At 58.2% G+C, this 57,671-nt stretch carries 41 protein-coding genes (1 of these 41 running past the window's edge); 14 read left to right on the plus strand and 27 right to left on the minus strand.

The genetic code is table 11. From position 1 onward, the window contains the following. From CV770_RS07020 to CV770_RS07045, 4 genes are all read right to left on the minus strand, one after another. The coding region (locus CV770_RS07020) for a recombinase family protein (protein WP_146101254.1) at window positions 1–541 on the minus strand (541 nt) is incomplete at its 3' end. Continuing rightward, window positions 531–770, minus strand: a complete 240-nt coding sequence (locus CV770_RS07025; protein ID WP_104461788.1) for a hypothetical protein — start codon at window positions 768–770, stop codon at window positions 531–533. The genes CV770_RS07025 and CV770_RS07020, both read right to left, overlap by 11 nt. Window positions 771–2,432: 1,662 nt before the next feature. Then, window positions 2,433–4,556 (minus strand): prolyl oligopeptidase family serine peptidase, encoded by a 2,124-nt coding sequence (locus CV770_RS07035; RefSeq protein WP_104461869.1) that lies wholly within the window; start codon window positions 4,554–4,556, stop codon window positions 2,433–2,435. Window positions 4,557–6,314: 1,758 nt separating this feature from the next. Continuing rightward, the gene (locus CV770_RS07045; protein WP_104461791.1) at window positions 6,315–6,890 is read right to left on the minus strand and encodes a hypothetical protein; all 576 of its coding nucleotides are present in this window, start codon (window positions 6,888–6,890) and stop codon (window positions 6,315–6,317) included. 1,733 nt (window positions 6,891–8,623) lie between these two features. Here CV770_RS07045 and CV770_RS07050 point away from each other — a divergent pair. Beyond that, window positions 8,624–9,970, plus strand: a complete 1,347-nt coding sequence (locus CV770_RS07050) for an MFS transporter (protein ID WP_201759739.1) — start codon at window positions 8,624–8,626, stop codon at window positions 9,968–9,970. A gap of 1,436 nt (window positions 9,971–11,406) precedes the next feature. On the opposite strand, the gene CV770_RS07060 is transcribed toward CV770_RS07050, so the two are convergent. The 11 genes from CV770_RS07060 to CV770_RS41490 all read right to left on the minus strand — a co-directional run bounded on the left by CV770_RS07060 (window position 11,407) and on the right by CV770_RS41490 (window position 27,189). Further along, entirely contained in the window at window positions 11,407–13,647 is a 2,241-nt protein-coding gene (locus CV770_RS07060) for a T3SS effector XopP-like protein (RefSeq protein ID WP_104461794.1), read from the minus strand. A gap of 589 nt (window positions 13,648–14,236) precedes the next feature. Then, window positions 14,237–14,440, minus strand: coding sequence for a hypothetical protein (locus CV770_RS43175; RefSeq protein WP_245453688.1), 204 nt, complete (start codon window positions 14,438–14,440; stop codon window positions 14,237–14,239). A 432-nt stretch (window positions 14,441–14,872) separates the two neighbouring features. Beyond that, window positions 14,873–16,114, minus strand: coding sequence for a cytochrome P450 (locus CV770_RS07070; RefSeq protein WP_104461870.1), 1,242 nt, complete (start codon window positions 16,112–16,114; stop codon window positions 14,873–14,875). Between the two features lie 305 nt (window positions 16,115–16,419). Further along, window positions 16,420–17,319 carry a pantoate--beta-alanine ligase gene (locus tag CV770_RS07075; RefSeq protein ID WP_104461795.1) on the minus strand — a complete coding sequence of 300 codons (900 nt, stop codon included), beginning with the start codon at window positions 17,317–17,319 and terminating at the stop codon, window positions 16,420–16,422. Window positions 17,320–17,507: 188 nt separating this feature from the next. Continuing rightward, window positions 17,508–18,989 (minus strand): pentapeptide repeat-containing protein, encoded by a 1,482-nt coding sequence (locus CV770_RS07080; protein ID WP_104461796.1) that lies wholly within the window; start codon window positions 18,987–18,989, stop codon window positions 17,508–17,510. A gap of 782 nt (window positions 18,990–19,771) precedes the next feature. After that, window positions 19,772–21,496 (minus strand): dipeptide ABC transporter ATP-binding protein, encoded by a 1,725-nt coding sequence (locus CV770_RS07090; protein WP_104461798.1) that lies wholly within the window; start codon window positions 21,494–21,496, stop codon window positions 19,772–19,774. Next, window positions 21,497–22,360 carry an ABC transporter permease gene (locus CV770_RS07095; RefSeq protein WP_104461799.1) on the minus strand — a complete coding sequence of 288 codons (864 nt, stop codon included), beginning with the start codon at window positions 22,358–22,360 and terminating at the stop codon, window positions 21,497–21,499. Further along, a complete protein-coding gene (locus CV770_RS07100) occupies window positions 22,357–23,313 on the minus strand; it encodes an ABC transporter permease (protein WP_104461800.1) in 957 nt (318 codons plus the stop codon). The genes CV770_RS07095 and CV770_RS07100 overlap by 4 nt, the downstream gene beginning before the upstream one ends. After that, window positions 23,310–25,007 (minus strand): ABC transporter substrate-binding protein, encoded by a 1,698-nt coding sequence (locus CV770_RS07105; protein WP_245453689.1) that lies wholly within the window; start codon window positions 25,005–25,007, stop codon window positions 23,310–23,312. Before CV770_RS07105 ends, CV770_RS07100 begins: the two co-directional genes overlap by 4 nt. Window positions 25,008–25,042: 35 nt before the next feature. Next, window positions 25,043–26,383, minus strand: a complete 1,341-nt coding sequence (locus tag CV770_RS07110) for an NtaA/DmoA family FMN-dependent monooxygenase (protein ID WP_104461802.1) — start codon at window positions 26,381–26,383, stop codon at window positions 25,043–25,045. Between the two features lie 473 nt (window positions 26,384–26,856). Then, a complete protein-coding gene (locus tag CV770_RS41490; RefSeq protein WP_210203156.1) occupies window positions 26,857–27,189 on the minus strand; it encodes a hypothetical protein in 333 nt (110 codons plus the stop codon). Between the two features lie 1,765 nt (window positions 27,190–28,954). Here CV770_RS41490 and CV770_RS07120 point away from each other — a divergent pair. Further along, window positions 28,955–31,402: a hypothetical protein gene (locus tag CV770_RS07120; RefSeq protein WP_245453690.1), complete on the plus strand. Its 2,448-nt coding sequence runs from the start codon at window positions 28,955–28,957 to the stop codon at window positions 31,400–31,402. 638 nt (window positions 31,403–32,040) lie between these two features. On the opposite strand, the gene CV770_RS07125 is transcribed toward CV770_RS07120, so the two are convergent. Beyond that, window positions 32,041–32,508: a VirK family protein gene (locus CV770_RS07125; protein WP_245453691.1), complete on the minus strand. Its 468-nt coding sequence runs from the start codon at window positions 32,506–32,508 to the stop codon at window positions 32,041–32,043. Window positions 32,509–36,178: 3,670 nt separating this feature from the next. Here CV770_RS07125 and CV770_RS07140 point away from each other — a divergent pair. The 3 genes from CV770_RS07140 to CV770_RS07150 are packed head-to-tail and all read left to right on the plus strand — an operon-like array spanning window position 36,179 to window position 38,987. After that, a complete protein-coding gene (locus tag CV770_RS07140; RefSeq protein WP_104461805.1) occupies window positions 36,179–36,868 on the plus strand; it encodes a response regulator in 690 nt (229 codons plus the stop codon). Between the two features lie 27 nt (window positions 36,869–36,895). Continuing rightward, window positions 36,896–38,344 carry a type II and III secretion system protein family protein gene (locus tag CV770_RS07145; protein WP_104461806.1) on the plus strand — a complete coding sequence of 483 codons (1,449 nt, stop codon included), beginning with the start codon at window positions 36,896–36,898 and terminating at the stop codon, window positions 38,342–38,344. Window positions 38,345–38,354: 10 nt separating this feature from the next. Beyond that, on the plus strand, window positions 38,355–38,987 hold the full coding sequence (locus CV770_RS07150) for a CpaD family pilus assembly lipoprotein (RefSeq protein ID WP_104461807.1): 633 nt from the start codon (window positions 38,355–38,357) through the stop codon (window positions 38,985–38,987). Between the two features lie 194 nt (window positions 38,988–39,181). Here CV770_RS07150 and CV770_RS07155 read toward each other — a convergent pair whose 3' ends face one another. The 11 genes from CV770_RS07155 to CV770_RS42080 all read right to left on the minus strand — a co-directional run bounded on the left by CV770_RS07155 (window position 39,182) and on the right by CV770_RS42080 (window position 48,294). Beyond that, the gene (locus tag CV770_RS07155) at window positions 39,182–40,219 is read right to left on the minus strand and encodes an EscU/YscU/HrcU family type III secretion system export apparatus switch protein (protein ID WP_104461808.1); all 1,038 of its coding nucleotides are present in this window, start codon (window positions 40,217–40,219) and stop codon (window positions 39,182–39,184) included. Beyond that, window positions 40,216–41,031 carry a type III secretion system export apparatus subunit SctT gene (sctT, locus tag CV770_RS07160; RefSeq protein ID WP_104461809.1) on the minus strand — a complete coding sequence of 272 codons (816 nt, stop codon included), beginning with the start codon at window positions 41,029–41,031 and terminating at the stop codon, window positions 40,216–40,218. Before sctT ends, CV770_RS07155 begins: the two co-directional genes overlap by 4 nt. Window positions 41,032–41,730: 699 nt before the next feature. Further along, the gene (locus CV770_RS07165; RefSeq protein ID WP_050403016.1) at window positions 41,731–42,006 is read right to left on the minus strand and encodes an EscS/YscS/HrcS family type III secretion system export apparatus protein; all 276 of its coding nucleotides are present in this window, start codon (window positions 42,004–42,006) and stop codon (window positions 41,731–41,733) included. A gap of 1 nt (window position 42,007) precedes the next feature. After that, window positions 42,008–42,673 (minus strand): type III secretion system export apparatus subunit SctR, encoded by a 666-nt coding sequence (sctR, locus tag CV770_RS07170; protein WP_104461810.1) that lies wholly within the window; start codon window positions 42,671–42,673, stop codon window positions 42,008–42,010. Continuing rightward, window positions 42,666–43,556: a type III secretion system cytoplasmic ring protein SctQ gene (gene sctQ, locus CV770_RS07175; protein ID WP_502693588.1), complete on the minus strand. Its 891-nt coding sequence runs from the start codon at window positions 43,554–43,556 to the stop codon at window positions 42,666–42,668. Before sctQ ends, sctR begins: the two co-directional genes overlap by 8 nt. 218 nt (window positions 43,557–43,774) lie before the next feature. Continuing rightward, complete coding sequence (locus CV770_RS07180) at window positions 43,775–44,311, minus strand: hypothetical protein (protein WP_104461812.1); 537 nt, start codon at window positions 44,309–44,311, stop codon at window positions 43,775–43,777. Beyond that, window positions 44,287–45,642, minus strand: coding sequence for a type III secretion system ATPase SctN (sctN, locus tag CV770_RS07185; RefSeq protein WP_104461813.1), 1,356 nt, complete (start codon window positions 45,640–45,642; stop codon window positions 44,287–44,289). The genes CV770_RS07180 and sctN overlap by 25 nt, the downstream gene beginning before the upstream one ends. Further along, window positions 45,639–46,262: a type III secretion system stator protein SctL gene (gene sctL / locus CV770_RS07190; RefSeq protein WP_104461814.1), complete on the minus strand. Its 624-nt coding sequence runs from the start codon at window positions 46,260–46,262 to the stop codon at window positions 45,639–45,641. Before sctL ends, sctN begins: the two co-directional genes overlap by 4 nt. Further along, window positions 46,259–46,879 (minus strand): nodulation protein NolU, encoded by a 621-nt coding sequence (locus CV770_RS07195; protein ID WP_104461815.1) that lies wholly within the window; start codon window positions 46,877–46,879, stop codon window positions 46,259–46,261. The genes sctL and CV770_RS07195 overlap by 4 nt, the downstream gene beginning before the upstream one ends. A 21-nt stretch (window positions 46,880–46,900) precedes the next feature. Beyond that, a complete protein-coding gene (sctJ, locus tag CV770_RS07200) occupies window positions 46,901–47,755 on the minus strand; it encodes a type III secretion system inner membrane ring lipoprotein SctJ (protein WP_245453699.1) in 855 nt (284 codons plus the stop codon). Between the two features lie 17 nt (window positions 47,756–47,772). Beyond that, complete coding sequence (locus tag CV770_RS42080; protein ID WP_161499978.1) at window positions 47,773–48,294, minus strand: nodulation protein NolB; 522 nt, start codon at window positions 48,292–48,294, stop codon at window positions 47,773–47,775. A 190-nt stretch (window positions 48,295–48,484) separates the two neighbouring features. On the opposite strand from CV770_RS42080, the gene CV770_RS07210 reads away from it, so the two are divergent. The 9 genes from CV770_RS07210 to sctV form a co-directional block, all read left to right on the plus strand. After that, complete coding sequence (locus CV770_RS07210; protein WP_104461816.1) at window positions 48,485–49,186, plus strand: secretin N-terminal domain-containing protein; 702 nt, start codon at window positions 48,485–48,487, stop codon at window positions 49,184–49,186. A gap of 672 nt (window positions 49,187–49,858) precedes the next feature. Then, entirely contained in the window at window positions 49,859–50,137 is a 279-nt protein-coding gene (locus CV770_RS41495) for a hypothetical protein (RefSeq protein WP_146101256.1), read from the plus strand. 557 nt (window positions 50,138–50,694) lie between these two features. Continuing rightward, complete coding sequence (locus CV770_RS07215; RefSeq protein WP_283811288.1) at window positions 50,695–52,494, plus strand: HrpF/NolX family T3SS translocon protein; 1,800 nt, start codon at window positions 50,695–50,697, stop codon at window positions 52,492–52,494. Between the two features lie 885 nt (window positions 52,495–53,379). Continuing rightward, window positions 53,380–53,676: a hypothetical protein gene (locus tag CV770_RS41500; RefSeq protein ID WP_146101257.1), complete on the plus strand. Its 297-nt coding sequence runs from the start codon at window positions 53,380–53,382 to the stop codon at window positions 53,674–53,676. Window positions 53,677–53,747: 71 nt separating this feature from the next. Continuing rightward, the gene (locus CV770_RS07220; protein ID WP_084674877.1) at window positions 53,748–53,981 is read left to right on the plus strand and encodes a nodulation protein NopA; all 234 of its coding nucleotides are present in this window, start codon (window positions 53,748–53,750) and stop codon (window positions 53,979–53,981) included. A gap of 114 nt (window positions 53,982–54,095) precedes the next feature. Further along, entirely contained in the window at window positions 54,096–54,986 is an 891-nt protein-coding gene (locus tag CV770_RS07225; protein WP_104461873.1) for a SctD/MshK family protein, read from the plus strand. A gap of 33 nt (window positions 54,987–55,019) precedes the next feature. Beyond that, window positions 55,020–55,559: a hypothetical protein gene (locus tag CV770_RS07230; protein ID WP_104461818.1), complete on the plus strand. Its 540-nt coding sequence runs from the start codon at window positions 55,020–55,022 to the stop codon at window positions 55,557–55,559. A 2-nt stretch (window positions 55,560–55,561) separates the two neighbouring features. After that, the gene (gene sctY, locus CV770_RS07235; RefSeq protein ID WP_104461819.1) at window positions 55,562–55,990 is read left to right on the plus strand and encodes a type III secretion apparatus assembly chaperone SctY; all 429 of its coding nucleotides are present in this window, start codon (window positions 55,562–55,564) and stop codon (window positions 55,988–55,990) included. Between the two features lie 8 nt (window positions 55,991–55,998). Then, window positions 55,999–57,671: the 5' portion of a type III secretion system export apparatus subunit SctV gene (sctV, locus tag CV770_RS07240; RefSeq protein WP_104461820.1), read on the plus strand. 445 nt of this gene lie beyond the right edge of the window; the window shows 1,673 of its 2,118 coding nt (coding positions 1–1,673); it begins with the start codon at window positions 55,999–56,001; its stop codon lies beyond the right edge, outside the window.

Consider the following 57,671-nt stretch of genomic DNA (forward strand, 5'->3'; position numbering starts at 1 on the left):
CATAACGGTCGCCGGCCTTCACGAAGCCGACCGGCGCTGTCACAACCAACTCGCCCCGGCGCGCCTTCTCGTAGCGGGCCGAGAGCGAGCGCTGGCGCAACAGATCCAGCTCGTACTCGTTGAGGCTGCCCTTGAGCCCGAGCAGCAGGCGGTCGTTGCCGTGCCTTGGCGCATAGATGGTCTCTTGATCGACCAGAACGGTATCGACCACGCGGCACATCTCGATGAGCTGCTGCCAATCCCGGCTGTTGCGGGCGAAGCGCGAGACCTCGCGGGCGCAAACCGCACCAACCTTGCCGAGGCAGACCTCCGCCACCATTCGCTCGAATCCGGCGCGTTGTATGCCGCCGGCGGCTGAACGACCGAGATCATCATCGATCACTTCAATCTCTGACCACCCGAGTGCCGTCAGCCGGTCTCGCATGGCGTATTGCAGCGCGCTGCTCTCGCGATTGTGCAACACCTGATGGGCCGAAGACTGACGCACGTAAAGAATCGCCTTGCGCTCCAAATGATGAGGCCTGACCTTGTCAGAGATCATGATCGACCTCCTTCACGGGCGGCGTCGCTGTCATCGCTGCATGGTCGAGGATCAACTGCGTCATCAGGCTCGTGAGCGCTGCCCGCGCTTCTGCGGGCAGATCCAGCCATGTGGGCGCGCCGACGGCGCCGTTCGACAGGCCACTCCCGAACAGATCCGTCTGCTGCTGCGGCCGCGGTTGTCGATTGTGTCGGTATCCGCTCGCTGGCACTGCCGTCTGCCGTGACATGAGTCTCTCCCCGATTCTGGTCGTGAGAGGCTCTGGATGCGCCAGAAAGCAGGGCAGCTGATGGCGTTCGATCCTTCAACGCCAGACCGAGAAGCGTAGAGAGCGCAGCAAGTGCGTCAATGCCGACAAACGGCTGAGCTGTCAAAGGCTCAGCGTCAGGGCATGCCGTCCGGTCGAACATCCACGCTGGAACTTCCAGGCAACGATCTATTTTCGATCCATCAAGAGAGCAGCGGAAAGCGACATCATCAGCCTTCTCGACCCTTCCATGAACGCAAACTCGGCGACCAAACCAGGGATGATGTCGATAAAGAACCTCGCGAAGAACGATCCTGTGGGCGTTCTTGAGCCTTGTTGTACAACAACGCCAGGCCGCACAGTGCGCTGGGCAACCTCACACCGACCGAATCGCAGCGATCCTGGGCCGCAACGGGGCGGGACGCTGCGCTATCCCGAGGGCTCCGCGCCCCGCCCCGTTGCTCCGCCGAGCCTGATGGGCTCAAATGTCACCGGGACTCTCCCTATTGCTGGATGAAGCGAGGGGCTCAGACCACATCGATTCCCTCTTGTCGAGACGAATCAACAGCTTGCACCAGCCGCACCCGGCCGCCAGATCGGTCCGAAAAGCGCGACGCCGATGGGACGGTCCTCCGGTCGGGCTACGCCCTCCCTTCGGTCCGTGCCCATCGGCGCAGTCTCATCCTGATTGTCGCTAAGGTCTCACCTTGATCGCCGCCGCCCACGCACTGCCGTTGAGACTAGCGGAAAGATGACTCGGCGCTGATCGATCTGGAGCAATAGCGCTGTCCCTGCCACATCCCGTTAACCCCAAAGGGCTCTGTATCTGTGACAGCTTACCGCAACTGACAGGCCTTTGCGCAGTCGGTCAATGGTACGTGTGGGCTATCAATACCCGCTCAATTTGCCACGGAAATTCCTGCAATCACTCAGACAGCTCTCAGGCTGCTGAACAGTGAGACATTGTCGGTTGCGGACCATACCATCGTAGATACTCCGCCCCCCGTTAGAGGGCTGGTCTGCTGTGGCGTCAAATTGCGAATTCGGTGCTTTGCGCCCGCCCATACCTCCGCCTGCATATTGTACTGCCATGTTCGTCGCACTCCGCGTTTCGGTCGATTGTCGGAGTGCATTTGTGGAATTCCAGTAAGCCTTCAACCGGGGAAGCCTGCGGATTGACGAAAACGAATTAGATGACGATTGCACACTTAAATTGTAGGCTGTGTGATGCGAGAGAATTACAGCATCGCACGACTGAGCGACATAACGCAGGTGAGCAATAGATGGAAAGCAGCGCGGATGCGACTTGGCGCCTATCGAGGGGACTGGATGAGAAAGGCGCTGTCCCCATCCGCATCCGCATCCGCACTGCCAATGAAGTTAGCCACGGGATCGAGAGGCTAACGCACCGGTTTGCCCTGAGGGCTATTCACCCGAATTGCCTCGTGGCTATTAACGAGAAATCGGCCTTGAGTGACCTATCCGGACTGATAGGCGAGACTGAGGGCGTAGCTGATCGCTCGGATTCATCCCCAGGGACATACCATAGTCTGCGGAGAATGAGCAAAGACGGGCTTGCTGACGCCGCTGCCGATAACGTCGTCCGCCAAGCGTCATCATTGAAGTAGATCTTAGTCCTCGACATCACTCATCAACAAGCCGCCGGAATGCATAAGTATATTCTAAAGCGATCCGGCGTGCCTGTTCAATGAGATTGGCGGCGGCGCTATGCCCCCCGTCGGTATTCTCATAGTAGAGATACGGTTGGCCCAACGCAGCGAGCCTCGCCGCTGCCTTGCGGCCATGCGCTGGATGCACACGGTCGTCCGTGGTGGAGGTAAGAATGAAGGGGGCCGGGTAGGTCTTGCCTGGCACCAACTTCTGATAGGGCGAGTAGGCCTCGAGCCACTTGCGCTGTTCGGGAATGGTGGGATCGCCATACTCGCCGATCCAGGAGGCTCCGGCGCCCAGCTTGGTGAACCGAACCATGTCGAACAGCGGAACCTGTAAGATGGCCGCATTGAAGAAGTCAGGTCGTTGGGTGATTGCGGTCCCTACCAGCAGGCCTCCTTGGCTACCGCCGACTACGCCCAGCCGGCGGGGAGAAGTGATCTTGCGACGGATCAAGTCCTCCGCGACGGCGATAAAATCATCCCATGTGCGCTGCTTTGTTGCTCGTTGGGCAGTCTGGTGCCATTGTGGCCCGAACTCACCGCCGCCCCGCAGGTTCGCGACAACGTACGCGTTGCCCTGCTCGAGCCAGAGTCGTCCGGTGAGGCCCACGTAAGAGGGGACGAGCGGAGTCTGAAACCCACCATAGCCATACAGAAGCGTCGGAGTTGATCCGTCAAATCTTGCGCTCTTGGGTCGTAGCAGAAAGTACGGAATGCGGGTGCCATCACGCGAGATTGCCTCGTACTGTTCGACGACAAGTCTCGAGGCGTCGAACCTAGGAGGTGACGCCTTCAGTGTCTCAAGGCGTTCGGTTGCAGCGTCGAAGTACCAGAGCATCGTCGGGCCAAGAAAGCTGGAGACGGTGAACATAGCCTCGTCCGTTTCATGCGATGCCGCAGCCAGACCGACACTCGCATTCTCTGGAAGCGGGATCGGCGTGGCCTGCCAGGCGCCCTGATGGTACTTGTAGAGGAACGCCCTACTCTGAACGTTGTCAAGAATCGTTAGGATTAACAAGTTTCTTGTGGCGGTGAATCTGCTGAGCGCTTGTCGAGGCCCCGGCTTGAAAACGAGCGTGGGTCTGGCGCGCAGCGGATCCTGCTTCCATTCGGCCAGGTCATACGAGATGATCGACCCGGCTGAGAAGGGGATGTCTCCAGACGGTGGCATCCAGTCTTCCTTTAGCGTCACCAGCAGGCAACCACTCGCGATCCCCCCGATGGTCGCCTTCTTTGGCAGATTGAGCTTAGTCGGCTTGGCCCCAAAGAGAACATACTCATGCTCGAACGAACTGACGCTGCGGACAGCGCCGATCGCATGGATCGTGCCTTCACTGTCGCGCAGCACGAATGGTGCGGCCGCGACATCGGTCGGCTCGCCACGGAAGACCTCGTGCGCTTCCGCGAGTGACTGAGCGCGCTTGAGCTCCTTCACAACGAAAGGGTAACCGGCTTGCGTCATGGTCCCTTCGCCCCAATCTCGTGTAATCAGGACCGTGTCCTTATTTACCCAAGTGACCTCCTGTTTTCCCTCGGGAAGTGCGAAGCCGTTCGTGATGAAGGTTTTGGCGGTTGCGTCGAACTCTCGAACGAACACAGCGTCCTTTCCGCCCTCGGATAGGCTGAGCAAGCATAGGCGCTCTTCGGGCGGAAGGCAGCTCACCCCTTTAAGAACCCAGTTCTTCTTGTCCACGTCAGCGAGAGCATCCACATCGAGGATGGTCTCCCATCGAGGACTCTGGGTGCGATAGCTTTCAAGCGTCGTACGCCGCAAGACGCCGCGCACCTGATTCTTATCCTGCCAGAAATTATCGAGACCGCGCCGCCCCAATGAGACGTACGGAATCCGGTCCTTGGCCTGAAGAACGTGGAGCGCTTCCCCGTAGAAGCGCTGGTAACGTGGATCAGATTGGAGGGCACTGAGTGTCTTGTCGTTCTCGGTGTGAGCCCAAGCCAATGCGCGCGGCCCTTCGATTTCCTCAAGCCAAAGAAAAGGATCCTCAGCCCCGCTCGCAGACGCTAGCGCCTGGGACGGTCCCGCGGCCATCAAACAGCTCATGGATAGCGACGCTACGAGAAAAAGCGAATTTTTCATGGGAGTTGTCCTGAAGTTAGCCAGCCGGACTTGGGCGCCTTGCCAGGTGAGTGGAAGCATTCGGCAGATGCGTACTCGGCTTCAAAGAGCGGGCATGCGGGAACTGCGTCCGCTGGCTTTCGATGGTGCAAGCAGCGTGCCGCTTGAAAATTGGAGGTTCTCCAGGCGTTCCGACCCGTGCAAGTGTCGACTTTTGAACGTCCGCCGCAAACCTGACAATCAGTTCTTAGTAAGGGTGGCATGTTGCGCAGCGGCCGTCTTGCTCATCGTCGCAGTACGTAAATCCTCGACGATCGCTTGCGCCACCGTTCGGCTACTCACAACTCGGCTATGGGCAGCATCATCCGTCAACAGTTTCGACTTTAGGTGTGAAGTGCGAGCACATGTCCGACCTTCGCGGCCTGCTGATCGCGTTGGCGGGCACCATCAGTGCCCCGCGCTGCCCGCCGGTACTCGATGTGATTTGCGGTCGGTTGGCTGGAAGAGACTTGAGGCGATTGGCGTTGAGCAACGCCTTTGTCCGCCAGCCAAACGTGTAACCTGCGGCAGGTTATGCGGCCGAGCCCGTATGGAAGGCGCTTGACGCCACGATTCCTAAACTCCGCAGCGGGATCTCTCCTGAGCAACCGAGACCGCGGCGAGCCCCAACATCACGTCGCCGGTGAATCCGAAATGGAGACGATAGAGCCACCAGATTGCGCAGCACCGGTCGAGATCGCACATGGCGAGCGCGCGCCTTATTGCTACGACCATCCGCGCCATCGGCTTCATTCCTCGTATCATCTGGAAATCTCGACGTCTCGGGCCAGCGTTCTCTATTTCTTGTTTTGATCGGCGATGGTTCGCTGTGCGCATGCATCAAATGGACTGGTAGCTAAGATTGATGTTCGTCATGCGTTCTTTTCCGCGTTTCGAAGCTGGCTGCACACGCCTATGTGCATGCGATCTACCGTGACCTTACGGTGGAGGCACTGCTTGCAAAACGCCCAGATCTAGTAGGGCGAATTGACAGGACTCCCATCCGAAATACTCTCGCGCAATCCCACTGCTACGCAAAGCGACTGCGCCACCTGCGACGGTCGGTTGCGGCTACGCGACCTTTGCTGCCACCTCCTTAAGAATACCTCCGCGTCCAAGACCATGTAGGCTCGCGCCGGCAGAAACTACGCCCGCTTCCGAGTGCCCTCCACGGTCACCGGCTTCACGGCCCAACTTGCGCGAACCCAACCGACATCGAGCGCTGGTTTGGCGGCCAAGCCCCGTCTGAGCGCGTTGGCAAGTCTCCCCCTCGCTGAACAACACCTCGGACAGTTCGGCCCGCCGCAGCACACCATCGTGCAGCGCTTGTTGGGATTGATCAGACGCAAAGCAGCCGAGACGATCATCCCGCGCACGGCTAAAGGTGCGGCGCTGGCCGCGTGCAATGGGCATTCCGCGACGGCCCCCAGTCCTCCGATCCTGCATGGTGCAACCTCGGACTGGCCGACAGCCGGAGCTACATCGGTCAAGCGAAAGTAGCATCCTCAGGTGAGGCAATACGGGGGGCAATATTGCAGCCCGGATGACAGGTGCGGCACCGCCCAGACGAAGTGGCCAGGATGACCGTGCATCGTGGGCCGCCAGCGGGTCCGATGATGCGTACCCACTGGCGGCGCGAGCAATCCACTGCTAAGCGGTGAATCGTCTATCCAGGTAAGGAGACCCGAAGTGACCGCAGGACTCCAGTCCGGCACGATCGCTTCACCGTTGGGTTGCGTCTCATACCCGCGTAAGCTTAACGAACCCTCCTTCGGCTAATTCGGCTTTGTAGGCCCGTCCGTTAAGCTGGATTGTTCTGGGGTTATTAGCGGTCGGCATGAAACCTTCTTCGCGCAGCTTGTCCATCAGGGCAGGTGTGGCCCACTGCTGTGGTAACGGCGTTCCGAAGCGCCGGTGCTCCGTGAAGAATGCTCCGAAGTCCGGTACCCCTGCCCGGCCAACCCCAACCACTTGGTCCTCCGCAGGGTTATGAACAAGAAGAACGCGATTGGACCCATCCAAACCGGCCGTGTAGCGGTGACCTCGGATTTCATAGGTCATCGTCGGCTGGTCCGAGTCAGGCAAGAGACCCTGGTGGAACAGCCTCTCGACCATGAAGTCAGGTGCGATTTGTGAACCGTGTGAGAATCTCTGGGGAGCGGCGAATGAGACATCTACCGCTTCCTCAGGTGCGGCAGATGATGATGGTCCCGCTTGATTCATGATCTGACTGAACAAATCATGATCTTCTTGTGTCCAGACGTGCGCCGTTGGTGATTCTGGTGAACGGGCATTGTCGATCGGGTTCGGATCCATAAAGCTCTCCTTTTTAGAATGAGAACAAGGGCCTCTTGAAGATCTCCGCAGGGAGTGAACTGAAGTTCGTTACGAATTCAGACATGGGCGGCTTCGTCATCGAGAGGCCAAGTTTGAGTGTTAAAGAGGCTGGCTTTCGAGAAGCTGACAAAGGTCGACAAGGGAGACAAACCGGCGGCCGCATCTGCCACGTCTGATGCGACCAACTTCGAGCCAAATCTCGTTCCGCCTGACCTCCCAGTCGGCGCGCAGGTCTGCGTCGTGCATCGCATTCGCCTGGCGGTAAAGCTGATTAGGAGGTCCAGGCGATGCGGACCGCGGCCAGATCCAGCCTTGCACCGAACGTGTGCATTTCGATCTCTGCTCGCGACCAGTCGTTCTGGCTTACACTTCGAGCCTATGCACTGGCCGCTAACCGTAGCCGCGCCAGCGCGAAAACAGACGAGAGCGCGACCTACGTGAGGGCCCGGCAACCGCGGAGCGAACTGCTCACCTGATTGGATGAAGAACGAAATCGCTCAGACGCAAAGCAGCCGAGCCGATCATCCCGCGTCCTACTAAAGGTGCGGCGGTGCCGGTGATCCCGGGACTGCGGCTGCCACTGCTTGTAATGGGCCTCCGCGACGTACCCAGTGCCTCCGATCCTGCGCGCCATGACGCAACCTCGACTGACAGCCGGAGCTACATCGGTCAAACGGAATGTTACATCCTCAGGTGAGGCAATACGAACGGCCAACTTTGTCCCGGCTGCTATTGACGCTCAGCGTCATGCAGATGGCGCTCGTGTTAGGGCGCGCTTAGAGGAAGCGGACATTTCAGCGGCGACTTCGACACTGCACTGCACGAATTACGACGATCTTCCTCATTCAGGACACGAGTGAATTCTCCTTCCAACGGTCCGTTGGCGAAGAAACGTAGGCCGCATTCGTGCTCGCCCGTCCGGGCACACGAACGGTAGCTCCTACGTGTGGCGTCACTCATTTGCGTTAACAGCTCCCCAAGTGGTTGACCAAGATGTACGGTTCTGAAATTTTGGCAGCGCTCACCGAACGACTTGAGATAGGCATCGTCGGCCTCGGGGCCGAATACGCCGCGCCTTGCCCCCGTCCCGGGGACGCCCTCGCGCCGGAGATAGCCGAGATGCACGGCGAGCGGCGCGGAACGCAGGGATGACGGACAGTCTGGTCTTGATCGTCGCCAGATGCGATCGGCCCCTGAGCAGACGGGTCGCGCGCTCGCTGGCTACCCGTCCGCCGCCGTAGGTGGAGCACCTATAAATGGTGAGCTTGCACGCGCGCGAGAAACCGCCGCAGGCGCGCTGAGCGGCGGCGAGCGCCTTGGCGATGAAGGGCCTAGCCCATTGGCTCCTTAGGGAGCGGACGCAACCTGGCCGAGGCGGAATGGCTCGAGTCGTCGTCAGTCGTGTGCGACGCCCGTCAATTTTGTCGCACACTCGCCACAGCAGCGCAAAAGTCTGCAGCCACCTGACGAATGCGGCAGGTTCGCATATTTGTCTTTGCCGGCCAGGCCAGCGATCAGATCAAGGGCAAATGGTGGGGAGAGGCAGGCATTTTTATTGCAGACGTTACGGTGAGCTTCGTCGTGATGCGCTTCAGCGTACATGTTGCCTGGCGCACTGGCCGTGAGGGACGGGAGCGGGCAGTGCAATGCAACAGTGCGACCTGCCTGGCCAAAATTTTGGGTCAGGGATCGCGCTTCAGATTAGGTCGATGATGTCGAGGAAATCTACTCAGGAGAGGCTGGAGCCGGTCCGCCATCCCGCAGAGGAACGCTTGACGAGCCGCGCCGTGTTGGGCGCAACCATCGGCAATATTATCGAATTCTACGACTTCGGGACCTACAGCTTTTTCGCGATACAGATCGGCCAAGCGTTCTTCCCGGCAACCGACTCGTTCGCTAGCCTCATGCTGTCACTCGCAACCTTCGGCGCAGGTTTTGTGACCAGACCGATCGGGGCCATCGTACTCGGCTCGTATTCGGATCGGGCCGGCCGACGGCCCGCGATGACCGCCAGCTTTACCATGATGAGTGCCGCGGTCCTATTGTTAGCTATCACGCCATCGTATGAGACGATAGGACTTGCCGCTCCGTCACTGGTCGTCTTCGCACGCTTGCTGCAAGGCTTTGCTCTCGGAGGTGAAGTGGGTCCGACGACCGCCTACTTGATGGAAGCGGCCCCCGCTGACGCGCGCGGTCTTGCTGTCTCCTTTCAGCCCGCGAGCCAGCAGATAGCTGCGACGGCAGGAGCGTTGATTGGAGAAATACTCTCGCTCACCATGACAAGCGAAGCGCTCAATGCGTACGGATGGCGGATCGCGCTGTTGCTCGGCGCCGCTACGTTGCCGTTTGGACTTTGGTTGCGGAGCGTCTTACCCGAAACGTTGCACCGGCCCGAGGCGCACGTTCTGGTCACCCAGCCAGGAGGCCAATCGCGTGCCGATCGCCGCATCATGAGCTTGGGATTTGTCATCTTGGCCAGCTGCACGATCACTACTTATGTTACGGGATATATGACCACCTACGCGATGAACACCCTCCACGTTTCCGCGCCGCTCGCCTTTGGTGCCACGCTCATCAGCAATGTGGTCGGAATTGCTGCAGCACTGCTGGGCGGCCTACTCGCCGACCGCGTAGGTCGTCGTCGCATCATGATATGGCCGCAGGTCACTGCATTGCTGATCACCTATCCGGTATTCTTGTGGATTGCAGAGAGCCGCAGTGCCTTCGCACTTCTAGGAGGTCTCGGCGCCCTCACCCTGATCGGAACGATTCCGTATAGCGCCTTCTACGTGAGCATGGCCGAAGGTTTGCCCAGGAACATTCGTGGTGGCGCCTTCGCGACGATTTACGCTTTTGCGATAGCGATTTTCGGAGGCACAGCTCAACCGATCGTCACCTGGCTGATCCACCTTACCGGGAGCGCACTCGTGCCCGCCTGGTACATGCTTTTCGCTAGCACGGCCGGGCTCTTTGCCATGCTCATGATGCCGGAGACGGCGCCCCTCAATTTTAAGCCTAACCATAAACGAACGTTCGTAATGCCACGACGGCTACCCTAGGTATAGCGGGAACAATGGACATCCATGACGTCCGAAATCAATGCGAACCATCGAACCGAAGGGGCGCTATGGGCGTGGCAGGGAAAAGCAAAAGAAATTCGACCAGTTTGAGATCGAGCTGTGGATCGCATCGGAACACAACGTCGCGATCTAGAACGACTTTTCCCGTTTACCCAACCTACGCCGATGCGGCTGCTGCGCGCGGCGGTAGTCACAGACTGGCTGAAAGTGAGCAATCGCTTTGAACATCTTAAGAGAATTGAGATGGCGCCGCTTGCACACCATCTCTGCCAGTTTAACCGTACGCCATGAGGATGCGGCCGCTGTTGGAGCAAGCGGCCGGACCAGGCTCAATCCTCGTTCTCTGCTTGACTTGTTTTCGGTCCTCAGTGTCGCACGCACGAGGGATCGGTCAAACAAAAGAACAGGTCGCAGATACCATCCAACGGGTCGTCCGCGCACTGAGGATATGATGTATCGGCTACCTCCACCCTGCCGGCAACCGGTTGCGCGGCAACTTTTGCAGCAAAAGGAGGCACCGCCGCAGTTGCAAGCGCGAGGGCGCTCGCCGTCACTAACACAGACTTTTTCATCCGAGAAATCGCTTCCCTAGGTTGGCCCCAACCGTCCTCGGGTCTATATGACGACGCTGTAAGCGGTAAAATTGATTTTCTTGATCAGATCTATCTAGGGAATGGATAAGTCCGGACATCACCGTACGGCTCAATGTTAGCCCGCTCGGAAACCTGCAATCAGCTTCATGATCGAACGCTGGACGAGCCGCGGAGTGGTCGATGCATGTCTGGGAGCACTCGAGTACAGCGGTTTCTGGAATCCGGCTTGTATCGTCGAGCAAGGCGACGGTCGGTTTGGATGGTCCCGCACATGCGCTTCCCGAACGCGCCTGCGTCACACTTGGGCGCGCGATGTTCATCAGCGAGTACGAAGACTGCGAAGATCGCTTACCCATCGTCTTGTTCGCCTGGGCTGCAGAGACGCTCCAGGAAGAACGACGAGCCCCAGCATCTTTGGGGGCCAAGGAGGCTTGATGCTGGGACCGTCGTAGCCTTATGCAAAAGTAGCAAACAGGCGGCGTTGTTGTGCACCGCCCGGCTTGATTCGTCAAAGCGGCCATGATGCTCAGCTCTAGTGCCACCGAACCATCCGCGATCCGTTGAAGCTCCGCCGACGGTTTGCGCGCCAGTTTGCCGCGGGCAAACAGGCGAAAGCACTGTTACATCCGGCGGATCGCCGCCGGCATCAGGTACGTGTTTTCCATCTGCAATAGTCAGCGGCCTAACTTCTCGCATGGGTGCCGATGTTCGCAACATGCCTTTTGTAAGATGGGCTCGGCGCTGCTCAGGCAATCCGCCGCGCCGGTCTGGAGGCATGAACGCTGCCACCGAACGGCTCACCGCCGCAAGGCAACCAGCTCACTAGATCCCCAGTCGAGCCATCTGCGCTGAAACGTGCTCCGGATCGGGAAGCGGCTGCCACGGCCGGCCAGCGGCGGTGCCCAACAAGGACCTACAGAACCCAGGAGTGAGCTTGCCGCGGTGGATCACGACATTCTCGTGACCCTTGGCGGCTCGAGCGTTCTGCCAATGCTGATTGTATCCGCGCTGCTCGTCGGACTTCACGTGGCAGGCGGCGAATTCGCGATCGCCCAGCGTTGCCAATTGCCAGGCATGAACCGGCTGCTCGGTATGGATGTGCACCCACATCGGCCTTGGCATCGCGCCGGTGCGCAGCGCCTTGGGCTGCAGCTTGATCTCGAATAGCTTACCTGGCTCTCCCTTCAACGCTTGCGGCAGACCCACTGAGTCCAGCTCCCCCGCCGCGCGCAACTGTTCGAGATACTTTTGCGATGGAAACGGGTACGTCTTCATGCAATCGCTTGTGATTGCTGCCTTCCGCGTTTTCAATGAGTTTGCCTGTCCCTGCACCTCAGACCACATCGCCTTGAGCCGGAGTATTTTTTCGTGCACTTCGGGCACTTGCGCAGGCGTGAGCAGGCCACGTCGGCGAGGCTCCTCCAGCGCGGCTACACAGGCCTCAATCTCGGCGGCCTGCGTCTGCAAGCGCCCAATGACGAGATCCAAGACGTGGTCGGCATCCTCGGGCTTCATCTGGCGCGCTTGCGAGACGGCACTTTGCTGAGCCGGCAGACCAAATTGCAGCAGCTCGTCAAGTCGCTCGAGTAATCCCGCCAGTGCTTTCCTGGAGGGCGGAGCCTGCCACATCTGGAGGTGCTCGGTAGCAGAGGTTGACGCCCTCGCGCGTGCCTCCTCCGCGGTCGCGAGTTTTTTGGTGCCGAGGTCCGAGAGCACGATAACCTTGCCGGTCGGGGCCGTGGCCGCATCGGGCCTGGCGACTTGCGGCTCGGGCAGGCGGGCCGTCGAACTCCCCTCGCCTGCGGCCGCTGCGCGCCTTCCTTTGCCCTTTCTGCGCGCTGCACTGCTTTCGCCCACCATGGCGGTATTTTCCGGCAGCGCAGCCCAAGCCGGCGGTTCAATCGTGGCTGCTAACTTTGGCTGCACTGCCAGCAACCGCATGACTTCGTTCGCCGTAAGCCACGCACCTTCCACGATCCCATCCAGCAACTGCAACGGAAGGTCAGCTCCCGTTCCGGCCGCCCTCAGCGTGGCCACCATGGAACTCACCCCTGAAGCGAATTCCGAAAGCCGCTCCATGACACCTTCCAGAACGGCGCGATGCTCGGCGTCGAGCGGTGCCCCGTTGCTGTTCAGGACGGCCTCGGCGGTCGAGACGAATGCAGGAAAAACATCCCCGATGAAGGTCCCAAGCAGACGCACCCGCCCGCTCTCGTCCATGAGGGCGTCGTGCACGTCTGGGTCGAGCGTGCTCGCTCGCGAGTCAATCAAGAGCTCCGCGAGAGCGATCCGCGATTGCAGATACATGCACTTCGTATTGAGAGCCCAGCCGGTATGCAGTCTTAATGCGGCCTCTTCGGCCTTGCGTATCTCGGGCGTGCTGCTTGGCAAGTTGGCAGTAGCCGCACAGACAGACTGCATCCGCTCCGAGCGCAACACCTTCTTTCCCCACCATTCCGTGCAGGCTTCATAGTAGTTCGCCACGCTTGCAAACGCGCCGGACACCTGGGCGGGCGTACCGGTGCCTTTGATCCTCTCCAGCCAGCCTGTTGCTTTCTTTCTTTTCTTCTCCAGCTCGTAGACAATCCGGGTGGCCACTGCGTTACATTCATCGGCCGCGTCCAGCGTGTCATCGCGGAGCCGGCGAGCCCGATCGTCGGGCAGAATGCGACGCGCCAAATTGGCAGGCAGATCTGCGTAATACTCCAGAACAGTTGAGCCTGCTTTGACGACTTGATCGATCAGCTCTTGCGCCTCTTGCAAGTCCTGGGCGTGCCCCGCCGCTCGACGGCTAGTCTCAAGCTCCTCAAGCAGGCTGGTCATTTTTCGCCTTGCTGCCTTAAACTCGTCCCGGGTTGGCGCCGCCACATCCGAAGTTGGGTTGTCAAGCGCCGCGGCTCTGTCTTGAGGCCCAGAGCGCATCCGCTCTATGACGGCATCGAAAGATTGACTGCGTCCTCCCGGGAAGAGGCTGGGCTCCACGTTCGAACCGCTCACGTCTCCGGTGTTGCCGGCTCCCGCAGCCCCAACTTCCGATGCGCCGGCTCGGCCAATGCCTGTCATGCTTCGTCTCCGATAAAAGTCGCGAATGTGCAGCCCGTCTGGATAGACCGCCTGACTGACGATTAGCTGACCAAAAGCGTTCACGGATGCACAAGAATGCCGATGTCACCTGAAGTTCCATTTCCAAGGGAGCTCCAATGTTTCTGAAGAGATCGATGCGGGTAACGCCTCGATTGCGGTGTAATCAGAGACGTGACCGCGGCTGAGGCGCCTTGGCCGCGACGCGATCCGGTGCGAGTCCTGGTCGTTTGCCGGTGGCTCCGTCCACGCCAACTGGGTCAACTCGTCCCAAACGAATGGGTAGTTGGGAGAACACTCGCCCTTAAACGGCGAATTATGGCCAAGCAGAAATGGCCAGCTTATATCGATCAACAGACCTACCCTCGCCGCGGGCGTCCTCCTACTAACTGTAAGGGGAGTTTGACAGAAGAGCTTAACAAGCTAACGGCCGTACACCGAAAAAGAGATGCTGAAGGTCAATCAGCATCAATATTTGTCCTCATCCGAACCGGCAGAATCGACCCTCCGCAGGTCCTCAGACTGCATTTCGCAAAAGCCCGGGGCCCATTTAGGCTCGGTCAAATCACCTTCATGGAAATATGGCAGCGAGCACACCAAACGCACCGAGAACCAGCCCGATCAGCGAACCAGCGGTCGGCACATCTCTAAAGAGCAGACCCGTGAGTATCGGCTCCACGACCAGGATAGCTCCCACCGATATCGCGACAATGATCCAGATATTCTTCAGATGCATGTAGCCCAGCGCGCATCCGAAAACGAGGAGGATGCCCACCCAAGCATACCACGAGGAACATCGGCCAAAGCATCGCCAGATCGCCACCGGCCTTTCTGAATTGCCTTGACGCAACCAACTCGGCGAATATCGAAAGAGCTTCCCCAAGGAAAATCGCTGCCACAGCTACAATTTTCAACATCAAGGTCACTGGCCTCTATGGTTTCGGCTATTCGAGGTGGCCCGGAGACCTGCATCGGAATAGCCGTTGAGGTTCAATTTTCGGCATGCCAAGCGCTTGCGAGTCGAGACGCGCGCCTTACCTATCGCTTCTCGCAGGTCCTTCCAAGCGTCTGCCGGGCCGGCAATTGTTCCGACATGCAGCATTGTTTCCCGTCGATCACCTCAGCTGCGCTGCTTGCAGAAAACAAAGATGGTTCAGGACAAGACCGCTCTGCCGCCTGCCATCTGCGTGAGCAGAGCAATTTGCGCCTAGGCTGCAATCCGCACGGGGAGAGCGGAATAGCCGTGCACGAAGTTAGACGCTATCCGCTCGGGTTCGCCGACAACCTCGAACCACAATTCCGCAGACAAAATCTCTTCCCAGAGGACTCTCAACTGCAGTTCCGCAAGATGTCGACCAAGACAGCGATGGATGCCGAATCCAAACGAGAGATGCTGCCTCACATTCTTGCGATCGATCACGAAATTGTTGGCGTTCTCAATGATCTCTTCGTCCCTGTTACCGGAGATGTACCACATGACCACCTTGTCGCCTTTCCTGATCTGTTTTCCGCCTACGATGCTGTCGATCGCGGCGGTACGGCGCATATGCGCGATTGGCGTCTGGTACCGAATAATCTCGGAAACCGCGCTTGAGATCAGCTTGGGATTGTCAATTAGCTTTCGCAGCTCGGAGGGGTACTGATTCATGAACAGGAGGCCGCCGGTAATCGAGTTGCGCGTGGTGTCATTGCCCCCAACGATCAGCAGAATCAGATTTCCGAGAAACTCACTTGGCCCCATGCACCGCGTGGCCGGCGAATGCGCCATCAGGGAGAGCAGGTCGAGGCGCGGCTCGGCTTTGATGCGCTCGTTCCAAAGCCGGGTGAAATAGTCTAAGCACTCAGACAAGATGGTGCTTCGCTTCTCCCAGCTGTCGATTGCATGGCCTGCTTTCGGAGCCGTAACAGCTACATCCGACCAATAGGTCAGCAGCCGCCGATCCTCGAATGGAAAGTCGAACAGCGTGGCGAGCATTTGCGTCGTCAACTCTATTGAGACCATGTCCACCCAGTTGAAGGCCTCGTTGCGCGGCAAGCCCGCGAGGATCGCCCTGACCCGAGACCGGATCAAGCCGTCGAGCTTCGTCAAGCTTTCCGGTCCGACGATCGGGCTTACGGTGTTGCGCTGCTCGGCGTGCTTGGGAGGCCCCATCTTGATGAAGCTCGGGGTCCAGTGCTGGCCAGGCACGTCGACAATCGTAACTCCTTCTTCTGACGAGAACGCTTTATGGTTTGTGTCTACGGCTACGATATGCCGGTATTTCGTTACGGACCAATATGGACCATGAGCGCTGTCTTGACAGTAGTGAACGGGATCTTCCTTTCGCAACCGCTCAAAGCAAGCCCACATGCTGTCGTCTTGAAAGCGCTTGCCCTCGCTTACATCCAGCTTGCTCAGCGGGATAACACACGAATCCTCAGCCCTATAATCTTCAGATCGCCTTGTCATGATCATCTCTGCAGATTCTGCTGTCGAGAGTTTTACGGCGTGGCGCGATTCATCGCTTCGAGCTGCCGCAGCGCTTGGCTGCGACGGGCGCTCGACCAGACTAATTCACAGTGCAGCTAGCATCCCCCTACCATGTCGGGCAGTAAGGATCGCATTGACTTTCCAAGTCGATCTACTCAATGGATCAGTGAGAGCTCCCAGCGCTGGTTAGAGGTGGTTGTGCGTTGGAGGCAAAATCAAGCCGAATGCACAGTCAGCCCCTGCGTTCGGGCACGGCCGGAGTCGCTGCTTTTGTCAACATCACGCTATGCATAATCGTGCGGCCAGGACTGTTCAGGCAGATCGATCCAGACATCCGGAGGACCATTCAGGAGTGTATCCTGATCTGGAACGTAGATACTATCGAAGACCCTGAGGCCATGAGCCATTGCCGCTCCGACAATTATGAAAGGGAGCTTGACCTGCCCCAAGTCGACGAAGCTATCAGCGCCAACAATCCGAACAAAATCGAGTTTAAATTGTCGGAACGCTATTTTAGATGTAGCCGACGCTACCAGATCCTTGACGCTCGACGCTCCTTGGGCGATCTCTTTCCTCGAATGGTCCAATGCCGTGAAGAGACACGAAAGCTCATCAAGCTCGGAGCGGCTAAATCGCCTCAAGCGCGACGAAATGGGCACTCCGTTCCTATATCTCACGGTGGGCACAAACCGTATCTCGCAATCGAGAAGGAGGTCTGCGACGGCGCGCTTCACCAGGATCGCCTGACCGATATCTTTCAGGCCGAAGTAGCTGCGAGTTGGTCGTGCAAAGCAGATCCAGCAAATCGCACCGGTAACGGCCTCCTTCAAGTGCTCCTGAGGCCCGTCCAAACGCAAATGATAATCGTCTTGCGATATGAGCGTTCGATAGCCCGCGGGGAACATCTCGGCGTCGTTAGACGAAAGCACGGCAGTCGCTCCTGCACGTAGCGCAAGCCGAATATCATCGTCCAAATTGAAATGGTAGCTAACACCTGGCTCAAACTGGCTCTTGTTCGGGTAGACTGTGACGATCGCGACGTCATTCTCGACTGCCGCTCTTCTAATTAATTCTGCATGCCCAAGGTGCAAGGCGCCTAAAGTGTGTACCGTGCCGATAGTCTGCCCTGTTCGCGCGACTTCCCGGATGAAGGTTTTTCCCGCTGAAAGAGAGTCTAGATGCATACTTTTGTTTCCGCTTTTGAACGCCAAAGAAGGGCCTTCCGATCGATCACATGACGGAAGGTCTACCGCGTGCCGCACGGCGCCGCACGCTAGTGAGCCTTACGACGGCTTCTCGTCCTGCCAAAGCACGGGACTTCCCGCGCAATCTCGTCCAAGCGACCAAACATTCTATCTCCTTGGTCTAATCATCAGGTTGATCCCTCTCGACCGCGTCTCATCAACGAAGAGAACTCAGCTAGATAGCTTGATGGTCCGCGCGGCTGATCATCCCGAAGAGCGGTCTGAAGGCCCGGACATCGGTCTGCAAAAAACGGCGGCTCGAATGTCGTTATCCTTGCGCCCGAAACGTCGACCTTTACGAAGCTGGCCTGGAAGGGCGATATCCCGCTCAGGTTCGCGTTGCGCAAGGATGATTGATTCATACGAACGTATGCGGTGCGCGCAGCCTCCAGGTTGCTGCCGGTCATTCCCGCCGCAAGATATGCCTGCACGAGATTGGATCCTTCGAGATTCGCGTGATCCAATGCCATTGATTGCGGGGGATCACCGGTAATCATCGACCTGTAGAGGTAAGCCTGAGATAAGTCTGCATGTTCGAGATCGCAGTCGCGCACAAACGCACAGCGGCCACGAAAGCCCGTGAGTTTGGCGGCTCGCATTGTGCTCTCTGTTATCGAAATGCTTTCGCCTGATGCCCGAGACAGGTTCGCTCCATCGAGCTGACAGGAACGAATAGAAGCACCGTTCAACACAGCGCCGATGAGGTTCGCGTCGGACAAGCTTACGGACAGAAGCCGCGCCTCGGTCAAGTCTGCCTGCTCAAGCTCCGCACTTGAAAGATTTGACAGGTGAAGATCAGCGAATGGAGCGATCAGGGCTCTCGCCGTAATGCGGCCGCTCACCTTGGAGAGTCTCAGATACGGAAGATGAGCGCCTTCCAGGACAAGACCGTCGACCGAGGTGGGACGCACGATCGATAAGCAGTCCCCTTTTGACTGGAAGAACGAGCAAGCCGCCAGATGCGCCTTCGTGATCGTGACTTGGCTCAGCTTGGCAAAGCGGAAGGAAGCGGAAGGAAGAAAGCATTCATTGATGGTCGAACCCTGTAATTCCGCGCCATCAAATACAGCATAACTCGCATCGCACTGGTAAGCGAGAAGTCCACTGAGCATTGCGTTGTCAAAGCGTGTCCTTTTCATGCTGCAACCGTGAAACAGACTGCCGGTCGCATCAATGACATTGCGCAGACTGGCATCATCGAAGTTGCAGACCTGCGCCGCAATCGCGTGCATATACGCAAAATCGAGCTTGGCCCCGCGGAAACTTGCCCTCTCCAGCCCCGGACAGATAAGATTGGCCTCAGAAAGGTCTGCCCGATCCAACTTTGCTCCGTAGAGCTGCGCACGATTGAGGGTACAGCGTCGCAACGGGAAATCTGACAGGTCGTGACCGTTAAAGTTCTCGGAGGATAGCTGCAAGCCAATCCCCGTCCTTCTGATCGCCTCTTCGGTTCGCCTCCCGACGGCGTCCACCGCGCGCAACCGATCTGCAGCTCGGCTCCAGTACCGAACAAAGTCGCCATCTGATGAAAGATTGTGTTTCGGATCTGACCAGTGCTCTGCCCCTTCATTCGCGGTGCACTCGCTATCAGCGCCGATCGTTTGCGACATCACGACGATTCCGTATTGCGCGGATTACGGGAGGCCTGTCATTGACCTCTCTTTTGCTCCGCCGTGGAGGTACGCTATGCGATCGGTGGTGAACTCGTCGGCGAAATGGCGACACGATGCCTCGATGAGGCGCCTATTGTGTCGGTGACGTCCGCAGCCGGCACGCTTGAGCACGTCAGCCGAATTCTAGTCATGCGCCCCCACTGCCGCTCGCTGGGATCGTTCACCGAGCCCGGCAACGCTGACGACGCAAGGGTCTTTTGACATTGCCGATATGTCCAGAAGTTGCAGTTCGTCTCGTCGGCTCTTATAGGCAAATCCAAATCGCTCTCCCATCAAACCGAATGCGAAAACTTCAAGGCCTTCGCTTCTTTTTCAAAATGGACCCACGGCTTCCTAGCGGAAAAGTGATCGTTCACAGAGCTGAAGTCACCCCCTACGCGGCGTCACCTCATTTCCGATAGCAATGACCGTGCCAGCCGCATCAGTCGCAATTAAGGGCTGAATAGGCGTCATGAGATCGATATTGACGCCGAATGTATTGAACCTGACAAACATGCTCTCGTTGTCAGGGACCGCACCACGATCGCGCGGCTATCGTGAAAGCGAAGATTGCGAGTGCTACGCGCGCCGACCGGTCCATCTAGTGGGAACCCCTGCCACAGACTGTCCTGGTCGAGCGATGAACGAGCGCGCAATCGTGACCGACTCGGTGCGCAGAGGCGAATGCCGCGCGATCGGCGATAGACAATTTTATGATAAAGGATCGGATTCGAACGCGTTCATGCGATGCCTTCTTCGAGGATCGTGGCTGAATGACCTATCTTGTGGTCGCGAACAAGACGCGGCATGGCGGCGATAAGGCTCTTGGTATATTCAGACTGTGGATTGCAAAATATCTCTTCAGTGGCGCCACTATCGACGATTCTCCCCCGGCGCATAACTATGACGCGATCGCTGATGTGACGAACAACACTGAGATCATGCGAGATGAAGAGATAACTTACGCCGACTTGGTCCTTCAGATAGACGAGCAGGTCCAAGACCTGGGCCTGGATCGAGACGTCGAGCGCCGAAACGGGCTCATCGCAGACGATTACGGCAGGATTTGGTGCGATCGCGCGGGCGATCGCAACGCGCTGGCGCTGACCGCCCGAGAGCTCGAGCGGTCGTCGGTCCAGCAAGGCCTGGGATAGCCCGACCAGATCGAGCAGCTCGATAACGCGCTCCTGCCGCTTGCGCCGTGTCTCAACATCGCTCGAAAGGCTGTCGGATATGATGCGCCCGACCGTCCAACGTGGATCAAACGAGCCAAGAGGATCCTGGTAAATGATCGATAGCGACCGCCGCCGAGCCCGCCGTTCGCGCTCGGCGAGCCTGGTCCAAGGCCGGCCTGCAAGCTGAACGGCTCCTTCGTCAGGCTCGTCCAGGGCCAGGACCATGCGCGCCATCGTTGACTTTCCTGATCCGGACTCACCCACGATGCCCAAAGTCTCGCCGGATCGCAGTTCGAAGGAGACGCCGTCCACAGCCGTCTGTAAAGTGCCATCCGGGCCCTTGAAGCGCTTCACCAGACTTGTCGCTTCGAGCAGGATGGGACGAGATTTCGGCGGCGATTGCACGGCTGGCTGCGTTTGCCGGGCAGGCGAACGCACAATAGTTGATGGTGAGAGGCGTGAGCCGCGCGGCCGGCCTGATGGCACGGCGTCCAGCAGCTGACGAGTATAGGGGTGCCGCGGATCTTGGAATATCTGGGCGGAGGTGCCGCGTTCGACGACCTCGCCTCCTCGCATGACGAGGATCTCATCCGCCACGCGGGAGACCACTGCCAGATCGTGACTGATCAGGATCAGAGCCTTGCCCCTCGTTTTGGTCTCCTCGAGCAGTGCCAGCACATGAGCTTGCGCCGTCACATCGAGCGCGGTCGTCGGTTCGTCTGCAATCAGGATGCGCGGATCGAGTGCAAGTGCCGAAGCGATGAGAGCCCGTTGACGCTGGCCGCCGGATAATTGATGCGGCAGCTGCTCGGCCTTGGTCTCGGGCTCAGGGACACCGACGAGCTTAAGGAGAGCAATGACGCGCTGCGCGAGCTCCTCGCGTGAGGATACCGCACCGTGGAGGAGCAAGCCTTCACCAACCTCTTTGCCGATCCGGCGAAGCGGGTCAAGCGAGACGAGTGCATCCTGTAATACAAAGCCAATCTCGGTGCCGCGGATGCGCCGCCAGGCACGATCGCTAAGGCCGATTAGGTCCATCCCGTCGAAGCTTAGCTGGCATGCATGAACATTGGCGTAGCGACCAGCGAGGCCTATGAGAGATCGCGCAGTCACGCTCTTGCCCGAGCCGGATTCACCGACAATCGCAAGACACCGTCCCGGTCGGAGGGAGAAGGATATACTGCGCACAACCGCTTTCTCGTCGATGGCGCGACCGAAGGAAACACGCAGCGAATCGACCGTGAGTAGGTCTGGCTGCTGGGGGACAGGCTGGGGGCGCCCCTGCGACATTCACGTTTTTCCTTCCAGATGGTCCTGTAGATGACGCCCGATGATGGTGAGGCTGAGGGCAAACGCCGTAACTGCCAAACCGGGTATGATCTCCAGCCACCAGGCGTAGATTACATAATTGCGCCCGGCATTGAGCAGCGCGCCCCATTCAGGCGCCGGGGGAGCGACGCCGAGTCCTAAAAAAGCAAGACCGGAGGCCCATATGATCGCCTGACCTACGCCGATCGTCATCATTGCCGTCAGCGGGTTCATGGCGTTGGGAAGAATATGCCTCCAGACAATACGGGGAAACGGATGGCCCAGCGCCTTGGCGGCCTCCACATACCCGGTCCCTTTGATGGAAAGCATCTGCCCCCTGATCATGCGGGCATAGCCTGGCGCTGTGCCGATTCCGACAGCTACGACTTCAGTCAATACCGACGGCCCAAAAACGGTCACGAACACTAGGGCGAGCAAGAGCGTGGGAATTGCGAAGAGCACGTCGACAAACCGGCTGAGGATACTGTCGAATACGCCACCAGAAAGTGAGGCGGCGACGCCGAGAACGAGTGCAATGGACGTACTCAGCGCGGTCGCGCCAAGTCCGATGGCAAGCGATTGGCCTGCCCCCTCTAGTAATCGGGAGTAAAGATCCCGGCCCAATTGATCTGTCCCCAACCAATGGGCGATCGAAGGAGGCTGCAATGACGATCTCAAATCAATAGCAAACGCGTCGTGCGTCTGTAGCGCCTTTGGCATCATGGCCGCGAAGGCAAAGAAGCCAATGATAATAAGCGAGGCAACAACTCGGAAGGGAACATGGCGCACGAACGCCAGGAGTGCTCCGAGCTGCCGAGACCCGGCGACTTCTGCAAGCATGCTCATGTCAACTTAATCCTCGGGTCGAGCATCCGATAACTTAGATCGACAATCGCACTAACAATGACGAATAGGACCGCAGAGATCAAAACAGCTCCCGAGACAATTGGAACGTCTCGCGAGGACGTCGCAGCGACAAGGACGCCACCTAGGCCTTGACGGGCGAAAACCACCTCGATCAAAATCGCGCCCGAAAGAAGTTTGCCGAGCGCCCAACCTGATAAAGTAATGCCGGGCAATGCGGCATGGCGGAGGACATGGCGAAGCCTGACGCCGAAATCACTCAAACCCCGCGCCCTTGCGGACGTAACGAACGGCTGCTCGAGCACGCGCGTGAATTCGTCTTGAACGACTTGTCCGAAAAAGCCCGATAATTCAAGAGCCAACGCAAGTGTCGGCAGAACGAGCCCAATCGGCGAATTTCCCCCGATCACCGGAAAAATGCCTAGCTTTACCGCAAAGAGCACAAGCAGAATTGTGGCTAACCAGTAAGGCGGCACCGTTGCCAAAAAGACTTGTGTGCCATTGAGCAGCTTCGACCATATGTTGTCTCTGCCAGCCATGAACAAGGTTGTCAGAATTGCGATAAGCCATGCGGTCAGCAGCGCAGCGATGGCCAGAACAATCGTGGGGCCAATCTGTTCCGCAATAATCGCTGCGACAGGCCGATGTTGCTGGTACGACTCGCCAAGATCTCCATGCAGGATCTGCAATATGTATTTGCCGTATTGAACCGCGAGCGGTTGATCAAAACCATATTTCGCATTGATCGCTGCAAGCTCCGCCGACGACGCCGGCCCGACGTTGCCACTCGTCACATTGATGATGATCTGGGCGCGGTCGCCAGGAAGCAGACATTGCATCAAGAACGCGAAGGTTGCGGCAGCCCACACCACGACCACGCCGGAGAATATCCGGCGCGCGAACCAAACGATGGGATGATGGGCTACTATCCTCACGGCGTCACTTTCCCGGCATCGAAATGAGCGTCATAGAAAACGGGTTCGCCAACCGAGCCGCGGTCCAGCCAAACGTCTTTGAGGTTCGGCTTGGTCGCCAACGTTACATCCAGCACCGTGAGGCCAATCACAGGAGCCTCATCCACGATCTTCCGTTCCGCCTGCTGATAGAGGGCGGTACGTTGCGCCGCATTGAGTTCCTGCTCCGCTTTTTGAATGACGTCCCAAAGCGTCAGATCTTGATAGCGTGAGGGATTGAAGCGATTGGTCTCGCCGTTCTGATCGGGCTTCCACGAGATCCGAAATATCTCAGCGCCGGGGGCAACCCAATAGAGGAGAACGACCTCATAATCATCGGGTCCGAGGTTTTTTCCGGCGAAGAATTCAGCCGGATTGGTGGGTTGAAGACGCAAGTCAAAACCGGCCTCCCTTGCCTGCTGCTGGATAACTTGCAAGGCTTTCTCGCCATCCGGCTTCAGAAAAGCGTTCGAATAGGAAATGCGCACGATGAGCGGATTGCCGTTCTTGACACGAACGCCGTTACGATTACGCTCAGTCCAACCCGCCTGATCAAGCAGCTGATTGGCCTTGCGAACATCGTATCCATAGGAATGGCCGAGCTCAGGCAGGTATTCCGGCGAGCTCTGACTTAGCGCCCCGTTGCCCTCAAACGGCAAAGAGCCAAGGAAGGATGTGTCGACCGCGGCCTTTCGGTCAGTAGAATAGGCAAAGGCCTTGCGGACGAGCACGTCGTCAAATGGGGGCCGGGCCGTATACAACGCCAAGCGCAGGGGGGTGCCGCCGGTAAGGTGCCGCAAGACTGAAAAGCGGGAGTTGGCGTCCTTCCATGCGACAGCCGGGATATCGTATATGGCATCGGTCTCGCCCGTGATTAGCGAGCCGTATCGGACAGTCTGATCTGGCAGAAACTTCCAGGTGATCCCGTCAACGTAAGCCGGCCCTTGATGTTTTGCGGTGGCCGGGGCCGAATTGTAGTCGGGATTGCGGCGGAAGGTGACTTCACGCCCATGGCGCCACTTGTCGACAATGAATGGGCCGGAACCGACAGGGTTCTCGCAATTGACCGCGAGTCCACGTTTGAGCGCCGATGGCGAGAGAATGCCTTGTGAGGATTGGGCGAACACGTTGAGCAAGGGCTGGAACGGCACCTTTAATTTTACCTGCAACCTCAGAGGAGCAATTGCAGTTGCTGATTCGAAGCTATCGCCAAGATAGGGAGCGGCAGTCGGATTGCGAAGATCGGGGTCGTTGCTAAGCCATCCGTTGACATTGTCAGCGATAGCCTGCGCATCGAGCGCAGTCCCGTCGGTGAACTTTACTTTCGGCTTTATCTCGAATGTGTACACCTTTTTGTCGTCGGAAATGCTCCAAGACTCGGCCAGCCATGGCACAATGTTGCCGCCCTCGGTGCGCGCAACCAGATTATCGCTGTACTGACGTTGCAGATACCATTGCTGCACCCAGCCCCCGAACAGGCAAGCAGGCTCTTGAAAATGCCCGTAACGAATAACGCCTCCTCGCTTTACACTGCCGGCTAACCCTTCTTGAGCATGAATGCTGGGCACCAATTGCGACAGGCCCAAGAGCACGACAAGGGTAGCCGCCACTTTTCTTGCTGGATAGTTCGACTTGCCAGTGAAGTGCCTCGTTGACCGCGAATTCGATAAAGGCATATTCAGGCTCCAGAGCATTTGGTGTTGAGGAAGCGTCAGAGCGGTGAGCTAGGTGTGGCTCTTGCCAGCTCGAAAGGAACGGAAATCCCGAAATGCTCTCGCAGCGTCTGTCCCCGATATTCTTTGCGAAATAGCCCGCGCTTCTGCAGGATGGGCACCACATTGTCGACAAACGCTTGAGTGCCATCTGTCAGCACGTCGGGAATGATGTTGAAACCATCGACCGCGCCAGCGCGGAACCATGCCTCAATCGAATCCGCGATCTGCTCGGGTGCACCCACGAGCAAGCGATGGCCAAAAGCTTGAACGCTGCTGATGATCTCACGAACCGTCCGACCTTGACGCGCCAGAGTTTCAATCGTGCGATGGTGACCGACAGAAAACGGAACATTATCTGCATCAGGTAAAATCTCCTCCGGGATCGGCCTTTCGAGGCTAAGCTTCTCGACCGCCACGCCCATGCTTCGTGCAAGAGCGGCGATGGCGCGCTCCAGATCGAGCAGTCCGTCAAGTTTTTCTTTGCGACGAGCCGCCTCTTCCTCGGTGCCCCCGATACAGGTGACAAGGCCTGGCAGGATGAGCGGAGCCGCAGGGCGGCCGAATTGGCGAGAGAGCGCGCGCAGGCGCTCTGCCTCCTCCAAAGCCGTTGTCAAGTCTCCGGCTGCCGCAAACACGACATCTGCACTGCGGGCACCAAGCCGTAGTCCGGGATCCGAACCACCCGCCTGAACGATGACTGGCTGGCCTTGGGGCGAAGCGGGATGCGTAAGTGGGCCTCGGATGCCGAAACTATTCGTATTGGGGTCGAGCAGGCGGAATTGACTCGGATCTGCGTAAACTCCTGCAGCCTGATCGGCGATGACCATCTCGCCGCTCCAGCTCAGCCAGAGAGCACGGACGGTTTCAACGAAGTCCTCGGCGCGTCTGTATCGATCCGCTCGCCCGACTTCTCGACCGCCAAAGTTTGCTACCGTCGCCGGGCTGGACGTCGTGACTGCGTTCCACGCAACGCGGCCACCGCTGATGACATCGAGCGATTGGAAACGCCGAGCGAGATTGTATGGTTCATTGTACGTTGTCGACGCTGTCGCGATCAGGCCAATCCGCTCCGTTTCGCGTGCAATCACAGTGAGAACCAGCGTAGGTTCGAGCCCATTAAGCGGCGGCTGGTGCGTAATGTCGAAACTTATCGCGGGGGTATCGGCGAGGAATACAGCATCCAGCAGACCACGCTCCGCAACCTTCGCAGCCCGGACGTAGTGCTCGATATCGAAAAAGGCGCTTGGATTTGTGCCGAGCCAGCGCCACGCAGCGGAATGACCACCAGCGCCATGAAGATTCAAGCCAAGATGAAGCATGGAGTTAACCGAAGACATCACAGCCTCTAATGCGGCGGCCCGTGAGCCACTTGGTGGGCCTTGAGGACAGGTCGATCTCGGCGGCCACCCTACGCTTTCGCGCAAGCTTACCCTGAATGTGCCCCGGGCAGCCGATTTGAGGGATAGATAACAAACAGTCTGATGTGAGAGGAATGTCACCAAAGAAGCTTTGGCCACGTCCTGTGATGTTCTCCAAGCGGGCGCGGCCGAGAAGAGCTTCGGCCACGTTGGCCGCCGATTGACGCCGACGTGCGTACAGCCCGCTTCCAGCGCCTAGTTGATTCCACACGAGTACACTCACATCGGCTCTCCAGAATTCATCAAGAAGCCAGCTCCTTCTCAGGAAGGTGTTTGGATGCCCATTCGCCGATAGAAACATTTCGACTCCCGACCGGGCCAGCAAGGATCAAGCGAGAAGGATCTGTAGAGGTCGAGACCATGCAAACGCAATAGTTGAGTATTTCAATCTACTATCGTCTGTTGGCATCCTCTTCTATTGCGATGCCTATCTTTCCATCGCTTAACCCAAATGGTCTCTGATCAGGCTCACCGAACACGCGCTGCCTGATTGCAGCGGCTTCAATTGGCAGCGCCGGCTCGAAGCGAACGACATCAATTGTCGTTCGAGAACTCACGACAGATTTGGCGCGACATTGTTGATCAACCGCTTGCTGCCCCGTTGCAAAGCGACATCCGATCAATAAGGCCGCGTCAAGCCACCCATCGAATAATGCGATGAAACATTCCGGATTCTCGATGCCTCGTTCAACCCGCGAGCGCCAAGAGCCGCTTCCTTCGGGCATCGCAGCGGCCAACTGGCCGCTTTGGATCGACCCAAGAAGACTGATGATAGTCTAATTTTCATGCATCGGGTGCGGCACCATTATTCGCTGGTTCAGGAGCAGGCCTCCGCCGCTTTGAATAGCTCAGGCCTTTTTAGCTGCACGCGTTGCGAGAAGCCCGTCCATCTCTGGTCTGGGATCTATCGCTACTTTGACTGGAAACGCGTCGGGCCCGGAGGATGGAAAGGAGGGGCCGATACGACCGACTGCGCAGATCGCTCTAGGTCGTTTTGTTCGGCTGCGCCTGCAGGCCACACCACAAGGCTTTCGCCGCGACATGTTTGTTGGGCGCGACCAACCTTATGGTGCAAGTGTGGCGCATTGGCTGCAAGCGTCAACTCCCCATTTTGTCTTTCCGAGCTGAGACGCCCGCGCGCCGGTTCGTCGCCGCCGTGGCTTTCATGCAGCCGAATCGTTCGTGGCCTTGCCAAGTCTGGTCAGCAATCCAACGTCTCGCGGCCGCGCAGCCCCCTTGATATTGTGAGTTTAGGCTATTCCGCGCGTGTTGCGGATGCCTGGATCGAAGTAGCATCGCGCGGGTCTTGTTGGCGACCAACGCCCGGCGGGCTCACGCGAATCCTCGCGCCCATCAGCAATCCCAACAGAGCACAACGAGCTCCACGCCACGCCGGCGCGGTCACGAGCCCGATGGCCGCGACCAGATCGGCTGTTCGGACCAGAGTTAGCGTCTCGAGGAACGTTGGACATCGACTCGCAGCCGATGCAAGCTGGCCTCGGCAGACTTCCTCACGCAGCTCAAGCTCACCGATGCCTGCGCTTCCGCCGGGCTGCTTGTCCCGGACCTTTCACACCGCGCTGCCGTGGAGCTGGACAGGGACGATGGCCCCATCTCGCCAAGCTCAGCTCTGCAATGAACAATAGGCTCGCCAGCACAGTCGCAAGGGCAACGAATTTTCTTCAAACAATGAGTCTGGCAGCTGTTCGACAGCTAAGCCCTCTAACATAACAACATCTCTATCCGGACAGGAGGCCGACTTGATGGCTCAAAATCTGGAAGAGAAGAAGGAGCTGGATCCGGGTTAGTTCCACGTATGTCCTCAACATACCGACCCGTTCGAAAACCAGATCCGATCCAGTTTTTAGACATTTGCGCGCGCCTCAGTTGCTGATCCTTATCGAATCAACTTAACTGCTCCTTTCGCCGGACGACGACAACGAGTATGGCGCCAAAGCAATCGCGGAAAACGCGAACGAGCTGCACAGCTACGCGGTGCCGAGGGTCACCACTTGGACGGCCGAAGAGATCGTCAGTATTCTTGAGGACGGGACTGAGAATGATGAACCCAATCTGGCATGGGTGAGCGATACCCCAACTGAGGAGCGCGAGGTACTGTTTCTGGGCGGGCATCTAGCTGACTATCGGACCGCTAGCGCATCGAATCCATACAGAAAGTCAGGGACAAAGGCTGAGGGTAGAGGCTCCGCATTTGTCTTTTCCGATGCTCGGAAAATCGAAAGCAGCGCTCGCGCCATCTATAACACTCCGGTCCGACTGGCCAGCGGGGGCTGGCCGCGTACTGCACTTGGACAATCAGAGTTTCGGCCGAAAGCTGTACCCGTCTTTAGATTTGCCGCACTTGTCGTCAGGTTGGAAAAGGCACTTACCCGCCATCATTCATTCTATCTTTCCGCCCGGCCACGTCAGGTTTTGGAAAGCTAACGTGAGTAGCGAAAGAACGAGGAAGCGATGCCAGTGGACTGCACCATGGACCGATACAATGCGATCAACCCAGCCGATAAAGATTCCGCTGCGTCAGATACCACCGTGGAGCAGCCGCAACAACCGCAAGCGGTGTTTGAGCAACACTTAGGAGAGGTGCGACAGCTCGGCCCGATATATTCCCATAGCGATCTTTATGACATCACTGAAGATGATGATCGCCTCATCCAAGCAGCGTCTGGTGCTGCCCTTGACCGGGGGCCACCGCCGAATGCGACCACCATCGAAATTTACGACCGTCGGCTTCGCAAATTGGCTGAGGCGCTGAAGCAGTCTGGTCAGTCGATTGCTGAGCTCGATGACGATACGTTGCTCGACCGCTCCAAGAAGCTACTGCCAAAAGACAAGGTCATCGCCCCTGCGTTGTCAATGGTTAGTAGGTACCGCGAGCCCAGCGACACCGCGCCGGCCCCCACAACACATTATCGTCCGTCCAAGGAAGACGCGAGCCTCATCAGAAAGGCCACCGAGGCGGGCTTTGGTCGAGCACTCGATGCAAAAACCGCCGCAAATTATGCTAGCAGTCTTCGGAAGCTAGCGGCAGCACTGCGACCTTTGTCAATTGCTAAGCTCAGTCACAAAGCGCTGCTCGGCCATGCTGACGCTTTGTTTCCGAAGGACAAGAAACTCATCTACTCGTTGAACAGGCTGAGTGACTACCGCCGGATCGCCGGGCAGGACAATTCGGGGGCTGACGGAGGCAACTCGCGCCAGCCAATACAGCCGGACGCCGATTTGCCCGTGCGGCTTCTCGATCATGAGCAGCCTTTGGGGAACGCTGCGGACCAAGGCGGCTCATTGCCGGCCCACGGTTTCAATGCTACGCAGGTTTGGGAGGGAACGGGTTTAACCCTTCATTCTCCCGTGCAACTTGTCGCCCAGGATGTGCTTTTCGAGGCTGTGCGCCGAAGCGAAGTGCCTCCACGTGCCAGCTTCGATGCGCCGGTACTTTGGCCGGGAATGCGTGCAGCCGCCCCCTCGCCCATGCAGAGTTTTGCTCAGGAAGCACTTTTCGATGCCGCGGATCGCGAGGGCCTGCTGCCAGCGACATCCTTCGACGCACCAGTGCTTTGGCCAACCACGCGTTCAGTCACCCACTCGCCAGTGCAAAGTGTCGCCCAGGAAGAGCTTTTCGATGTGGCGGATCGCGAGCGCCTGCTGCCAGCCGTGCCCTTCAATGCACCGGTGCTTTGGCCAACAATGAGTTCGGTCGCCCACCCGCTTGTGCAAAGTGTCGTCAATGAAGAGCTTTTCGAGGCCGCGCATCGCGAGGGTGTGCCAGCGACATCCTTCGGTGCACCGGTGCTTTGGGCAACCACGAGTTCAGTGACCCACTCGCCCGTGCAAAGTGTCGCCCAGGAAAAGCTTTTCGATGCCGCGGATCAAGACGGGTCTGCGCCTGCTGTCGATCTGGATGCATCCAAGTTATGGACGGCAATGGGGTCGCCCCCGCAAAGCGTCGGCCGAGCGGATCCTTTCGATGCCGTGATCTGGCAGCCCAGCTCACGGTCGCAGAATCCCGCCTCTGAAGAAGACTTTGGGAGGATGATGCATCAAGATGGTGCGACCCCGGCAACACATAATACGATGTCCGCCGCAGCCGGCGAGAGCTTTGATGCCTCTTTGGCCGTTCCCGAGGATTTCTCCCATGGCACCCAGGCCGCGCCGGATATGATGCGCTCCAGGCTCAGCCGCTGGGGTCTGTTGCCGGATGCAGCACAGCGGGTAAAGACCTACGACATTCACGGTGAACGCTATACGGCCGTGCTAGGACTGCGTGGGCGCAATGATGTTCAGCTCATCCATCTGCGGTCTCCCGCTATCGGCGATACGTTTGATGTTTCGTTCGCCGTGCCTAAGGATTTTTCGCATGGCACCCAGTTGGCCCCCGAAATGTTGCTTTCCACGTTGGGCAAGTGGGACTTCTTGCCTAATGGAGAACATCCGGTCATGAACTATGAGATTGGCGGCGATCGCTACACGGCCGTGTTGGGACCGAGAGGATCCAACGACGTTCAACTCATTCATCACCCAAGGCTTGCTTTGCCGGGTGAAGCTGCGCTTGTAACGCCGACGGCTCCCCCGCATGCCTACGGCGGCCTTGCACCTGGGTTTAATCCGCTCTCCTCGTTTGAATTGCGAAAGGACGCTCCTTTGGCGCTGGCGCCAAACATTCCACTGCCGTCTGCCGCACCGGGATCGGGCCATCAGCCGTCCCCGCAAGTGCCTGAACTCGGAGAGCTGTTCGGCGACGACTGGAGGCACGGCCCCCAAGAGGCTTCGCCTGTCGTGATCGACATGCTCCAAAACCTGGGTCTTCTGCCGAGCCAGGAGGTCCCAATGACCTGTTTTCTGATCCACAGTCAGCCCTATACGGCCGAAAGCCGACCTGGTGGCCGCGTTCTTCTCTTCCATCGGCCGCAATTTGGCTGAACGAGGTGCTCGTCGGCACCTCGGGCAGCTGCTCAAGCTCCCGAAACCACGTCGGATCGTTTGCTTTCAGAGAACTTAGAACTGCGTCCGAACGACAGTTTTAGCGGCGAGCAACCCCCAGCGGCCAGTCCCAGCATGATCTTAAGCGGGATGGTTCAATCACGTTAGGGCCGCATCGGCAGCACGGAGCTTTCGGGTGAAAGGATCCCAAAAGACGCGGGATGCAAGATGCGAGCGCATCCTGGGGTGGCCGAGGAACGAGCGTCATCATGGCGGGCCCGCGGCTTGATCGGGTTGGAAATAATGCCATCACAAGGACCGCGGACAGCGTGCGGACGTACCTTGGCGAGCTCATCTGGAGCGTTCAACTGAGAGGCCTTGGCTCCAACCCATACGCGACAGCCTGAACCACCGATCTTCCAATCACTGAGATCGAATGGAGATCGACGGCCCTCATAAGTACCTTGATCGAACTGCAGCAAGTTCGTGCAACTCGATGCCCCCCCGAGGAAAAGACGGCCAGAAACACTCTGGCCGTTCCTGACGATCGAAACGATCCGCGTCATGCCTTGCGAAAGATGTCCACACGATTAAAGGATCAAGTCTTCGAAGCCCATCCCGCTGCCCTGTGCTCTTCGTTACCAGATGAACTTTGCGCCATCCGGCAGTTCGCAGATGAATTCGCCCTGGTTCACGAGTTCGGTGGTCCCGACGACAAGCTTCGAGGCTCGCACCGTCAGCTTGCCTTCGCGGCTGAGGCTATGGCGGATGTACTCGGTCACGGCATGTCCGGAGCTGTCGACCGTTTGGTGAGCATTGGCGAAGCTGATCCCGTTCTGGGCGGTCACCCTGAAGGCATTGATGACCAGACCGGCCTGCGTCGCCGATGCAGGCTTGCCAGCCTCCGCGGTGGTACAGCGGCTCATGTCCAGTATGAGCTTCACATTCTTCCCGGCCTGCAGGGCATTGAGCACCTCGGTGTATTTCGGCGAGGGCTCATCGGCTCTCGCTAGCGCGCTCCCGCTCGCGGCCGAAAGCAAGGACAACAGGATCGTCAGTCCTATGCCAGTAAACTTCATATGCTCTTCTCCCTCGATAAATACCACAGATCTCGTTTTTCAAGACGGTCGTGCTCGCAAACCGTTTGGCTGATTCCACACATCAAGCGCGCTCGCGCCTGCGACAAAAACATCCTGTCGCAACCAAGCGCAAGTAGTTGTGATGGCTATTCCGACATCACAACCTCGTATGTCAGGTTTGCGGAAGTGGCTTAGCCTCGCGCGACGTCGACTAGAACGATCTGATCTAGCGTCGGCCGCTTGGAAAACACAAAAGGGCAACCGGTCGCGCTCCTCCATTGCAGGCCCAACGACAGAAAGCATGCAATTCTCACATCTGCATAAAGTAGACGATCTACGAAGGAACACTTCGGACAGCCGCATGGGCCAGCTCGTCCATCGTGATAGCTGTGCAAGGACTGTCTGCGGCGCTAGACGACGTGTCCGCAATGAGGTGGTGGAGCGAACCTGACGCGGCGGTCGGATCAAGCTCAGTCAAGGCACCCGATCTCGGCCTAGTCGAAACAGCAATACCAGAAGGCACAAGGCGGCACCGACTTTTGATCCGTCGCTTTGCGCGGCTTCCTTCCAGCTGACCGCTCGCCTCACTGACTGAATCCATTCGGCATCCCTCAAACGGCTAAAGCTAAATGGCTTCCTTCCTGGTCCGTCAGCTTCTCGAAAGCTGCACCTGCAACAATCTACGCCGACAGCCGGCACTCGAAGGGAGAGAGATATGAATGTTGATCCACGGAATACCGCAGACACTCCCTTTCAGGTTCACGACGCGCTGCAGCACGCGCACAGCGTCGACTGGCAACCGGACGAGCTTAGCGCCCAGACCGGCGCACCAGTAAGAAAGCTTTGAGCAGCAGCTGAATGACTTGGATCTAGACGACTTAGATTCGGTCTTCCTGACCTCGGATTCAGTCTCGTTAGCGGCAAATTCCGCGACTGCCAGGTCCTCGTCTGCGCCAAACGAGGAGGCCCCGGAAACCAGTCGCTATCCAGCCTCATCATTTGTCAGCGCGCGCTCCGCTTGCCGCAACACTGACAGGTGCCGCTCTTGAAGCGCTTCGGAACGAGATCGACCTTGCCGAACAGCAAGCAGCACATTGGTCATCGGCGACCGCAGCTCCCGTCGATCGGGGCCGCCTATTCGACGAGGTGGTGGGGTCGCCATATATCGCACTGCGGCGTTTTCAAAATCAGGACAATGATTGCAAGCCGCGCATGGAAGAAAACACGAGCGCAATATCGCATCTCCGCAACACGGCTCGGGATCATTCTTCCGTTGGAGATGCTCTGGAGCGGTATCCTATGGACCGAACGCGCCAAGCTGGCTGGCATATGCGCGGCAAGACAACAGCATCACCCTTCGCATCGTTGGTCGAGGATCCGGCAAAACTCGCCGTTTCTCGCGATCCTTGGGCGAGAGCGATCGCCGACAATGCGGGACGCGCTGCACACCCTGTACCGAAGCCAACTGTATGGACCCCCGACGACGTGCTGAGTAGCATTGGGCTTGGAATGAATGCCGAAGATCAGGACAACATCGATGGGGACGTCGACTCGATGTGCTCACTGGGCAGAACGCCAACCCGAGAAACCGAGCGCGTGTTCCTGGGCGGCAATTTGGAAATAGCGAAGCAAATCCCTACAAGCGCGAGAGTAATGAGTAGATGGTCTGTCGACTGCGCCATTTGACAGGTTCGTTGGCGTTCAAGTACCAAAACACCCCCCCAAAGGAAGAACTGGAAAACGGCGCACCAGCTCCGCCTCACGCACAACAGCTTGAGCATATTAGCGGCGTGATCGATGGCCCGATCAATTCGCCGATCGAGCGTTACAGCGGTTGAGGGCTGCGACGGAAGATGCACCCCCGACGGCCCGCTCGTTAAAGCATTCTGGCATCTTGGATGCGTTGTGACATCGCCCGGCATCAATTTGTTAGCCGCCCCCACGGTTGACCGGCGGCTTTGGTGAGGTAAGCCGCTGAACGCTCCCCGCCTTAGCTAGCTCGGCCTGACATTAACCGCGCGGTCAACCAACGGGTCTTTTGGCCGCAATCGTATCAGGTATTCACTCGTCCGCAGCAAGCGGCGTTGTTGCAGTACGGCCGATCCGCCATCTGGATGCGTTCCATCAAAACAATCGATTTTGCCGAGCACGCCTAAACGCCCCATAGTCGATCGCAATGTATGGAGGCCCGCATTCAAGATGACGTCTGGCAATCGATTCTCTCCTCGGTCCCTTGCTGAACAACTTGGCTCGCGCGATCGGCCGTCTGCATCTCGGACCTTAGCTCCTGTCGTCACTTGGACGCATCCCGCGCCTTGCCACGGTCTTCCCGCTAAGTTGCCACGTCTGAGGCGGATCGGATCGCCCGATCGTGGAGTCATGGCTTACCCAAAGCGTCGTAAGAACGACCGTCTTTTCGGACATTTCAAAGCGTTTCTGGCGTCACGTTCAATTGGACGGACAAATGCTCACGACGTTGGACAGAGCGAGACCGACCGCCACGCGCAGGTCGACGGCGTGGCCGAACTGTGTCGTCGTTGCCTCACAACGATCCCGAGTTTGAGGGCACTGCTACAAGGAGCCTTTAAAGGCACTTGTATCGCACCCAGCGTCAGATTGTAGGATTTCCGACAGTCCCGCGACAGAATCCGCTCGCGTGAACTCTTCCTGACAGGGAGCAACAATTGCGAACGTCTCAAAACCTCAATGCTCGACCGATCCGCCTCGTCGCACTACTCGACTGCTCCCCTTCAGAGTTTGCGTCGTTTATCTGCTCTGTAAGCGCAGGACGCAGCGCCCTCCTCGCAGCCAGACCAGGATCCAGCGCAGGAGAACAACGCGGGCAATCGCTATTTCGCCTGTGCCGACCACAGGCCGAGTCCAAGCTCGAGATTAGATCGTTCTTGCGCCGTTCCCCTTGTCTGACGAAAGGGAGGCGGCGTAACCACCTTAGACAATGCGCGACAGCAACGCCGGACTCAATTTGTCGTTCGTTGGCAGCATTCGCTCGACTGCCGCGGAGAACGTCTCCGGAGCGACCGAACTTCGGGACAGTGAACGTCTTGCTCGGCTATCACCGGCTATCGAGAGGATGTCTATCCCCGCCGATGTCGCGTTTCGTCGCGCATCTCGGCCTTTTCCAGCCATTGGTCGATGCATAGCGCGTGAAGTGTCTTCAAACGCGGAAAACTTGCGTTGTCGTGACTTGACGACACTACGGGCTCAACAGCCTTGCAGGACTGACCGCGGTCAAGGCGAACTTGGGGAGTTTCCAATGTCGGTTTCGCAAGTCTGTTCGACGGCAAATACAGCCGCTCTCGCCTGCGCTTTCGTATCGTTCGGGCGGGTTGGCACGATCGCTACTACAGGCGCTCGTGTAGTGCATGCAGGCACGGCTATGCTCGGCCTACAGATGCATCAGCGCGCGGCCAGGACTCTCAGCTTCGTGAGAGATTGCAAAGCTCTTGCCGGCGTAAGGGAGATTTTGAGCCGCGCCCCCCCGCGCAGGCGATCCGCGGCAGGCCGCCACCTATCCGATGACGATGGACGCGCAGACATGGGTCGCCTGCCAACAACGTCTTGCGTGTCGTTTACGGCTTTTCGAATTCACGCCAAAGCGGCAGCCTCTGGGTTCCGCCGAATCTCGTGGTCAGCGTGGCACGCTCAAGTCCTGCCGAGGATGGACGAGAGGCAATGAATGCGTATTCTCCTGGTTGATCATCATGCGGACTTTGCCCGCGACGTGAAGGAAGCGCTCTTAAAATGTGGCTTCGCCCTCGACGTGACACGCACGCTGGATGAGGCGGCGGTCGCGCTCGATTGCGCGAACTACCACATGGTCCTGCTCGAATCGGCTTTGCCCGATGGAGACGGATTGGACTGGCTGAAGCAGTTGCGGCGCGAGGGACGATCAATGCCGGCTATGATGATGAGCAGTCTCAATGATCTTAGCCGGCGGATTGCGATCTTCAATGCGGGCGCGGATGATTTTCTGCCCAAGCCCGTGTCTATCGACGAACTCATTGCCCGCATGCGAGCTATTTTGCGGCGGTCAACGCAAATGATGGCGCCTGTTGTGACATTCGGGAATCTGCATTTCGATCCGATCGCGAGACAAGTCTCGATCGGTGGTCGAATACTGAGAATTGCGCGCCGCGAAGTGTGCATTCTTGAACATCTGCTCAACCGCGCGGGCCGTACCGTGCCGCGCGCATCCCTCGAAGATAGCTTGTATGCATTTGACGATGAGGTCTCGACCAATGCGCTGGAAGTCGGGATTTATCGCTTACGCACGCACTTGAGCCAAGCGGGTGCAACGCTGAGGATCAAGACCGCGCGCGGTGTCGGTTACACCCTTGAACTCATCGGCGTAGCATCGGCTGCCTAGCCGATCGAACTTGAAAGCAGCACTCCCTTGAACGTGGTTAACAATGACGCCGGCGAGCCGCCGATGGTCGCCAGCGGCTCGCACTATGCCACTTTTCCCCGCCTCTGCTACGTCCTGTGCGCACTCGCTCTGCTATTTCCGCTTGCTGTCACAGCTCAGACAAAGCGAGATGGCAGAGGGGAACCGCCACGTGCGGCGCCTGGCAACACCACGGGCACGATCAACCTTACCTCCTCACAGGGCAAGACAGTTCATCTGACCGGGCCGGCTGCGAGCATTTTTATAGCCGACCCGGCGATTGCGGATTATCAGGCGCCATCGAACACCACGATTTTCGTGTTTGGCAAAAAGGCCGGACGGACGAGCCTGTTTGCCCTGAACGACAACGGAGAGGCTCTCGCCGAGCTGCGTGTTGTCGTCACTCAACCGATCGAAGATCTGCGGGCCGCGCTTAAGGCCGAGGTCGGGGACTATCCAATTCAGGTCAGCTATACCCCGCGCGGCGCGATCCTTAGCGGTACGGCGCCTAATGCCGATGTCGTCGAGATCGCCAGGAAGGTCACTGAGCAGTTTCTTGGCGCGGGCGCGCTGGTTGTCAACAAGATCCAGGTCGCCGGCTCATTGCAGGTGAATCTCAGCGTACGGGTGGCAGAAGTCTCCCGCAGCGCCGTCAAGGATCTCAACATCAACTTCACGGCCTCGAGCCCAAACGGCGCTTTCCTTGTGACCGGCAAAGGGGGCGGGTCCGGCGCGGCCGGCGGCGGCGGCACGATCGGGATTGGGTTTAGCGCCGGCAATACCAACCTGAGCGCTGTTCTCGACGCTCTCGCGAGCGAGCACCTCGCCTCGATCCTGGCTGAGCCGAATCTAACGGCCATGTCCGGCGAAGCCGCAAGCTTCCTCGCCGGCGGCGAATTCCCCATTCCGGTGATGCAGGACAACCGGCAGGTTTCCGTCCAATTTCGCCAGTTCGGCGTGAGCCTCGAGTTCGTTCCGACGGTTCTCAACAATAATCAGATCAATGTCCGTGTGAAGCCGGAAGTCAGCGAATTGTCGAGCGAAGGCGAAGTCAAAATCAATGGCATGGCGGTCCCTGCTCTCTCGACTCGGCGGGCGAGCACCGTGGTCGAGCTCGCCAGCGGTCAGAGCTTTGCAATCGGCGGCCTCATCAGGCGCAACTTCAACACTGATATCGGCGAGTTTCCTTGGCTCGGCGATGTGCCGATCCTGGGCGCGCTTTTTCGCTCATCATCGTTTCAAAAACGTGAAACCGAGCTGGTCATTATTGTCACGCCCTACATCGTGCGGCCCGGACCGAATCCGAACCGGATGAGTGCGCCGAGCGACCGCATCTCACCGCCCTCAGACGCGGGGCGGATTTTGACGAACACGGTGGCCCGGCCGCCGCGAGAGCGCGATACGCCTCGCGCCAGCGCACCAGGATTGACCGGCAGCGCCGGCTTTATTATCGAATGAGGTTCGCCAAATGACTTTGCGACATCTGTGCTACCCCATCGTTATTGGAGCAACATTGGGGGGCTGCGCAATGACTGCTTCGATCCAGCCCGCGCCGGCTGACCAAGAGATCCAGGTCGAGCAGAAGAGTAGCGTGCTGTTCCTGCAGGGCCTTCGTGGCCCCGAACGGCGTCGACTGCGAAGCTTCATTGCAGCGACCAGTCGCGGCCGGCTGGATGCCCTCCATGTGGGCGTCATCGGCCCACCTAGACTCATTGCACAGGTGGCCCACGAGGCTCGCGCAATGGGCGTTGCCACCTACAACATCCGCCTGTCCGCTTCTCGTGTGGATTTTCCGGCTCGTTCCGGGGTGAGGATCGAAGCGATCACTTTCGAAGCCCATCCTCCGCTCTGCCCCTCGCTCTCCATCGTCGGTCCTACAGTGAACGACAATTCGTTCAATCCAACCCTTGGCTGCTCAGTCCGGCATAATCTTGCGGTCATGGTCAATGAACCTGGCGACTTGTTAGGCAATGGCGCTGTCATGCCGACCAGTGGTGATCGTGCAGTGCTTCCCATCACCGCACGTGGGGCCACGTCGGCGGGCAACAGGAGCAATTTGGAGGATGAAACGCATAACAGGGTTGCGCCAGAAACCCAATAAGCGGCTCGTAAGACCCGAGCAGCATGAACGTCGGTTGGCCATTCTTGTCCATATCAGTCTTGGAATCGGCGACGAGCCTCCTGGAATCCAATCTTTGCTCGTCCTTTTCTTGGGATCGTGCAGCTTGCAGATCAGGTTCTGGGACAGTTAGGTCGTTGACCAGAGATTTGAGCGCATCGCTGTTTTGCGCGACGCTAAACTAGGCCGGCGGCAAAGACTGCCTTTGCAACCCTCTCGAAACACTCCATCGGAACGGCCTTGCCCATCGCACCTTTTCGGATCAGCTGACGCGCCAACACATGATCCTCGACAATGCTCAGACGTTGGGCGCGCGCCTCCGCCAGTAACTGTGAAGCCGTTTCGCCCTCGCCGCGGCACACCAGTACCGGGACGCCGGTCTCGCCCCGAACGTAGCGCAGCCCAATCAATGTCGCTCGCCCCGTCAGTATCACTGTCGCCCGATGGATGCCGAGCGATGACTCGTTCGCCGACTCCCGGCGGAGCCTGCGGTGTTCACCCTTGATCTGCGGATTACCATCCTGTTCCTTGGACTCGCGCTTGGCTTCGCTCTGCGTCATGCGCATGTCGCGCAAGAACAACCAACGCTGAATGAGCAGATCGGCCAAGCCGCCAATCAGAAGAGCGCCGGCAGCAATCGCGATCAGCACTTTGAGCTCTTTAAAGACAAAACCAAAGCAGCTCAAATCGCACACGGGCAAGTATACCAGTGCCCTCCAACTTGCGAGCACAGTGAAAACGAACGTAGCGCCAAGAACCAACACTTTGACGATAGACTTTCCAAGCTCGACAACCGACCGCTGGGAGACAATCCGCTTCAGCCCTTTGACGGGGTCCAATTTTTCAAAGCTGGGTTTAAGCGGCTCAACCGAAATCGTCAGCCCGCCGCCGGCCAAGACACCGGCCAGAATCGCCGCAACAACCGCCGCACCTAGGATGGGAGCCGCGGCTGTTATAGAAAGGTCCATCAATCCGACCAACGCCTGCCGGGCCGCACTGTTGAAGGGCTGTTCCTGCAGCTTGTCGGTGAGCCGCACGGCTTCGCGCCATCCGTCTTCGATCGGGCCCGCCCTGAAGCACAGGCAGCCGAAACCAGCGCAAAGGCTTGCCGCGGTCACAAAGTCGGCGCTGCGCGGGCTCTGCCCTTTCTTACGCGCGTCCCTCAGCTTCTTGTGACTTGGGGGAAGGTTTTTCTCTTCGCTCGTGTCGTTCATTTCAAGAACTTCTCGAGCCACTCCAGCACGCCGTTGAACCGAATGATCTCTGCTTGCATATATTCGATCAGGAAGACGGCGTAGCTGACCATAATGATCCCAAAGGCGGCATTCTTGATGGTCGGAGAGAGATCGCTCAGCTTGATTTGCGGCGCAAAGCGCCCGAGCAGCATGACGGATACGTCGATCAGAAGCAGCAGAGCCAGCACGGGCCCGGCGACCACGAGGGTCGTATGCATGACATGGTCGAGAAGCCCGATAAACTCCATTGCCCCTTGGTGGGTCAGGGGTGGTAGCAGCCGATACACGGGCCAGATCAGATAACTTCCATAGAGGCATCTGACCATGGTCTGCAGACCTCCTGATACAACGAAGATCGTAACCGCGGCAGTCCCGAGAAAGAGCCCCATCGGGGCGGTTTGACTGCGTGTGGCAGGATCGTCCACCTGGCTGGAGATGCCGCGCTGGGTATCAATGATGTCACCAACGGCCTGGATGCTCCAAAGTGGTATACTAAGCAGAAAACCGAACAGCAGGCCGATAAATATCTCCTTCAAACCGAGGAGCGAGACCGCAATCATACGGGTGCCCGGATCTAGTGTCTGCAAGCCGTTCCTGATCTGCATCAAGCAAGGCAATCCAATCACAACCGTCGCGCTTGCGCGGATAATCCCGCCAATGTGCGGTCGCGTGAATACCGGAAGAACCAGCATAATGCCGAGGGCCCGGGCCGCGCCAAGTCCGGCCGCAACGACGAACTCGGCAGCAGTCTGAATCAGAGTTTGCGTTTCGGTGGGTGACAAGGCATCCATTTGAGCTCAGCTCGTCGTTCCTTCAGCCAATGCAACCGTCGCGCTCACGTCGCCGTGATGTGAGACGTCAAGAACTCTGCAGATCTCGTGTCCCAGCGGTTGCAGAGCGACAGGCCTCCCACAAGGCAGATGACTTCGGCTTCAACCATCCATATGACTACAGCCATCCGGCGCAGAGGTATGACCATTCGATGAAAGCACGGGCGAAATCGCGCCGCTGCGCGGCCTACAAGCCACGTTTCTTCCGCTCTCACCGGCCGCAGCGCGGTTTGGAGATCTGAGGGCCTCAAAGCTTCCATCAATTTCGCAGTCAATGGAGATCGGTCTCGAGCGGCACCTTCATTCGCAGGCTCATTCACCAGAACGCCAGAATCGTGGGGCCGCTTGCAATCAAGGCGGTTCGCCCGTTCACTGCGTCGACAACTCGCCAGGCAATGCATCGAGGACCAGGTCTCAGCAGGTAATTCCGTCACGTCGAAGCAAAACCTAAATCGAATGGATAGAACTTCCAAATGGGGTCATTCTCCCTCCGAATACGGCAGGCTCACGGAGCCGAACAGGACAGTTCGGATATTTATCCGTCGCATGCTAGTGAGGCGAGCTTTCGATAAGCTGACGAACTCGCCCTTTTGTGGTTCACAATCAAGGCAGACAAACGCGCGCTATAGCTAAAACTTAGACAGCCGTGCGTTCCGCGCACTAATACCTCGCTGTGAGCGCGGGGAACTCAGTGAATATATGCTGGGCTTGCTCGATCAGCGGCGCGCTCAGCACCGGAGCAAACAGAACGAGCACGGCGACGACGACGAGGAGCTTCACGGTAAGCGGCAAGGTTTGATCCTGGAGCTGGGTTGCTGCCTGCACGATGCCGATACCCAATCCGGCCACGAGGGCTGCCAGGAGCGGCGGTAGAACCCAGATCATGAACAGGACCAGTGATCGGCTCACGTGGGTGAGGATGCTGGCCTCGTCCATCTCAACTCCCCGGAGATGCGTAGCTTAAGACCAGTCCGTGCATGAGCCGTGACCAGCCGTCGATTGTGACGAACAGAAAAAGCTTGAAAGGAACGGATATCATTGTTGGCGACACCATTGACATGCCCATAGCCATCAGAATTGTCGTCACAATCAGGTCAATTGTGACGAACGGAAGATAGAGAAGGAAACCGATTTCAAACGCACGCTTAAGCTCGGAGATCAAAAAGGACGGCACCAGGATCGCAAAATCATCGGCTGTTGCGTTGCCGCGCATCTCCTCCGACCAGATATGTTCTGTCGACGACAGGAAGAACGTGCGCTGCTCCTCAGTGGTGAACTTCTTGAGGTGGGCGCGTAGCGGCTCGCTGCCCTCCTTGGCGGCGGTCAACCAGTCGTCGGTGGTTTGGTAACGAAGTTGCATATCGGTCACGCGGTTGTATGTTTGCTCGAATACCGGGGCGTCTATGAACACGGTAAGGATCAATGCAGCGCCATACAGAACGATGTTCGGTGGTATCGACTGAGTGCCGAGCGCGTTGCGGATCAGGAAGAGAACGACGGAAACCTTGATGAACGCCGTCGTTGTGACGACTGCGAACGTCAACAGGCCAAGGCCGACGGTCGCCGCAACAAGCGCAAGGATGCTCGGTTGAATGTCAACCATTGACCGCCAACCTGCTACGTAACCGGATGCCCAACGCTTCACCGACATGTACGATGTCGCCGCGGCCGATCAATTGACCGTTGGCGACAATGTCGACCGGACCGTCCAGCTGCCGGCCAAGCTCGAACACGTGCCCCTCGTTGATGCTTCTCAGCGTACCCAGCGGGATGGGCCAGCGGCCGCATTCGAACACAAGCGTGATCTCAACACTGTCGATGTCGGCTTCCGAGGGCGGGATTGCTTGCTCCGCTTGGGATCGTATCGTCATATTTGCATACCTTAGAGGATGGGACTGCAGGCGGAATGGTCCCCGAAGGATAAGTCTGTCGCCCGCGACCTGCGCCGGCGCCCACAACTTGTCCGCAGCGAGGATGAGCTGGCCATGGGCAAATGGAATGACGTCGGGCAGCAGTGCGTCGCCGGGCTGTGCTTGACGAAGAAGCCTGACGGGCGCCCGCAGCGAGCCGATCTCTCTCGCAATCACGACCGGCAATTCCGAAGAAATCATGCCTAAGTTTCGCGGTAGTCGGCCGATCAGCTCGCCTAACACACGAAACGCAGACGGAACCAGACCGTCAAGTGGCGCGAACAAGAACAGGCGGGCCTCGGCCGCCAGCGGTCCGAAAGTAACGTCGAGCTCCAAATAGGGGTCTTTGGCCGTCGCGTCTTCGATGCGGATCAGCTGCAAATTCCGCTCGAGCATGATCTCTAAACGAGCGAGCCAAGGTTCCAGAGCAAGTTCGAGAAGCAGCGAGCGGGTTGGGTCGGAAGGTAAAGTAAGGCCATACTGGACCATTGAAATCAGCGCCTCGACGAGAGGGCGGGGCAAGGACAAGACAGCGGTCTCGCCTCCGGCGCAAAATACGCAGTCGAGCATCGACATGGCATATGGCTCGGCCTGCCAAACAAGCCGGCTTATACGGATCGATAGCGGCTTATCGCCAAGGCGGGTCTGCAGAACCGTGCGAGGTGCTGCGACCTCGTTGAGCCACGAGACCACGCCATGCGACAACTTTACCGCTGGCTGAAATAGTGCGGGTTCACCCACGGCATTTACCGACAGGTTCCACGGTCGCAGCTCGCGACGTCATAAACGAGCCATCAGTTCGAGCCGCCGACCGCTTGGCTGCGCGAACCACCATGATATCGGAGCAAAACCTCGTCGTCGGCATCGATTTCGGCTGCACACTCCGAACGGACAGCGGTCGTGTGCTGGACATCGCCCTCAATCTCCTCCCATTTCTGGCTCGCCGCCGAGCGCTTGGCCCATATGGTCCGCACCTCATTCACTGACCGCTGAGCCTGCTCATGCGCGACGCGCGCCTGCTCACGCGCCTGGCGTGCCGATTCGATTTGTGCTGCCAGCCCCCCAAGGATGAGTTGAAAGCGACGATCGAGCTCGGTCACGGACATCGTCTTGAGCGACGCCAGCTCCTGATAAAGTTCAGCTTCGACCTTGGCGCGACGATTCTCCGCGCCTTCAAGATTCTCAGACGCTCGCTGCAGCGCTTCGACCGCAATTCGGCGCCTGGCTTCCATGTTCGACAATTCACGAAGCGCGCTTCGCTCTCTCATGTCTTTCACCAGCCGCAATTTCGACGCTTGCACGAGATTCAGGCCGTCAGACGCGACATCCATGAAAGGGTCTCCTCAAAGCTAGACGGCTCGTCCTGTCCCTGGCGCAAGAATGCGCGCAGTTCCTCGATTGAATCGATTGCCCGATCAGTCAGTGGATCGCTGCCCGGCTTGTATTCACCGACCTTGATCAGGAACTCAGCCTCATTGTAGCGCGAGAGCAGATCGCGGAAGACGGATGCCGCTTTGCGATGTGGACCAGAGGCGACCGCATCCATGACACGACTTCGGCTCGACAGCACGTCGATGGCGGGAAAATGCTCCCGCGAGGCCAGCGCGCGCGAAAGAATGATATGACCATCGAGAATGCCGCGCGACTCCTCGGCGATCGGATCGCCCGTGCCGTCACCTTCGACAAGCACGGTATAGAATGCCGTGATCGAGCCCCGCTCGCCCATACCGGCACGCTCCAACAGACCAGGCAGCAGCGCAAAGACGGAAGGAGGAAAGCCGCGCCGGGTAGGAGGTTCTCCTGCGGCAAGGCCGATTTCGCGCATCGCACGGCTAAAGCGCGTCAGCGAATCCATCATCAGAACGACCTGCAACCCTTGATCACGAAAATACTCGGCGAGTGCGGTCGCCACATGAGCGCATTGCGCCCGCTCCATTGCCGATCGATCGGATGTCTCAACGACAACGATCGTGCGAGCGAGGGCATCTCCAATATGACGTTCGATGAATTCACGCACCTCGCGTCCACGCTCTCCTATGAGCGCAACCACGGTGACGTCTGCGGCCGCGCCTTTTACAATTTGCGACATCAGCGTCGACTTACCGCAACCGGCATCTCCATAGATTCCGATCCGCTGACCTTCGCCACACGTCAGAAGTCCATCCAGCACGCGAACGCCGAGCGGAAACGGCTGCTCGATGCCACGCCGCCTCATCGGGTTGGGCGCCTTGCCGCGGAGCGGACACGTGTGGACCGTCTTTATCGGCCCCTTGCCATCGAGTGGACGCCCGAAGCTATCGATCACGCGGCCGAGCAGGTCGGGCCCGACTGACACCTCCTGCATGCGCCCGGTCGGGAGCACTTCCGCCCGGTGGGACAAGCCTACCAGATCGCCAATGGGCGTCAGCAACACCCCGTCCGGTAGCAAACCGATGACTTCCGCTTCAAGTGACCATCCGGAAGCGTGATCCTGCAACAGGCAAAGTTCTCCAACACGGGCCCCCGGCAATACGGCATGGAGCAAGGTGCCGATCGCACGCGTGATCCGTCCCCGCACGGCACGCGTATCGACATCCTTTGCTGCTAATCTTAGAGATGCTATCGCCGCATGCACATCTCCTTCGCCGGCCGATTGATCATGGCCTGATCGTTGCGTCGTCACAGATCGCTTTCCTGAGAAGATGGATTAAGGCTGAGACGCAATGTGCGGAGCTGCGCGGCAAGTCCTAAATCGACACTGCCGAACTCACTCCACAGAACGCATTGCTCAGGCCCCACGGCCGGGTCCGGATCAATTCTGACTTTCGGCCGACTATCCGTTCCATCGAACGCCACGAATTCATGCCTTAGTGCATCAGCATTCAAAGGAGACACGTGAAGGCATACTTCTGCGCTGCCATATCTTTGCTCGATGGCGTGACGAACGGTCCTTACCAACATCTCACCCGGATCAAAGGAGCCCAACAAATCGGTCAATATCTCAATCACGAGCTGTGGCAACTCCTGTTGCAGAACGGCTCTTCGCCGGGCCACATCGGAAGCAGCTCGGGCGATCAGCTGTGCCATTTCGTCCGAGCCTGACCTAAGACCTTCGCAATGGCCGCGCTCCCGCTCCTGCTGATAGGCTTTCCTTGCCCAACTGCGAACCTGCCGCAGATATCGCTCGGCTAGCGCGCGCGTCTGCACCGCATCGTACCAGATACCAAGTTCCGCGGCTGGTATGAGCGGACCAAGCGGCCGTATCCGCGGGCTATCTGGCAAGACTGTTTCGTTGGCCGTCATGCCGCTGGCTCCTCCGTGGCCAAGTGGGCCACCACCAAAGACAGTAACTGACCCGCTGAATTGTGGTGTTCGGCTGCTGGGGATTCGGCGGTGGTCCCCACAGGTAAGCGGAAAAGAACGCGCACACGGTCAAGCTCTGATGCGTCCTTGAGCCAAGCACCAAGGCAGGCACATCCGTCATGTTCAATCTGGCTCGCGAGCTTCTGCGGATCGTCAATCGATGTGGTTGCGACGGCGCTGGATAAGTGTCGGATTGCGAAAGCATGAGCTTCCGCACCAATATTCTCGATCAGAATCGCTACATCGTGCTTTGACACAAGCTTGAGCACCGAACGGGCATGCCAGATACTGCCGGCGAGCAGGGCCGCCCGACGCGGATCATGCCCGAGCAGAACGTCCCTACCCCAGTCGGTTCCGTTCGAGACCAGCTCACTGCCCAATAGCAATTCGACCAGTCTTTGCTGCAGTCTCGGAGTCTTCTGCAGCTGCAGCACTGTGGCGGCCGACACGAGCCCATCAAGATGGCCGGCAAACCGGCCGGGATGAATCAAAGCGGCAAGCTCGCGGAGGCGATCGGAATGCGGCCTGAGTGAATGATTTGGGTCAGTGGATGCCATCGATACGGACCTGCTTGCCGCCTATTTCGGATCGGAGGACAGTTTTTTGCCGGCGGACTGGACCGCTGGCTTGCTGGCACCTCTGCGGAGATTTGTCACTTTGCGCCAGGATTGACGAAGCTGTCGCCCACGTGTGCTCAGCAGCACGTAAGATAGAATGCCGAACGCGGCGAGCGCACCTCCTGCACCGATCGCAATGTGAGTTGCGATGAACTTGGTTGGTTCGGCGGAAGCTGCCGCTGGCACAACGGAGACCTCATGCTGAGCTCGCTCAACCGGCACGAACACGACCGCCACCTTGTCGTACGATAGACCTTCGATGCTGTTGGCGACGAGCATCTTGATCTGCGGCAGCAAGGCTGAGAGCTTCGCGTTGGAGGCGTGTCGAATGAAAACCGACGCCGAGGACGGGGTTGCATCCTGTCGCAGAAGATCATTCTTCGGCAGAACGACATGAACACGGGCGGAGAGAACCCCATCGATATCGTTGATCGTGCGCGACAATTCTTCACTGAGAGCATAGACGTAGCGGGCTCGCTCCTCAACCGGAGAGGCAACGAGGCCCGCCCCCTTGAACACCTCACCAAGGCTCTTGAAGGATTGGCGCGGCAAGCCATGGTCATTCAGCAGCTCGATTGAGTAGGCGAGCTGCCTTTCTTCCACCTGTATTGTGCTGGTCCCATCCTTACCGACGACACGGATGGCATCGACGCCCTTGCTCAGGAGCAGCCCAAGCATCTCGTTGGCTTCACGCTCCTGAACTTTGGTATACAGATCAGCTTTGCAGCCGGCGAGGGTCAGCAAAAGCGGCAACAGAACGAGAGCATCAAGCCGCTTTCTTGCGGGCCGGCCATTACCGATCTTGTGTTTCGTCAAGACAGCCAACGGCCCACTCAGCCCGCCGATAGAAGCTTATTCAAAGATGAACTGACAGCACCCGTCCCCTTGGAGATGAGCGAAACCTGGATGACGCCGTTGTAAACATCCCGCAGATTCGCCAGCGCCGAGTCGAAATGATCCGCACCCTCCGGTTTGCCCACTGGATGCACCTCCACTTGCTGCACACGCAAGACCGGTTGCGCGGCCGGCCCAAGCTGCAGGCTCTTGGCAGGATCAGGCTCGCCCACGAGCGCCGGCGAAACTGCACCCGACGGAAATGGTTTGCCCTGGTGGATAGCAGAAATGCTCTGAAGGACGCGATCGCCTAGCGGGCTCGCCGGCGCTACTGCGCGCTGCACTTCCGGCAGCGATGGAGCTGGCGCGTGCTCGCTCACAGAAGAGGCGACACCTTGGTTCGAGGCCGCCTGCGCAAGACTTTCGCCAAACTGAGCGTGTGCCGGCGAACAGCCGTTGGAGGCACACTCGACGGCGTTGGCAGAGATCGACGTAACGCCAAACAAGATCGAGGAAATCATTTCTGTCACGTGGTGAGATGAGCCGTTCGTTCACACGAATGGGCCACACCTTAGAGAAGCAAGCTGACCAAAAACTGACGAGCATCTGTCATCTAATGATCACGGTTAGCTTCCAATTTGGGACGAAGCATCGGCTTCCACATTTTGGGACGAATTCCGGTGCTTGTTCTCAAGTGTAAAAATAGCAGGAATGCTCATCCCATCCACAAGGCTGCACATCTTGACGAAAGTTCTCTATGCTGGTGTTTTCATTTGCTTTGGCGTCGTCGAGGCGCTCGGCGCTCCCCTAGCGCTGCCATCGACACCTTATAGTTACACAGTTCTGGATCAGGACCTCGCGGCCGCACTGCAGGAATTCGGCAACAACCTAAATATCAGGGTCAATGTCAGCACCGGGGTGAAGGGGCGGATTCGCGGGCGAATGCCGGATCTCCCGCCGCGAGAGTTCCTCGAACGGTTGATTAATCTCTACAATCTTCAATGGTACTACGATGGGCTGGTGCTCTACGTATCCGATGCGCATGAGGCGCAAAGCCGCCTTTTGGTCTTGAGTCCAATCAGCTTTGATGCGTTCAAGGCTGCACTCGATGCGCTCAACATCTCCGACGAGCGTTACATCGTGAGACCCGTACCGGGAGATGGCCTCGTCTTCGCCTCTGGTCCACCCCGCTTTGTCGCGCTTCTGGAGCAAACAGTAAAAGGACTTGCGGCGGAGGCACAGGCGCGGCGAAACCCGAGCGGTGCCGAAAAGCCGCCGCACGAGTCGGTTTTGATGCTGTTTCGGGGATCCTCCAGCGTGGTCATTCGCGAAGGACGACCGAATGACGCTCCTTCGCCGGAGGCACCACATCAAGACGGCGTGGTCCACACACCCGATGCAGGTAAGAAATGACTTGATGACAACAGAAGCCTGGAAGAGATGCAATGCGTCTGCTTATGCCCTCTGTCAGCTTTTCGAAAGCTACTGCTGCCATTGTCAGAGCGCGGATGTATAGATGGCCGATGCCGCAGGGTGGCGCAATAAACGTCCAACCGGAGCCACGGATGCGAACCAGAATTCTAGCCAGCAGCATCGGTGAGCGTGCTTTGCCACTTTAGCGCCTCATGCGAGCTTTTGAACAACTCCACGAGTTCCGTCATGCAAATGAGCTTCGTCGCATAAGAATGAAAGCCACTCCGCTGTCCAAAAGGAGGAACAGGATGGACTTCAACGCGCTAAGCTGGGCGGACAACAGCCCAGCGCCCCACTCGTCCTCATCGCCCGCCGGTCCAAGGGAGTTTGAGCGTGAACTAATGGCCATTGCATGAAATACCCGAATACAGCCAGGACCTAATTTGGCAGGACTGGGAGGCAGATCATCGCGTGTCGAGCCATCATTGAGCGGTGGCCAGCGGTCCAATTCCGAACAACCGATCGCTCAACAACGCGCGGACGCCTCCGATCTCGGAGTTTGGCAAGATCTTGAGCCTTGGCTCATGCGGGCCGGGTCACCTCACGCGACCGTCTCAAGCTGGGCCCACGTTGCACGCAAGGGTTGCTCCACCGAAAATTGGAGATTTCGCCATGGCGAACGGTCGTCGCGCCAAGGACGACTGGGTCTTCACTGGCCAAACAGCTACGCCCGCTCAGATCGAAATGCTAAGAAGCCGCGATCTCAAACCTACCAGGGGTGTCCGGACAACAACGTTCACCATCCTGGGTGTGCCTCACACGGCGGAATGGCAAGAAGAGGGTTTTATTTGTCTCAAACCGTCGCTGGACCCTTCCCTTTGGCCTGTAGGTTCGGGCGAACACTCGCCAAGGGCTAAGCATGATGACATGAAGAATGCCGAGTGCAGCTGAGCTTCGATCCGCTCGGGGCAATAGGTGTCTGCACAATACCGTCAGACTCTTTCGAGCATCTACCCAAGCGCCAACACTCTCGTTGGGCGCAGGCGCGAGGTCGCTACGCGTGGGTGATTTCACCATAAGATGCTGCGGAGACCTGCGACGTTGTTTCACGAATCAGCGCACGTGACCATCCCCAGAGCGGCAGACTCGGCCTCGCTTATTCGAACTAGTTGGCCCGGAGGCGAGCGATCGAGCATAACAAGCAAGCCGATTCCGATGTCGAGATCCATCACCGCCTCTCACACCATCATTGCGCGTCTCGTTGTGAAACCTCTGAGCGCCGTCAGCTTTTGGAAAGCTAATCGAACCTACCATGTGGCGTGAATATCTAGACGGCGATGTGCCTATAGATTGTAGCGGAACTGATCGCTGGGGGCGCACTGAGCAATCGGAAGCAAGTGGTAGGAGCCATCGAAGCCTATCGACATTTCTTGCTCGTTGTTCGTCGCAATTCTCGCGCTGCGCCACATGACCGGCTTGTGGTGCGATCTCAAATCAGAGGATGTATAATGTCAGTCAACAACCTATCGCTAACCGCCAGCTCGAGTTTGTCCGGGCTGGCCCCCGGGCCCTCATCGGCGCGGGATCTTTCAAACTTCGAGGCGATGCTGGCTAGTTTCTCGTTGAAAGACAATGTCGATGACCATTCCACTCCGCAGGATCCGCCGGCTGCAGACTCAGCCAAGCAGCTGACGGAGGAACTCACGCAGGAGGTGCGGAACATCCTCCCGCCGGAGATCAAGGCCGCACTGGACGCATGTCAGCAGGCCCCAGAGCCATCCTCCGCGGAGTCCTCCTCCGTAGCGAGCGCCCCGAAGATTGCAGAGGCACCTGTACAAAGCTCCAGGATCACGTGGAACAGCGGCACGCTGACTGATGCCGAGCTGCAGATTGTGTCGGTGCTGAACCGACACAAAGACAAATGCCCGCTGGATTGGAAATCTCTTGGAGATTTGGCCAACGATCCCTCCACACCGCCGGATCTAAAGGCGGCGATCGAGGCTCTGCAACTGGACCCAGAGCTCTTCTATGCGATAGGCTCGCAAGGTGACGGCCGCTGCGGCGGGAAGATCAAAGCAGGTGATCTCTCCGGCTTCTCCGATCACCACCCTCAGGTTGCTGCTTTCCAGGAGCAGCGGGCAAAGAGCTATACGCAAAACTACATCCCTTCCGACGGCACCCGGAATGGCGAGCCATCGGTTATGACCCAGACCGATGCATTGCGCGAGCTCTATCGGTATTCCGACAACCTGCCTAAGAACCTGAGCCTTGCGGATTTCAAGCGGATCGTCGACGGCGAAGCTAAAACCGGCAAATCCCCGCCACAGGTCCTTGCGGCCGCTCAATACTTCCTCGACCACCCGGATGAATGGAAGCACTTGTACGGTGGCTCGATAGACAAGGTCCACAAAGAGGACTTCCTGCAGGTTGCTTCATCATCGATGAATCTCTCGCAAGCCGAGCTCGATACGCTCAATACGATCAGCACGAACCAAAACGCTTTCTTCGGAAAGGGTGATCTGACCCGAGAAAAACTGGCGAGCATGGTCGATGATAGGAGCCTCGCGCCCAAGGTGCGAAAGGCGGCCTCCCAGCTGCTCTCCGATCCTGTGTTGTTCGGATTGATGAACAACGCGATTACGGGCTACAAAACCCACCATAAGTTCTTCGACTTCGGCGGCGGCCATACGGTCGATTCCGGCAATATCAGCAACACCGACTTCAATCAGTTCTTCAACAACATGTCGGGGGCGAACCGCACCGTTCACCAAGTGAAGACGCATGCCGCCCGAACGCCTGCCGAGCAGGACGCGGTCGCGGACATGACGATGGGCGTGGCAGACCAGCCCGACGTCAAGTCTCCCAAAAAGAACGGTGGCGCCTTCATGCACGCACTTAATGACGTGCTCAAAGTTGGCTCTAAAATATTCGACTGGGCCGCGACAGCAGTCGGCGTACTTGGCTTCATTCCAGGCTTGGGTGAATTGGCCGATCTGGCGTCAATGGTGCTCGAAGCCGAGGCGCAAGCTGCAAATCTTCTTCACACTGCCATCAGTGGAGGCAACATGAAGCAAGCGCTGGAAGAAGCCGGGCTGAGCCTTGCGGCACAGGCGGTGGGCTGCATCGCCGGACCTGAGGTCAAATTAGCAATGCGAGAAGGCTTGGTGAAGCAGGCAATTCAAGAAGCCGCGACGGCCGGCATCAACCTGCCGGTTTCGGTGGCCCAGTCCTACGCGGAGGATTATCTGAATAACCTAAAGGCTCGCATTGAATCCGAGCGCTTGCAAGCTGCAGGCGCTAACGCCTAGGCGGAGAGCGACGCTATCTTCTCAGGATCACGCTGGAAACGCTAATCGAGCTTGCGCGGCCTCCGCGCGGTTGGGCCTCTCTGCCGAGCAGTAGGTCGCGCAAGCTCTACCAGCATACTTGAGACCGCCCCCGAATCCGAGGAACTTATTTCGGCTCTTCACTGCGTACAAACTATGTTGGCCGCACTCGATCGTTCGAATCCGACCTCAAACCCAGTCTGCCACTGTGAAGTTCACGTCGACTGCATACGTCCGCCTGTCAAGACCGCGATGCATTAACACTACGCTACAGACCGGCCGCAGCCGCGGAGCCTGCCGGTTGCGCAAGGATCGAGAGCACATTGGTCCAGAGCGATAGAAGTCCGAAGGGCTCTTTCTCGAGTGGCGGGCTTCTGCTCGGTTGACGGATCTGCTATGGGCCCGCCAGGACCGAGGGACCGCTCTTAGCCGCTGAATCGGCCGTCACTCTGGCTTTCCGCCTCGCTCCGACCAGGTCAAGCTCCATGCCCGCTTCGCCTGACTGCAAGCAAATCGTCGAAAGAGCTCGGAGGCATCGCAAGGGACGTGAGCCCGAGATTGCAGCACGTCGGCCTCAAAACGTTTTTGTTAGTGGTGGCTTTGATATTTCGCTATTGAAGCTTTCGAAACGATGAGCACTGTGCTCACCCGATCAAGCTCCACAAACGATTGTTTGTCTTAACACTGATCTCCAGCTTTCGCGGGCAACTTGTACAAATACGGTCGGCTGGTGAAGACGTATAATGATGATCGACATCGGCTCGTTGCATTTTCTACGACTCGTCAGCTTGTCGAAAGCTAATACTTGCATAGTGGAGGACGGAAACTGCCTCCATTGGAACGATCGAATTGACATAGGAGAACCCGATGCGCGTTACGAGCTCTAGCGGCGCTGGGCACGTTGATGCTGACCTCCATGCGGCTGGCGGCAAAAGCGGCGGCAAAAAAGGATCTCACAAGCCTGGCGAGGGCGACGATCATGCCCGATCGCCTGATGCAAACATTCCCGTAAACGGCGGCGCGTCCACTCCGGGCGGCAACTCGCACGAAGCCGCTATGCAGCAAGCGTTCAGCGCCGCTTTGGGAGCCGCTGCTCTCCAAGTTGCGAATAGTGCAATGAGCCATTTCGACGATGTCATGGCCGAGACAGAGGAGGATTCCTGACGTCGCATGTTGCGACGTTAGGAAATAGGAGCCGCACGTCGCGGCGAAATTCGAGCACACAGGAGAATAGTATGACTAAGAATGTTGGTGCGTCTCATACCTCGACTGCAGGTGGAGCAGCCGGCACCGCTACTGCTGCAGCCGCTTCCACGGCTGCTGAAGCTGCTGGAGAGGCGGCATTCCAACGGCAAATCGCCGCCCTGACTTTGACCAGCACAAAGGCTGCTGAGAGGGATGTGGAACTTCGCGTCGTCTCGACCGAGCTCTCGACCGTCAAGAAAGCGGCCGATGAGCGGGTGCAGTAAGGGATGAGATGGGGCGACGTCGCCGCCCCACTTTCCCCGGCTGCTTAGTCTGTGAAGTCGCACGGGCCGTACGGTTTTGCCGTACGGTTCCGTTCGCTGTTCTGGAAACCGACCGTGAATGAACCAAATTGCCCGCATTTTGAAGTGTTGTCGGGGTGTTACTCCGGGCTGACAAGTAAAGTGGGGGTCGGATCGTGTCTGATTGGCAGCAGCCTCGATGCTGACTTGATCTTCGTCGAACAAGGCCTCGAACCGCACCATCTTCGTGTCACCCCCCATTCCAATTCAATTGAGATCGAGGCCCTTGCCAGGGACGTTAGGATCGAGGGGCACGAGACTGTTTTACCGAACGAATCCATTGTTGTCCCTCTTCCTGTCGTTTTGCATGCCGGGGCGATGTCCATTCGCTGGACGATCGAAGACTACAAACAAGCTGGCTCCATCGACCGCCGGCATATATCGCTCGCCTTTCTTGCTTTGGTCCTGATCAGCTCTGCCGCGGTTGGCGCAGTCTCACCCAGATTTGTCCAGACCGTCACCACCGTGGCGTCAAGTCCGTCGTCCCCTGCTCCGGACATTGCGCCCAAGCTGGCGCTCAGCGCTCCTGATGCTCTGGCCACCGATGCAGCTGCCGAACGGTTGCAAGAGGAAGTTGACAGAGCGGGCCTTGTCGGCATCAAGGTCGGCTCTGGGGCGGGCGTTGTCACCGCCGATGGCACCGTTACGCCCGCCTCGCTCGCCACATGGCGAGACGTCCAGCAGCGGTTTGATCACAATAGCAATGGCGCTTATACGCTCGTCAATGCGGTGGCTATCAAGGATGAGAAGACGCCTCCCGCAATTGGGGTCCAAGCTGTTTGGCGCGGGAGCGACCCCTATATTGTCATTGCTGGTCAAAAGTATTTCGTCGGCGCGCTCTTAAGCAATGGATGGACCGTCTACGGGATTGAGGAAGGGCGTGTTCTGCTGAGCCGGGATGGCCGGCTTGCCACTCTACCCTATTAGCGTTTTAGGCCGCAGGTAAGGAAGCAAAGTGCCATGACTAGGCTGCCCCCCAATCCCGTCGAGCCCGGCACCGCTTTTCAGGAGCCAAACGTTGATCATCATGCATCTGCCATCACGCCGGTCAATTCTCGAGCCAAGTCCATCGGGATTGACCGGACGCGTGGCAATGATCCCAAGAGCCACACCTCACTTTCTCGTCATAGTGACGTGCCGGATCGGTTGGTGGACGCCACGATCGAGAGCGCGCTCGAGCTCAGTTCGATCGATGCAGTTTCGCGCATCAATCTAGACGAGGCGCGCGCCCCGCCAGGTCAGATCGAGCCAAGCTCGGAACTCGCTTGGCTTAATGAGCCCAATCTCGCGCACAGTCTACTCTCCTTCGTAACGCCGCGCTTACGTCATTCGCATGTTCTGCGTCCAGAGCAACACGGCCTTCTTCTGGAGCGTTTGGCTGATACGCTATCAGCCGCGCCAGAGGATTTGGTGCCACGTGAAGGGGCCGCCCTTCTGCAACTGGAGCTGCAACGTTTAATCCTGCTCCGGCAGAGTCACAACGGCTTGATCAAAGGCTAGCAATGGTCGTGCCAGACAAAGTGCAACACTTCACATCTACACGGCCACCGATCGTTTCCGAAGCCGGCGCTAGCGAGCTGATCTCCGGGCCGGAGCGAGATTTGCTCTGCGTGCTGTCTTATGTCTACCTTGCGTGCGGACAGAGCGCCAAGAGCCTAGCTCTGTTGCGGCTGGTCGCTCACGAACAGTCTCAAGACATCGGCCTGCTCCGCATCCTGGCCTACGCTCTCATCTCGGAGCGTCGCGGCGACGAAGCACTGTCGGTATTGGACAGGCTTGACAAACTGGATGACGAGCCGTCTTCGTGTCCGCCCTTGATGCTGATGCGCAGCCACGCCCTGCGCCACGCTGGCCGCATGATCGAAGCGCAAGCCGCCTTCAAACGCTATGTTTTGTTGCGGGGCAGCACAGCTGCAATCAAACAACAATAAGGCTTCTCATGGCCAACCTTCTACGAAATCTCATCACGCGCGCGCCGGCTCACCCGGATTTGATGGTCGCGTTGATGCTTCTTCTGGCGATCGCAATGATGATCATGCCGATCCCGATCGTCATGATCGATATGTTGATCGGCTTCAATCTGGGGTTTGCTATATTGCTGTTGATGGTAGCCCTGTATCTCAACACGCCGCTCGACTTTTCGTCCCTGCCGGGCGTCATCCTGATCTCCACCGTCTTTCGTCTCGCTCTTACCGTTGCAACGACGCGACTGATCCTCGCCGAGGGCGATGCCGGCAGCATCATTCATACGTTCGGCGATTTCGTCATATCCGGCAACATCGCCGTCGGCATTGTCATATTCCTGATCGTGACCATGGTGCAGTTCATGGTTCTCGCCAAGGGCGCCGAGCGGGTGGCGGAGGTATCTGCGCGCTTCACGCTCGATGCGCTGCCGGGCAAACAGATGGCGATCGACGCGGAGCTGCGCAACGGCCATATCGATCAGCACGAAGCCCGCAGCCGGCGCGGCGCGCTGGAGCGAGAAAGCCAACTGCACGGCGCGATGGACGGCGCTATGAAATTCGTGAAGGGCGATGCCATAGCCGGATTAATAGTCATCTGCATCAACATGCTGGGTGGCATCACGATCGGATCGCTCTCCAAGGGCATGTCCCTCGAGGAGGCGGTGCATCATTATACCATCCTGACGATCGGTGATGCGCTCATTTCGCAGATTCCGGCCCTGCTGCTGTCAATTACAGCCGCAACCATTGTCACTCGTGTCAACGGTCCTTCCAGACTCAATCTCGGCGCCGATATCGTCAACCAACTTACGGCCAGCACACAAGCGCTACGCTTGGCCTCCTGTGTCTTGCTTGTGATGGGGTTCGTTCCTGGCTTCCCTTTGCCGCCCTTTGTCATACTGGCCGCGCTGTTCTCCGCTGCCAGCTTTCTCAAGGTTGGCGTGCAAGAGGGCAAGACCGCTCTCAAGGCCGGCGCCGGTCCCACCGGTTCGGCTCCCGCTTCCGCACAAGGTCAGAAGCAAACCGTGCCCGCGGAGGCACTTCCGATTACGCTGTTGCTAGCGCCGAGCCTGATGCAGGCAATCGACGTAGGGGAACTCGAGCAGTGCGTCGCACGGGTTTCGGCACTGGTTTCAGCTGATCTTGGCATCACAATTCCACGCATTCCCGCCCAAAGCGCACAGCACCTGGCCCAATCGCAATTCCGGGTGGATGTCGAAGGAGTGCCGGTGGAAGAGGGCGCCATTGACCCGACACAACTCTTACTTAACGACGACGTGGCGAACATTGAACTGAGCGGGATTCCCTTTTGGCAGGACCCAGACACGAATCGGATCTGGATCGGACAAGGCCATGCGCCCGCTCTCAAAGCTGCCGGAATAGGGCACCACCGTCCGAGCGAAATCATCGCCTTGCGCGTCCAGTCGACGTTGACACGCTATGCACAGCGCCTGGTGGGCATTCAGGAAACCCGTCAGCTGCTTAGCCGGATGGAGCAGGAATATGCCGATCTGGTGAAGGAGGTGCTGCGCACGACACCGATCCCTCGCATCGCGGATGTGCTACGTCGCTTGCTGGACGAGGGCATCCCGATCCGGAACACCCGTTTGGTTCTGGAGGCGCTTGCAGAATGGAGCGAACGGGAGCA

This window comes from Bradyrhizobium sp. AC87j1 (genome assembly GCF_002936975.1).
Taxonomy (GTDB): domain Bacteria; phylum Pseudomonadota; class Alphaproteobacteria; order Rhizobiales; family Xanthobacteraceae; genus Bradyrhizobium; species Bradyrhizobium shewense.

Bases quoted from the DNA above. Each gene is read 5' to 3' on its own strand.
- CV770_RS07025 (WP_104461788.1), bottom strand. From the start codon at position 770: ATGTCACGGCAGACGGCAGTGCCAGCGAGCGGATACCGACACAATCGA.
- CV770_RS07035 (WP_104461869.1), bottom strand. From the start codon at position 4,556: ATGAAAAATTCGCTTTTTCTCGTAGCGTCGCTATCCATGAGCTGTTTG.
- CV770_RS07045 (WP_104461791.1), bottom strand. From the start codon at position 6,890: ATGGATCCGAACCCGATCGACAATGCCCGTTCACCAGAATCACCAACG.
- CV770_RS07050 (WP_201759739.1), top strand. From the start codon at position 8,624: ATGTCGAGGAAATCTACTCAGGAGAGGCTGGAGCCGGTCCGCCATCCC.
- CV770_RS07060 (WP_104461794.1), bottom strand. From the start codon at position 13,647: ATGACAGGCATTGGCCGAGCCGGCGCATCGGAAGTTGGGGCTGCGGGA.
- CV770_RS07070 (WP_104461870.1), bottom strand. From the start codon at position 16,114: ATGACAAGGCGATCTGAAGATTATAGGGCTGAGGATTCGTGTGTTATC.
- CV770_RS07075 (WP_104461795.1), bottom strand. From the start codon at position 17,319: ATGCATCTAGACTCTCTTTCAGCGGGAAAAACCTTCATCCGGGAAGTC.
- CV770_RS07080 (WP_104461796.1), bottom strand. From the start codon at position 18,989: ATGTCGCAAACGATCGGCGCTGATAGCGAGTGCACCGCGAATGAAGGG.
- CV770_RS07090 (WP_104461798.1), bottom strand. From the start codon at position 21,496: ATGTCGCAGGGGCGCCCCCAGCCTGTCCCCCAGCAGCCAGACCTACTC.
- CV770_RS07095 (WP_104461799.1), bottom strand. From the start codon at position 22,360: ATGAGCATGCTTGCAGAAGTCGCCGGGTCTCGGCAGCTCGGAGCACTC.
- CV770_RS07105 (WP_245453689.1), bottom strand. From the start codon at position 25,007: ATGCCTTTATCGAATTCGCGGTCAACGAGGCACTTCACTGGCAAGTCG.
- CV770_RS07110 (WP_104461802.1), bottom strand. From the start codon at position 26,383: ATGTCTTCGGTTAACTCCATGCTTCATCTTGGCTTGAATCTTCATGGC.
- CV770_RS41490 (WP_210203156.1), bottom strand. From the start codon at position 27,189: ATGCCCGAAGGAAGCGGCTCTTGGCGCTCGCGGGTTGAACGAGGCATC.
- CV770_RS07120 (WP_245453690.1), top strand. From the start codon at position 28,955: ATGGACCGATACAATGCGATCAACCCAGCCGATAAAGATTCCGCTGCG.
- CV770_RS07140 (WP_104461805.1), top strand. From the start codon at position 36,179: ATGCGTATTCTCCTGGTTGATCATCATGCGGACTTTGCCCGCGACGTG.
- CV770_RS07150 (WP_104461807.1), top strand. From the start codon at position 38,355: ATGACTTTGCGACATCTGTGCTACCCCATCGTTATTGGAGCAACATTG.
- CV770_RS07155 (WP_104461808.1), bottom strand. From the start codon at position 40,219: ATGAACGACACGAGCGAAGAGAAAAACCTTCCCCCAAGTCACAAGAAG.
- sctT (WP_104461809.1), bottom strand. From the start codon at position 41,031: ATGGATGCCTTGTCACCCACCGAAACGCAAACTCTGATTCAGACTGCT.
- CV770_RS07165 (WP_050403016.1), bottom strand. From the start codon at position 42,006: ATGGACGAGGCCAGCATCCTCACCCACGTGAGCCGATCACTGGTCCTG.
- sctR (WP_104461810.1), bottom strand. From the start codon at position 42,673: ATGGTTGACATTCAACCGAGCATCCTTGCGCTTGTTGCGGCGACCGTC.
- sctQ (WP_502693588.1), bottom strand. From the start codon at position 43,556: ATGTCGATGCTCGACTGCGTATTTTGCGCCGGAGGCGAGACCGCTGTC.
- CV770_RS07180 (WP_104461812.1), bottom strand. From the start codon at position 44,311: ATGGATGTCGCGTCTGACGGCCTGAATCTCGTGCAAGCGTCGAAATTG.
- sctL (WP_104461814.1), bottom strand. From the start codon at position 46,262: ATGACGGCCAACGAAACAGTCTTGCCAGATAGCCCGCGGATACGGCCG.
- CV770_RS07195 (WP_104461815.1), bottom strand. From the start codon at position 46,879: ATGGCATCCACTGACCCAAATCATTCACTCAGGCCGCATTCCGATCGC.
- CV770_RS42080 (WP_161499978.1), bottom strand. From the start codon at position 48,294: ATGATTTCCTCGATCTTGTTTGGCGTTACGTCGATCTCTGCCAACGCC.
- CV770_RS07210 (WP_104461816.1), top strand. From the start codon at position 48,485: ATGCTCATCCCATCCACAAGGCTGCACATCTTGACGAAAGTTCTCTAT.
- CV770_RS41495 (WP_146101256.1), top strand. From the start codon at position 49,859: ATGGCGAACGGTCGTCGCGCCAAGGACGACTGGGTCTTCACTGGCCAA.
- CV770_RS07215 (WP_283811288.1), top strand. From the start codon at position 50,695: ATGTCAGTCAACAACCTATCGCTAACCGCCAGCTCGAGTTTGTCCGGG.
- CV770_RS41500 (WP_146101257.1), top strand. From the start codon at position 53,380: ATGCGCGTTACGAGCTCTAGCGGCGCTGGGCACGTTGATGCTGACCTC.
- CV770_RS07220 (WP_084674877.1), top strand. From the start codon at position 53,748: ATGACTAAGAATGTTGGTGCGTCTCATACCTCGACTGCAGGTGGAGCA.
- CV770_RS07230 (WP_104461818.1), top strand. From the start codon at position 55,020: ATGACTAGGCTGCCCCCCAATCCCGTCGAGCCCGGCACCGCTTTTCAG.
- sctY (WP_104461819.1), top strand. From the start codon at position 55,562: ATGGTCGTGCCAGACAAAGTGCAACACTTCACATCTACACGGCCACCG.